56 protein-coding genes (2 of these 56 cut by a window edge) are annotated in these 57,671 nt (G+C 37.5%); 20 read left to right on the forward strand and 36 right to left on the reverse strand.

What is annotated here, in order from left to right; genetic code table 11:
- The 18 genes from BW964_RS01670 to BW964_RS01755 form a co-directional block, all read right to left on the reverse strand.
- A protein-coding gene (locus BW964_RS01670) for a T9SS type A sorting domain-containing protein (RefSeq protein WP_076504185.1) crosses the window boundary here: on the reverse strand, positions 1 to 45 show its beginning. It extends 873 nt beyond the left edge of the window; the window shows 45 of its 918 coding nt (coding positions 1–45); its start codon is at positions 43 to 45; its stop codon lies beyond the left edge, outside the window.
- 138 nt (positions 46 to 183) lie between these two features.
- A complete protein-coding gene (locus tag BW964_RS01675) occupies positions 184 to 1,563 on the reverse strand; it encodes a dipeptidase (protein ID WP_076504186.1) in 1,380 nt (459 codons plus the stop codon).
- A gap of 77 nt (positions 1,564 to 1,640) precedes the next feature.
- Positions 1,641 to 2,303, reverse strand: coding sequence for an OmpA family protein (locus BW964_RS01680; protein WP_076504188.1), 663 nt, complete (start codon positions 2,301 to 2,303; stop codon positions 1,641 to 1,643).
- Positions 2,304 to 2,358: 55 nt separating this feature from the next.
- Positions 2,359 to 3,507 carry a class I SAM-dependent methyltransferase gene (locus BW964_RS01685; RefSeq protein ID WP_076504189.1) on the reverse strand — a complete coding sequence of 383 codons (1,149 nt, stop codon included), beginning with the start codon at positions 3,505 to 3,507 and terminating at the stop codon, positions 2,359 to 2,361.
- 135 nt (positions 3,508 to 3,642) lie between these two features.
- Complete coding sequence (locus tag BW964_RS01690) at positions 3,643 to 4,083, reverse strand: DinB family protein (RefSeq protein WP_076504191.1); 441 nt, start codon at positions 4,081 to 4,083, stop codon at positions 3,643 to 3,645.
- A 97-nt stretch (positions 4,084 to 4,180) separates the two neighbouring features.
- The gene (locus BW964_RS01695; protein ID WP_076504192.1) at positions 4,181 to 5,344 is read right to left on the reverse strand and encodes a methylmalonyl-CoA mutase family protein; all 1,164 of its coding nucleotides are present in this window, start codon (positions 5,342 to 5,344) and stop codon (positions 4,181 to 4,183) included.
- Between the two features lie 205 nt (positions 5,345 to 5,549).
- On the reverse strand, positions 5,550 to 5,906 hold the full coding sequence (locus tag BW964_RS01700; protein WP_076504194.1) for an FtsB family cell division protein: 357 nt from the start codon (positions 5,904 to 5,906) through the stop codon (positions 5,550 to 5,552).
- 2 nt (positions 5,907 to 5,908) lie between these two features.
- Positions 5,909 to 6,523 (reverse strand): uridine kinase, encoded by a 615-nt coding sequence (gene udk / locus BW964_RS01705; RefSeq protein WP_034745149.1) that lies wholly within the window; start codon positions 6,521 to 6,523, stop codon positions 5,909 to 5,911.
- A 137-nt stretch (positions 6,524 to 6,660) separates the two neighbouring features.
- Positions 6,661 to 8,499 carry a T9SS type A sorting domain-containing protein gene (locus tag BW964_RS01710; protein ID WP_076504196.1) on the reverse strand — a complete coding sequence of 613 codons (1,839 nt, stop codon included), beginning with the start codon at positions 8,497 to 8,499 and terminating at the stop codon, positions 6,661 to 6,663.
- A 136-nt stretch (positions 8,500 to 8,635) separates the two neighbouring features.
- A complete protein-coding gene (locus BW964_RS01715; RefSeq protein ID WP_076504197.1) occupies positions 8,636 to 8,941 on the reverse strand; it encodes an ATP-dependent Clp protease adaptor ClpS in 306 nt (101 codons plus the stop codon).
- Positions 8,942 to 8,953: 12 nt separating this feature from the next.
- The gene (locus tag BW964_RS01720; protein WP_076504199.1) at positions 8,954 to 10,312 is read right to left on the reverse strand and encodes a hemolysin family protein; all 1,359 of its coding nucleotides are present in this window, start codon (positions 10,310 to 10,312) and stop codon (positions 8,954 to 8,956) included.
- 355 nt (positions 10,313 to 10,667) lie between these two features.
- Complete coding sequence (gene atpG, locus BW964_RS01725) at positions 10,668 to 11,534, reverse strand: ATP synthase F1 subunit gamma (RefSeq protein ID WP_076504200.1); 867 nt, start codon at positions 11,532 to 11,534, stop codon at positions 10,668 to 10,670.
- A 76-nt stretch (positions 11,535 to 11,610) separates the two neighbouring features.
- Positions 11,611 to 13,188: a F0F1 ATP synthase subunit alpha gene (gene atpA / locus BW964_RS01730; protein WP_076504202.1), complete on the reverse strand. Its 1,578-nt coding sequence runs from the start codon at positions 13,186 to 13,188 to the stop codon at positions 11,611 to 11,613.
- An 18-nt stretch (positions 13,189 to 13,206) separates the two neighbouring features.
- Positions 13,207 to 13,746: an ATP synthase F1 subunit delta gene (atpH, locus tag BW964_RS01735; RefSeq protein ID WP_076504203.1), complete on the reverse strand. Its 540-nt coding sequence runs from the start codon at positions 13,744 to 13,746 to the stop codon at positions 13,207 to 13,209.
- Positions 13,747 to 13,748: 2 nt separating this feature from the next.
- Positions 13,749 to 14,246, reverse strand: a complete 498-nt coding sequence (locus BW964_RS01740) for a F0F1 ATP synthase subunit B (protein WP_048506909.1) — start codon at positions 14,244 to 14,246, stop codon at positions 13,749 to 13,751.
- An 86-nt stretch (positions 14,247 to 14,332) separates the two neighbouring features.
- Positions 14,333 to 14,527, reverse strand: a complete 195-nt coding sequence (gene atpE, locus BW964_RS01745) for an ATP synthase F0 subunit C (RefSeq protein WP_002979108.1) — start codon at positions 14,525 to 14,527, stop codon at positions 14,333 to 14,335.
- Between the two features lie 47 nt (positions 14,528 to 14,574).
- Positions 14,575 to 15,675, reverse strand: coding sequence for a F0F1 ATP synthase subunit A (gene atpB / locus BW964_RS01750; protein ID WP_076504205.1), 1,101 nt, complete (start codon positions 15,673 to 15,675; stop codon positions 14,575 to 14,577).
- A gap of 59 nt (positions 15,676 to 15,734) precedes the next feature.
- Positions 15,735 to 16,106 (reverse strand): hypothetical protein, encoded by a 372-nt coding sequence (locus tag BW964_RS01755; RefSeq protein WP_034725372.1) that lies wholly within the window; start codon positions 16,104 to 16,106, stop codon positions 15,735 to 15,737.
- Between the two features lie 190 nt (positions 16,107 to 16,296).
- Between BW964_RS01755 and ffh the strand changes: the two genes are divergently transcribed.
- Positions 16,297 to 17,658, forward strand: a complete 1,362-nt coding sequence (ffh, locus tag BW964_RS01760; RefSeq protein ID WP_076504206.1) for a signal recognition particle protein — start codon at positions 16,297 to 16,299, stop codon at positions 17,656 to 17,658.
- Positions 17,659 to 17,722: 64 nt separating this feature from the next.
- Here the strand turns inward: ffh and BW964_RS01765 are convergent, their stop codons facing one another.
- The 7 genes from BW964_RS01765 to BW964_RS01795 form a co-directional block, all read right to left on the reverse strand.
- Positions 17,723 to 18,376 carry a porin family protein gene (locus BW964_RS01765; protein ID WP_076504208.1) on the reverse strand — a complete coding sequence of 218 codons (654 nt, stop codon included), beginning with the start codon at positions 18,374 to 18,376 and terminating at the stop codon, positions 17,723 to 17,725.
- A gap of 90 nt (positions 18,377 to 18,466) precedes the next feature.
- A complete protein-coding gene (locus BW964_RS01770; protein WP_076504209.1) occupies positions 18,467 to 19,075 on the reverse strand; it encodes an outer membrane protein in 609 nt (202 codons plus the stop codon).
- A 363-nt stretch (positions 19,076 to 19,438) separates the two neighbouring features.
- Complete coding sequence (locus BW964_RS01775; RefSeq protein ID WP_076504211.1) at positions 19,439 to 20,113, reverse strand: hypothetical protein; 675 nt, start codon at positions 20,111 to 20,113, stop codon at positions 19,439 to 19,441.
- A 159-nt stretch (positions 20,114 to 20,272) separates the two neighbouring features.
- The gene (locus tag BW964_RS01780) at positions 20,273 to 20,770 is read right to left on the reverse strand and encodes a hypothetical protein (RefSeq protein ID WP_076504212.1); all 498 of its coding nucleotides are present in this window, start codon (positions 20,768 to 20,770) and stop codon (positions 20,273 to 20,275) included.
- 125 nt (positions 20,771 to 20,895) lie between these two features.
- Positions 20,896 to 21,549: a porin family protein gene (locus BW964_RS01785; protein WP_076504214.1), complete on the reverse strand. Its 654-nt coding sequence runs from the start codon at positions 21,547 to 21,549 to the stop codon at positions 20,896 to 20,898.
- A gap of 110 nt (positions 21,550 to 21,659) precedes the next feature.
- The gene (locus tag BW964_RS01790) at positions 21,660 to 22,331 is read right to left on the reverse strand and encodes a porin family protein (RefSeq protein WP_076504215.1); all 672 of its coding nucleotides are present in this window, start codon (positions 22,329 to 22,331) and stop codon (positions 21,660 to 21,662) included.
- Positions 22,332 to 22,438: 107 nt separating this feature from the next.
- Positions 22,439 to 23,395 carry a PhoH family protein gene (locus BW964_RS01795; protein WP_073336313.1) on the reverse strand — a complete coding sequence of 319 codons (957 nt, stop codon included), beginning with the start codon at positions 23,393 to 23,395 and terminating at the stop codon, positions 22,439 to 22,441.
- A 178-nt stretch (positions 23,396 to 23,573) separates the two neighbouring features.
- Here BW964_RS01795 and BW964_RS01800 point away from each other — a divergent pair, with 178 nt between their 5' ends.
- The 7 genes from BW964_RS01800 to rplI all read left to right on the forward strand — a co-directional run bounded on the left by BW964_RS01800 (position 23,574) and on the right by rplI (position 29,800).
- Positions 23,574 to 24,074: a YagU family protein gene (locus tag BW964_RS01800; protein WP_076504217.1), complete on the forward strand. Its 501-nt coding sequence runs from the start codon at positions 23,574 to 23,576 to the stop codon at positions 24,072 to 24,074.
- A gap of 183 nt (positions 24,075 to 24,257) precedes the next feature.
- Positions 24,258 to 25,085, forward strand: coding sequence for an SAM hydrolase/SAM-dependent halogenase family protein (locus tag BW964_RS01805; protein WP_073336310.1), 828 nt, complete (start codon positions 24,258 to 24,260; stop codon positions 25,083 to 25,085).
- A gap of 63 nt (positions 25,086 to 25,148) precedes the next feature.
- Positions 25,149 to 26,462: a dihydrolipoamide acetyltransferase family protein gene (locus BW964_RS01810; RefSeq protein ID WP_076504218.1), complete on the forward strand. Its 1,314-nt coding sequence runs from the start codon at positions 25,149 to 25,151 to the stop codon at positions 26,460 to 26,462.
- Between the two features lie 277 nt (positions 26,463 to 26,739).
- On the forward strand, positions 26,740 to 28,092 hold the full coding sequence (locus BW964_RS01815; protein ID WP_076504220.1) for a chloride channel protein: 1,353 nt from the start codon (positions 26,740 to 26,742) through the stop codon (positions 28,090 to 28,092).
- Between the two features lie 343 nt (positions 28,093 to 28,435).
- Positions 28,436 to 28,777, forward strand: a complete 342-nt coding sequence (gene rpsF / locus BW964_RS01820; RefSeq protein ID WP_076504221.1) for a 30S ribosomal protein S6 — start codon at positions 28,436 to 28,438, stop codon at positions 28,775 to 28,777.
- Between the two features lie 32 nt (positions 28,778 to 28,809).
- A complete protein-coding gene (gene rpsR, locus BW964_RS01825) occupies positions 28,810 to 29,112 on the forward strand; it encodes a 30S ribosomal protein S18 (RefSeq protein WP_034706728.1) in 303 nt (100 codons plus the stop codon).
- A gap of 169 nt (positions 29,113 to 29,281) precedes the next feature.
- Positions 29,282 to 29,800, forward strand: a complete 519-nt coding sequence (gene rplI / locus BW964_RS01830) for a 50S ribosomal protein L9 (RefSeq protein WP_073336303.1) — start codon at positions 29,282 to 29,284, stop codon at positions 29,798 to 29,800.
- A 386-nt stretch (positions 29,801 to 30,186) separates the two neighbouring features.
- On the opposite strand, the gene BW964_RS01835 is transcribed toward rplI, so the two are convergent.
- On the reverse strand, positions 30,187 to 31,053 hold the full coding sequence (locus BW964_RS01835) for a helix-turn-helix domain-containing protein (protein WP_228432093.1): 867 nt from the start codon (positions 31,051 to 31,053) through the stop codon (positions 30,187 to 30,189).
- A gap of 74 nt (positions 31,054 to 31,127) precedes the next feature.
- Here BW964_RS01835 and BW964_RS01840 point away from each other — a divergent pair, with 74 nt between their 5' ends.
- From BW964_RS01840 to BW964_RS01855, 4 genes are all read left to right on the forward strand, one after another.
- Positions 31,128 to 32,465 carry a TolC family protein gene (locus tag BW964_RS01840; protein WP_228432095.1) on the forward strand — a complete coding sequence of 446 codons (1,338 nt, stop codon included), beginning with the start codon at positions 31,128 to 31,130 and terminating at the stop codon, positions 32,463 to 32,465.
- 5 nt (positions 32,466 to 32,470) lie between these two features.
- Entirely contained in the window at positions 32,471 to 33,517 is a 1,047-nt protein-coding gene (locus tag BW964_RS01845; protein WP_076504224.1) for an HlyD family secretion protein, read from the forward strand.
- A gap of 333 nt (positions 33,518 to 33,850) precedes the next feature.
- On the forward strand, positions 33,851 to 35,413 hold the full coding sequence (locus BW964_RS01850) for an MFS transporter (protein ID WP_123911999.1): 1,563 nt from the start codon (positions 33,851 to 33,853) through the stop codon (positions 35,411 to 35,413).
- A gap of 43 nt (positions 35,414 to 35,456) precedes the next feature.
- Positions 35,457 to 36,818, forward strand: coding sequence for an aldehyde dehydrogenase (locus tag BW964_RS01855; protein WP_076504227.1), 1,362 nt, complete (start codon positions 35,457 to 35,459; stop codon positions 36,816 to 36,818).
- Between the two features lie 34 nt (positions 36,819 to 36,852).
- Here the strand turns inward: BW964_RS01855 and BW964_RS01860 are convergent, their stop codons facing one another.
- Positions 36,853 to 37,425 (reverse strand): thioredoxin family protein, encoded by a 573-nt coding sequence (locus tag BW964_RS01860; RefSeq protein ID WP_076504229.1) that lies wholly within the window; start codon positions 37,423 to 37,425, stop codon positions 36,853 to 36,855.
- A gap of 80 nt (positions 37,426 to 37,505) precedes the next feature.
- On the opposite strand from BW964_RS01860, the gene BW964_RS01865 reads away from it, so the two are divergent.
- The 4 genes from BW964_RS01865 (at position 37,506) to BW964_RS01880 (ending at position 40,944) form a co-directional block, all read left to right on the forward strand.
- On the forward strand, positions 37,506 to 38,390 hold the full coding sequence (locus BW964_RS01865; protein ID WP_076504230.1) for a lysophospholipid acyltransferase family protein: 885 nt from the start codon (positions 37,506 to 37,508) through the stop codon (positions 38,388 to 38,390).
- Positions 38,391 to 38,395: 5 nt separating this feature from the next.
- Entirely contained in the window at positions 38,396 to 39,373 is a 978-nt protein-coding gene (locus tag BW964_RS01870) for a glycosyltransferase family 2 protein (RefSeq protein ID WP_076504232.1), read from the forward strand.
- 283 nt (positions 39,374 to 39,656) lie between these two features.
- Entirely contained in the window at positions 39,657 to 40,214 is a 558-nt protein-coding gene (locus BW964_RS01875) for a 3'-5' exonuclease (protein WP_076504233.1), read from the forward strand.
- A 7-nt stretch (positions 40,215 to 40,221) separates the two neighbouring features.
- Positions 40,222 to 40,944 (forward strand): T9SS type A sorting domain-containing protein, encoded by a 723-nt coding sequence (locus BW964_RS01880; protein WP_076504235.1) that lies wholly within the window; start codon positions 40,222 to 40,224, stop codon positions 40,942 to 40,944.
- A 178-nt stretch (positions 40,945 to 41,122) separates the two neighbouring features.
- Here BW964_RS01880 and apaG read toward each other — a convergent pair whose 3' ends face one another.
- The 9 genes from apaG to glgB all read right to left on the reverse strand — a co-directional run bounded on the left by apaG (position 41,123) and on the right by glgB (position 53,289).
- The gene (apaG, locus tag BW964_RS01885) at positions 41,123 to 41,497 is read right to left on the reverse strand and encodes a Co2+/Mg2+ efflux protein ApaG (protein ID WP_228432097.1); all 375 of its coding nucleotides are present in this window, start codon (positions 41,495 to 41,497) and stop codon (positions 41,123 to 41,125) included.
- A gap of 95 nt (positions 41,498 to 41,592) precedes the next feature.
- Positions 41,593 to 42,849: a 2-oxoglutarate dehydrogenase complex dihydrolipoyllysine-residue succinyltransferase gene (gene odhB, locus BW964_RS01890; protein ID WP_076504238.1), complete on the reverse strand. Its 1,257-nt coding sequence runs from the start codon at positions 42,847 to 42,849 to the stop codon at positions 41,593 to 41,595.
- A gap of 40 nt (positions 42,850 to 42,889) precedes the next feature.
- Entirely contained in the window at positions 42,890 to 45,706 is a 2,817-nt protein-coding gene (locus BW964_RS01895) for a 2-oxoglutarate dehydrogenase E1 component (protein WP_076504239.1), read from the reverse strand.
- 124 nt (positions 45,707 to 45,830) lie between these two features.
- The gene (locus tag BW964_RS01900; RefSeq protein ID WP_228432099.1) at positions 45,831 to 46,847 is read right to left on the reverse strand and encodes an SRPBCC domain-containing protein; all 1,017 of its coding nucleotides are present in this window, start codon (positions 46,845 to 46,847) and stop codon (positions 45,831 to 45,833) included.
- 173 nt (positions 46,848 to 47,020) lie between these two features.
- Positions 47,021 to 47,611: an outer membrane beta-barrel protein gene (locus BW964_RS01905; protein WP_228437929.1), complete on the reverse strand. Its 591-nt coding sequence runs from the start codon at positions 47,609 to 47,611 to the stop codon at positions 47,021 to 47,023.
- A 230-nt stretch (positions 47,612 to 47,841) separates the two neighbouring features.
- Positions 47,842 to 49,110: a glucose-1-phosphate adenylyltransferase gene (locus BW964_RS01910; protein ID WP_076504242.1), complete on the reverse strand. Its 1,269-nt coding sequence runs from the start codon at positions 49,108 to 49,110 to the stop codon at positions 47,842 to 47,844.
- A 224-nt stretch (positions 49,111 to 49,334) separates the two neighbouring features.
- A complete protein-coding gene (locus BW964_RS01915) occupies positions 49,335 to 50,759 on the reverse strand; it encodes a glycogen synthase (protein ID WP_228432101.1) in 1,425 nt (474 codons plus the stop codon).
- A gap of 20 nt (positions 50,760 to 50,779) precedes the next feature.
- Complete coding sequence (locus BW964_RS01920) at positions 50,780 to 51,343, reverse strand: hypothetical protein (protein WP_076504245.1); 564 nt, start codon at positions 51,341 to 51,343, stop codon at positions 50,780 to 50,782.
- Positions 51,340 to 53,289: a 1,4-alpha-glucan branching protein GlgB gene (glgB, locus tag BW964_RS01925; protein ID WP_076505395.1), complete on the reverse strand. Its 1,950-nt coding sequence runs from the start codon at positions 53,287 to 53,289 to the stop codon at positions 51,340 to 51,342. The genes BW964_RS01920 and glgB overlap by 4 nt, the downstream gene beginning before the upstream one ends.
- Before the next feature lie 203 nt (positions 53,290 to 53,492).
- On the opposite strand from glgB, the gene BW964_RS01930 reads away from it, so the two are divergent.
- The 4 genes from BW964_RS01930 to BW964_RS01945 all read left to right on the forward strand — a co-directional run.
- Positions 53,493 to 54,614 (forward strand): alpha/beta hydrolase, encoded by a 1,122-nt coding sequence (locus tag BW964_RS01930; protein ID WP_076504247.1) that lies wholly within the window; start codon positions 53,493 to 53,495, stop codon positions 54,612 to 54,614.
- 4 nt (positions 54,615 to 54,618) lie between these two features.
- The gene (locus BW964_RS01935) at positions 54,619 to 56,034 is read left to right on the forward strand and encodes a leucyl aminopeptidase family protein (RefSeq protein ID WP_076504248.1); all 1,416 of its coding nucleotides are present in this window, start codon (positions 54,619 to 54,621) and stop codon (positions 56,032 to 56,034) included.
- Positions 56,035 to 56,174: 140 nt separating this feature from the next.
- Positions 56,175 to 57,386 (forward strand): ATP-grasp domain-containing protein, encoded by a 1,212-nt coding sequence (locus BW964_RS01940; RefSeq protein WP_076504250.1) that lies wholly within the window; start codon positions 56,175 to 56,177, stop codon positions 57,384 to 57,386.
- 28 nt (positions 57,387 to 57,414) lie between these two features.
- On the forward strand, positions 57,415 to 57,671 hold the beginning of the coding sequence (locus tag BW964_RS01945; protein WP_076504251.1) for an alpha/beta hydrolase-fold protein. It continues 457 nt past the right edge of the window; 257 of the gene's 714 nt are visible here — the first part of the coding sequence; it begins with the start codon at positions 57,415 to 57,417; the stop codon falls past the right edge of the window.

Genomic DNA, 57,671 nt, shown 5'->3' on the forward strand with positions numbered 1-57,671 from the left:
AATCGTTGACAGCAAACAGATTGCGATAGTGTAAATTTTTCTCATAGCATTATTTTTAGGTTGAATTAAAAATAAACACATAGATTTAGTAAAAAAATATCATTTGATAGGGATATTATCATAAAAAAGCATAAAGCGCTCCGAAATTCGGAGCGCTTTATAAAATATTGTTGACAAAATTAATTATTTAGAATAATTCTCAAAGAATAATGGAATACTTTCAATCCCTTTATAGAAATTAAACAGACCATAATGCTCATTGGGTGAGTGAATTGCATCTGAATCCAGCCCAAAGCCCATCAATACAGACTTAGCGCCCAGTACTTTCTCAAACATAGAAGTAATTGGAATACTTCCTCCACTTCTGTAGGGAAGAACCTCTTTACCGAATGCCGTTTCCATAGCCTGTTTAGCGGCCACGAATTCTTTAGTGTCACTTGGTAATACATAAGGCATACCCCCGTGGTGTGGCGTTACTTTTACCTTGACATTGTCTGGAGCAATCTTTTCGAAGTATTTTGTGAATTTTTCAGTAATCTCTTCAGGGGTCTGATAGGGAACCAGACGCATTGAGATTTTAGCAGAAGCTTTGGAAGGAATGACTGTTTTTGCGCCTTCTCCTGTATATCCTCCCCAAATACCATTACAGTCTAAGGTAGGACGAATGGATGTTCTTTCAAGCGTAGTATAGCTTTTTTCACCTTCTACCCCATTCAGTCCGATAGATTTCTTGAACTCTTCAGGATTGTCTTTCAGCTTGTTCATCTCTGCTCTTTCCGCATCTGAAACAACTTCTACATTGTCATAAAATCCATCGATGGTAATGTGTCCATCTTCATCTATCAATTTAGCGATCATTCTGGACAATACATGAATCGGGTTGGGAACAGCCCCTCCGTAAAGACCTGAATGCAAGTCTCTGTTGGGACCTTCTATCTCAACTTCTACGTAGCTTAATCCTCTTAATCCTGTAGTCACAGTAGGTTGTTCATTGCTGTAGATATGGGTATCTGAAATCAGGATACAGTCGCAAGAAAGTTTTTCTTTATTTTCGTTAACGAAATCTCCAAGACTTACCGATCCCACCTCTTCTTCACCTTCCAAGATAAATTTAACATTACAAGGAAGAGTATTAGTCTCCATCATCGCCTCAAAAGCTTTCAAATGCATGAAAAACTGTCCTTTGTCGTCTGCAGAACCTCTTGCAAAGATAGCCCCCTCAGGATGAAGTTCCGTTTTTTCAATATAAGGCTCGAAAGGTGGTTTTTTCCATAGATCCAGCGGATCTGCAGGCTGCACATCATAATGTCCATACACCAGGACGGTAGGAAGGTTTTCATTCAAAATCTTTTCTCCAAAAACGATGGGATAGCCTTTTGTCTCACATACTTCAACATGATCTGCACCTGCATTTTTAAGGTATTCTGCACATACGTCCGCACATTTCAATACATCATTTTTATAAGCCGGATCTGCAGAAATAGAAGGAATTCTGAGTAACTCAAATAATTCATCCACGAAACGCTGTTTGTTTTCGTTAATGTAATTTAATGTCTCTTGCATTTTAAAAATTTGTTTTGTTAAAAATAAAAAAAATGCCTTGCATGGGCAAGACATTCATATTTCTTTATTGGAAATGACTATTTGGTAAATCGAACAGACATTTTTCTGTCAGATGCTCTTTCTGAATCAGAAGCTTTTGCGTCTACATGAGCAAACTGGCTTCCGTATCCTTCAGCAGAAACGATTTGTGCTGTAGCTCCCAGTTTAGAAAGTTCAGCTTTAATAAAATTAGCTCTATCCTGAGATAATTTTTGGTTTTTAGCCTCGTCACCTGTTTTATCTGTATACCCCCCAATTTTGATTTTCACATCTGGATAGGCCTTTAAGATTTTAGCCAGGTTGTCCAGTTGTTCATGAGAACCAGCTTCTAATTGGTTGGCAGATCCTGTTTTAAAATTTACGTTGTCAAAATTGTACCAAGTATTTTTCAATCCGTCTTCAGTTGCACTTGTATACTGACCGGATTTCAGGTATTTGATCATACTATCTTCCATTCCATTAGCAAAGCCTTTCAAAGCTACACCATTCAAATCAATAGAAACCTGAGCTTTTTTTTCAGCATGTTCAGAACCGTGACCAGCTGCTGCTTCATGACCATGACCTTCACCTCCCTGGTGATCATCAGAATATCTTTCTATTCCTTCTTCCAGTTTCAGAGTATTCTTGTTTCCTCCTGCCTGGATTTTTTTACAGCTTACAGCTACAGTTGCAATGGCTAAACATATAACTAATTTTCTCATGCTTAAATTTTTGATTCCCCAAAATTAAGCAATCCTACTTTTTTCGGCAACATTTTTAGACTGATTTTAAAATAATTTTACCTTTTTTGGATTGTGTAAAAATAAGGTAGTCCTTTCCCCCGTCTTTTATTGCGTATTTCTTTTTGATATCTTCCGGTTTTAGGGGATAATTCTTTGAAATAATATTGAATTGTTCCTTCTTTTTAATTTGCTTAGATTCAATTGTTTCCATACTAAATACACGTCCCGGAAAATCATTGATCTTTTGACCTGAAGTATAAAGGTGAGTATTGGGATGAAGTTTGTTTAACCCAAATCTTTCTGAAATCAGATTAAAAATACCGGCTTTTAAAATAGAGTTATTGGGAATATATATGAATTTTTCGGGCTCTGAATACCCAGCTTGAGCGCTTTCTTCTTCCCCAAATGTAAATGTAAAAACAGTTTCTCCACTTTCCAGATTGATACAGTTTACTAGAATTCCTGCTTTTTTTTCTTTTGAAAGGAAGATAACGACCTCCTTTACATCATTTTTTACTGCTATAATTTCGATTCTGAAAATACCCGGCAAAGCGGAAACAAGATATTTCAGATCAATCAAAGGAGAAAGCTTTATGACCACCTGATCTGCACTGTCAAGAAGCTTTTCCCTGATCTCAAGAATATCAGGCGAAAGATCTTCCAGAAGAAACACTTTATTTTTGTTGCTGTCTCTTCTTGCAGGATCTAGGTAGATGCTGTTAAAATAGTCTTTATTGGCCTGCAAAAAATCCTCCAAGTTCTGATGGATAAATGTTGCTTTCCGGCCTAAAACCGTCCAATTATGTTTTACAACGTTCAATAATGGCTGATTTTGCTCTACCAGGGTGACTTCGTTAAAATTTTGAGAAAGATAAAACGCATCGATCCCAAAACCGCTGGTTAAGTCTATCAATTTATTTCCTGTGAGGATTTGCGATTTGTACTCTGCCGTTTTCTCTGATGAAGCCTGTTCTAAATTAAGCTGAGGCGGGAAAATAATCCCTTCCTTCAGCAAAAACGGAAACTTCTTCTGAGCAGTTTGTTTTCCTTTGATCTGCTGCACAATTTCCAGCATGGAAACGTCTGGAAATGGTGATTTTTTTAAGAGTAAAGCGTGCAAATCTGTAGTTAGATTTGCATTGATATAGTCCTGAACTTCTTTTTTTATTATACTATTTCCCACAGAATACACAAATAACACAGATTTAAAGCCTGTTAATTAATTTATCAGTCCATTTATTTTTCTCATTATACTTTTATCAATATAATCTGTATTAAAATGAACTCATTACCTAACAACCTCTGTCAACAATATAATTTACCTCTTATAAAAAATATAATCGGTGAGCAAAGGTTCAATGCCGTTTTGTTTTAGAAGAGAATTGATCTGCCCTCTGTGATAGGTTGAATGGTTGATGGCATGGAACAGCATTTCAAAAATACTGTTTTCAAATTTTGTTCCTCTTGAATTATGGTATTCCTTCCTTTGATCAAGATCAAGTTTGTCAATGATATCAATACTCTTCAGAAAGTTCTGGTGATTGATATCTTCAAGGGACTCCAAGGGATTGGTTTGCCACACTTCAAATGATTTCTCATCGAGGATCCGGGAGTTCCATATCTGCTGGGCATTCAGGGTATGATTGATAAGACTGATTGTTTTTTCATCAACTTTTGTGATGTTTTCAGAAATTATCTGAATCATTTCTTTGTTGAAATGATAGGTGTATTCAAATAAATCAATCAGTTTTTCTTTCATTGTTAAAACTTGTTTATCTTTATTCCACAACCGCAGATTACACAGATGTGCAGGATTTTATATTTTTTTAGCCGATAAATTCCGGGAAGAAATAGAATTATTCAAACATTTCAGCCCAACGTACGGCTTTAATTTCTTTTTCGCTGTACATCTCCTCAATTGATCTTTTAACGTCCAATTTAGGATACAAATTGACTCCAATCAGCTTTATTTTTCCTTCTTCCACCCATTTCTGCTCTTCAACAGCCTGATCATAGATCTTTTTCTGAATAATTCCCTGTTTCATAAGTTCCAGATAACCGCCACCTTCTTCAATCTCAATGAACAATGCCCATGATTTCTCTGCTATCTGACGGGTAATGTCTTCCACATAATAGCTTCCGTTTGATGCATCTTCAAATACATTAATAATGCTTTCGTACGCCAGAACAATCTGCTGCTTAAATGAAATTTCTTCAGAGTTATCGGTACTTCTGTTAACCAGATAGTTCGTACTGAAAACAGCATCTGCTCCGGCAATCATGGCAGAAGCCAACTCTAGTGTTGAACGGATAAGGTTGTTTTCGCTATCGGCAATCGCTTTATTTCGCGAAGAAGTTTCAGCGAAAATATAAGGGGTATCACTGAAACCGTACTCTCTTGAAAACTGATTAAAGACTATTTTAAACGCTCTCAGTTTGGCCATTTCAAAGAAATAGTTTCCTCCGATGGCTGTTCTGAAGATAAGTTTATTTAGAATATCCGGTCCATACGCTTCAACAAGTTCTTTTGCTTTCGCCAAAGCAATTCCTATCTGCTGATAAATGGCTGCTCCTGCATTCTGGTGAAGTGAAATGTCTACGCAGATGTTTCTTTTGAAATCTTTTGATAAAAGTTCTTTGGCCAACTGATCATCAATAGTACATTCATTTTCATTGAAAACATCAATCAGTGAGAAGTACTGATCTTCTTCTTTCGGACTGATATGTCCGGCAAGATCTTTATTATTAACAAAAATTGTCTTCTCTTCCAGATGCTCCACATTGTGGTCTAAAATAAAAGCAAAAACATCTTCTTCCAGACTTTCATGATATCTTGCAACCAAATGGGTGCTTTCTTCAACTTTCGGCAGGTTAACCAATGGTTGATGAACCTCACTGTAAAAGGGTCTGACATCAATCCCTTCCAAATTTTCTTTTTTTAGAATGGAATAAATATCTTCTGTTTTAAGCTGCTTTTTGACTAAGTTTTCCCAGTTTGGAAGAATATCTGTATTGGACATTGGCTATTTTTTATGGTCAATAGTGAATTTTTGCTTTGCAAATCAATGGTGAATCTATAAAAATTGACGATTGACAATTCACTGTTGATATTTATATTACTTATCTGGTGAATGCTGAATTTTTGCTCCGCAAGTCAATGGTGAATCTATAAAAATTGACGATTGACGATTCATTGCGAAGCTAATTGATTATCCACATTTCAAATTATTTTTTGGCGACATTGGCACTGTCTACCACCAAAATGAAGATCTCTTCATCCGGTTTTTTCATAAAATAATTTTCGCGAGCGTATTTTTCTTTTTCCGATTTATTGTTCATCAGTTTTTTATAAAAAGTATCATTTTTTTCATATTCCTTTTTATAGTATTCCAGCTGGTCTTCATATCGGCTGATTTCGCCATTCAGTTCATTAATAACAAGAAAAGAGGTTTTATCAAAGAAAATCATCCATACCAGAAACATACAGATGGTAATGGTATACTTATTCAGAACATATTTCTGGATCGTTTTGAAAGTTTCAGACTTTGGCTGAATATCTTTGATAAGTTTGTTTTCTTCCATTTTTAATGTTTTCTCAACGAATTTTTAATAACAGTGGTTAAAAAATCAATCGCTACGGAATTCTGTCTCATATTGGGAATGATCAGATCTGCTTCATTCTTCGATGGTTCTATGAATTCCTGATGCATTGGCTTCAGGGTGGTTTGGTAACGGTGAAGAACTTCACTCAGGTCTCTTCCCCTTTCCTGGGTATCGCGCCTGATCCTCCTGATTAATCTTTCGTCTGAATCAGCATGAACGAATACTTTTAAATCGAATTCTTTCAATAATTCTTTATTCGTAAGAACCAGAATACCTTCTACTACCAATACATTTTTAGGCTCTACAGTGACATGGTCGCCTGTTCTGGAATGTGTTACAAAGCTATAAATGGGCTGTTCTATGGGCTCATTATTTTTTAAAGCTTTCACATGTTTTATCATTAAATCAAAATCTATCGACTTCGGATGATCATAGTTGAGCGCTTCTCTCTCGGTGAGTGTCAGATTCGGGTTGTCGTGATAATAATTATCCTGAGAAAGGATATTCATTCCTTCGATATCAAGCTGTTGAAGTATTTTGTCAACAACTGTAGTTTTGCCGGATCCTGTACCTCCAGCAATTCCTATTACAAGCATTCTTTTTTTGTTTCTTTATAGTTGGTACAAATATACTATTTTAGATGAATGCAAGTAAAACAATCCCTGCAGAATTTAGTGTAAACAAAAAAATCCGGAGCCAAAACACCGGATTTTAAAGATTTTCTTTAGGTTTTTTATTTCTTGATGAATTTTGCAGATAATTCTATTCCTTTTACGGTCAGAATATAATTTCCGGACGGAAGATCTGAAACATTAATTTTGTTACTGTTATTTCCTATGGTCGTTTCCATTACTTTTCTGCCTTCCATATTATAAATTTCGGCTTTTTCTTCTTTATTTCCTTTCAATATAACAAATAGCAGGTCAGAAACCGGGTTTGGATATACTGTTATCTGATTTTCTTTTACCGTTTCTTTGGTACTCAGTACACAGCTATATTCCGGAAGAACATATCCTGCTGCTGTAAATTCCTGTGTCATAGCGGTAATATTACTGCAATTGAACCCAAATTGTCCCAGCATATCTATAGCTGCCTGTCTTACGGCAATAGCAGCATTCTGTTGATTGGTAGATGAAGTTGTCAGGTCTAATCCTTCTAAAAATGCTCTATCTGTTTTTTCTTTACCTATCCTGTCGTATATCCTCATCAATGCAGCAGACCATATCTGTGCTTTATCATAGTAAGATCCGGATCCGGGATAAGTCATGGTGGTGTTGGTAATTCTTCCTGCCCAGAAAGGATTGTGCCCGTCCCAGTTAAACATCCACTGATACTCGGGAGCTGACGAAGGCCATTGATTTAAGCTTCTGCTGTAAGAATGTGCCCAGTAGTCTCCACATCCCTCGCTCAGACCGTCTGCATTGGAAATCCCTCCGGCCAGCCAGTGATGAATTCCGTGTCCTAATTCATGCAGGATAACATCGGCATCTTCAGCATCATCCACCCCTCCTTCTCCGAATCCAAGGGATTCACTTCCTGTGAGATAATGTGAATTATCCGAACCACTAAAACCATGTGGATCGAATCTTAATACCCCGTTGTTTTGTGATGGTTTGCAAACAATTCCCAAAGTCACATTGATGTATCTAAGACTGTTATCAAGGTGCCAGTAGGCATTAGCCGCTTCAAATCCATCATCACTTCTGTTAAACAAAAACTGATTGGTAGACTGTGTAAAAATACCTTTTGCAGGTGCTTCTATTTCTTTAATCTCCGCATACGTCCCTTTTAGGGTATAAACTCCTCCTGTAAGATCTATTTCAGGAATTGTCACTAAAGTTCTTGCGGCATCCAGACTGGCATTGGTTGCGTCGTTGTTATCTACAAAGTTACCTGCATAAGTTGATCCGGTTTTAGATAAAGGGTCCGGTTGAAAAATATAGGCACTTCCGGTTACAAAAGCTTTCTTTGCTTTTATTTTTTCACCTTTTTTCTTAGGAGATGGCTCATTTTTGTCATGGTGTTTCACCGCAATATCTTTCATGCTGATGACACTACCTGTTTTTGCATCTACAATGGTCTCCCAACTGCCGGGATTATCGAAGGAGCTGGTCAATACCCTGTAAACCAGTTTTGTTTCTCCTGATTCTGTAAGATAAACAAAAAGCTTATTTTCTTCATAGGTAATTTGTCCTTTTGATGCGGAAGCCATATGAGCTTTTTTAATCGCTTCTGAAGCAGGAAAAGAAGGAATAGTATTGACTTCTTTTAGATTATGCTTCAAATTTTCTGTGCCTGTGTAGCTTATTTTGCCTTCTTTATTGAAATGGACTACAATTTCAGACTGAAAAACAGGAACGTCTTTTATCATCTGCTGGAAACGCAGCGTTTCTCCTGTATTTCCCTTGCGTACTGAGTGGAGTTTAAGTTCAGTGAATTCCGGAATTCCTAAATTTCTTGTGTTTTCTTTGATCCAACCTCTTGCAGGAGTTTCAAAAGAAGATTCCTGAGCATGTAATGCGGAGCAGCATAATATACCACAAAGAATCAGTGAAGTAATTTTTTGTTTCATTTGTTTATATTTTTAAATACTATGTATTAATTGCTAATATAAATAAATTTAGCTCAATTATTCACCAATCAGTGCGTATTATTTATAAAAAATTATGGTTTCAATAAAAAAACTCTGCCAATGGCAGAGTTTTTTATTATACGATTTCGCTTGATAATTCTCTTGAAAGCAGTTTTTCATGCATGGGTTTCAGGAGATCCAGTGAGCCTGTTTTCACCGTGCATTTGCCTTTGTAATGGACCAGCATGGTACATTGTTCTGCCTGTTCCAGGGTATGCTTGCAGATCTCAATCAGACACTCGATAACATAGTCAAATGTGTGAATGTCATCATTATGAAGAACAATCTTATATACTTCGTCCGTATCATCCAAAACCAGTACTTCTTCTTCATACTGACGTTTTGGATCTTCGTAATCTTTTATGCTGTTATAAAAAATCATGCTTATCTCTCTTTAAACTTCACCTAATTTATCAGCCAGATCGCTTAATACATTCGGGCCTTCATATACTAATTCAACGAGCTCTACGCTCTTATTATTCATTTTAAGAATTTTGAAATGGTAGTTCTCCAGATCAAATTCGTCATTTTCTTCGGGAATATCTTCCAGCTCATGAAGAATGAATCCGGCTAGTGAATTGTACTCACTTTCTTCGGAAAGGGGCAGTTTTTTAGGCAGATGCTCATTAATTTCATCCAATGGCTGTGTAGCCTGAACCCAATAGATGTTATCTCCTATTTTGTCTACCAGTTTATCTTCATCATCTTCCTCATCCTGTATTTCTCCTACTAATTCTTCAAGAATATCTTCCAAAGTAATAATTCCTTCAGTTCCTCCAAATTCGTCAATAACGATGGCAAGGTGTTGCTTTTTTTGCTGGAATATCTTCAGAAGGTCTGAAATCTTTTTACTTCCTACCACGAAAAATGCATCACGCATCAGATCTTTAAGGTCTTCATGATTAAGATCTCCTTTTCTTTTGACAAATTCCCTGATAATTTCTTTAGTATAGAAAATACCGATTACATTGTCAATGGAGTCAAGATATACGGGAATACGGGAATATCCGCTGTCCATGATCTTATTGATAATCTCATTGATATCTTCTTCAAAGTCAATGGAGGTAATATTCTGTCTGGGAACCATGATCTGTTTTGCGGAATGATCTGTAAAATCAAATGCATTTTTGATGATCTCATAGTTCTCTTCTTCAATCTCACCGCTATCGGCACTCTGCTTTACCAAAAGCTGAAGCTCTTCGGTAGAGTGGATTTCCTGTTCAGAAGCCGGATGGATCTTTACTAATCTTAAAAAAGTATTAGACATCAGGTTCATCAACCAGATAAACGGTTTGAAGATCGTATAAAAAACTCTCAATGGAACTGCTGTAGCCATTGTAGTTGCTTCCGATTTTCTGATGGCAATTGATTTTGGAATAAGTTCTCCAAATACAATATGCATTACAGTAATTAAAACAAAACTGGTTACCACTGAAATAGTAGTAATGGTCGTTTGAGCCAATTCAACATTCAGAGAATGGAAAATACTTTCTACGACATGGTGAAGGGCGCTTTCCCCTACCCAACCCAATGCAAGCGACGCTAACGTAATCCCAAGCTGCGTTGCAGATAGATACTCATCAAGATGCTTGATAATGTGTTCTGCCTGCTTCGCCATAGAATTACCTTCGGCGGCTTTTAACTGGATTTGTGAGTAACGAACTTTAACAATTGAAAATTCTGCGGCTACGAAAAAGCCATTTAGTAAAACAAGAAATAAGGCTAGTAAAAGCCTGACTATGTCCGAGTCCATTTAGAAGTTGTATAATATTTTAGTGTACAAAGATAGATAAAATAAAAATAACCTGTATTGGGGTTAAGATATTTTGGGAATGTAATTTTCTAAGAGGCAGGACAGAAGGAGGAAAATGAAAGCTTGTAGGGTGCTTAAAAACGATTTAAAATCTTTTTTGAATAAGGAATATAGATCCGGAAAGATGAGGGATTTAACAAGCAAAAGAATAGCTAAAGTATTATTGATTGCTGATAAAAAGTATTGAAAACCAAAGAAAATAACTTTAAGCATCCATCTTCTCTCTCCATAAATTTAATCCAACAAAAAAAGCACCGACAGTGTCGATGCTTTACTATGATATTAAAATAATTCTTTATGAATTTTTCAAAGCTTCTGCTCCTGAAACGATCTCTAAGATTTCGTTTGTAATAGCAGCCTGTCTTGCTTTGTTGTAGAAAATGACAAGATCATTCTTAAGCTCCTGTGCATTATCTGTAGCTTTATGCATCGCCGTCATTCTGGCGCCGTGCTCAGATGCTACTGAATCTAAAACAGCCTTGAAAACCTGAGTTTTGATTGCTTTCGGAATCAAATTGTCCAAAATTTCATTTCTGTTCGGTTCAAAGATATAATCTGTTTCTACCTGGGTTTCTTCAGCTTTTTCAGCCATAGAAATCGGAAGAAGCTGTTCAGCAGTTACTTCCTGAGTAGCAGCATTAACAAATTTATTATAGATCAAATAAACTTCGTCAAATTTACCTTCTTTGAAGCTGTTCATTACTCCTTCGGTAACGTGAGATACCGTATCAAAGTTTAAGTTATCAAAAACAGCACTTTCGTTAGAGTATATTGTACGTGTTTTTCTTACAGCGTCAAAAGCTTTTTTACCAATGGTAAGCACTTCAACTTCGTACTGAGATTTATCTCTAAACTGAATGTTAAGTTCTTTTACAATAGATGAGTTAAAAGCTCCTGCAAGACCTCTGTTTGAAGTAACAGCGATGAAAAGAATTCTCTTCACTTCTCTTTTTTGAGCATAAACAGAAATCTGATCAGGATCAGAGCTAGAATTTACATTCTGGATGATTTCCTGTAATTTTTCAGAGTAAGGTCTTAGCATTACGATTGCATCCTGTGCTTTTTTAAGCTTCGCTGCGGAAACCATTTTCATAGCACGTGTGATCTGCATCGTAGATGAAATTGACGTAATTCTGCCTCGTATTTCTTTTAAGTTTGCCATTAATTTGGGTTCAAAGTTTATGGTCTAAAGTTTAAGGTTTAAAACTTGACATTCTAAACCTTAAACAATGAAGATTTTAGTTATATTTAGAAGCTAAATCGTTAGCTGCCTGCTTAAGAACGTTTGTAATATCGTTGTCGATTTTACCAGCTTTAATCGCTGCCATTGTATCAGGATGCTTAGATCTTAAGAATTCGATATATTCTAATTGGAATTCTTTTACTTTCTTAATAGGAACGTTTCTCATTAAGTTTTCAGTACCCGCATAAATCATAGCTACCTGACTGTCTACAGGAAGCGGAGAGTTTACCGGCTGCTTAAGAAGTTCTACGTTTCTTTCTCCTTTAGAGATTACGGCTAAAGTAGAAGCATCAAGATCAGAACCGAACTTAGCGAACGCTTCCAATTCTTTATATTGTGCCTGGTCTAACTTAAGGGTACCAGATACTTTTTTCATTGACTTGATCTGAGCGTTACCTCCTACTCTTGATACAGAGATCCCTACGTTGATCGCAGGACGAACCCCTGAGTTGAATAGATCAGACTCCAAGAAGATCTGTCCGTCTGTAATAGAGATTACGTTGGTTGGAATATACGCAGAAACGTCACCAGCCTGAGTTTCGATAATTGGAAGGGCAGTTAATGAACCTCCTCCTTTTACGATAGGTCTTAAAGACTCAGGTAAATCATTCATTTGGCTAGCAATTTTGTCATCAGCGATAACTTTTGCTGCTCTTTCCAATAGTCTTGAGTGAAGATAGAAAACGTCTCCAGGATAAGCTTCACGGCCCGGTGGTCTTCTCAATAGTAGAGAAAGCTCACGGTACGCTACTGCTTGTTTAGATAAATCATCATAAACGATCAATGCCGGTCTACCAGAGTCTCTGAAGAACTCACCGATAGAGGCTCCTGCCATTGCAGAATATACCTGCATTGGAACCGGATCTGATGCGTTAGCCGCAACGATGACAGTATATGCTAAAGCTCCTTTATCAGAAAGGGTTTTAACGATTTGTGCCACAGTAGAAGCTTTCTGACCGATCGCAACATATATACAATATACAGGCTTCCCTGCATCAAAAAATTCTCTCTGGTTGATGATCGTATCGATCGCAACAGTAGTTTTACCTGTCTGTCTGTCACCAATGATAAGCTCTCTCTGACCTCTTCCTACAGGGATCATAGAGTCGATCGCAACGATACCTGTCTGTAAAGGCTCAGTTACCGGCTGTCTGAAGATAACTCCAGGAGCTTTTCTTTCCAATGGCATTTCGTAAAGTTCTCCTTCGATTGGTCCTTTACCATCGATAGGATTACCAAGAGTATCTACTACTCTTCCTAACATACCTTCTCCTACTTTGATAGAAGAGATTCTGTTTGTTCTTCTTACTGTATCTCCTTCTTTTACCAATTTACTTTCACCAAGTAAAGCAACCCCTACGTTGTCTTCTTCAAGGTTAAGTACAATACCTTCTACATCACTAGCAAATTTTACCAACTCACCGTACTGTACATTTTCTAACCCGTATACACGAGCAATACCATCACCGATGGTTAAAACTGTACCTACTTCCTCAACGTTGGATTGAGTGTCGAAGTTGGCCAACTGTTGTTTTAAGATCGCAGATACTTCTGCCGGATTTATTTCTGCCATTATATGGTTGTTTTTTTCTTAATTTAAATGAAAATCTTTTTTAATCTGACTCAATTTGGTTTTCACCGATGCATCGATCTGCTGGTCTCCTACTCTTAAAATGTAACCTCCCAAGATATCAGGTTTTACGTTTACATTAAGATCAAAGTTTGAACCTGCTTTTACCAGATCGGTAGATCTTAGAATCTGATCAATGTTCTCTTGAGAAAGCTGAGTCGCTGTAGTAAGAGTAATTCTCTGTACTCCGTTGATATCTTCTACCTTATTGATGAACTCCTGAGCAATGTTCTTCAGCTGGGTTTCACGCCCGTGCTTGATCACTAGTCTGATCAGGTTCAGTGAAGAAACCGACAAACTTTTGAAGATCTGGTCTGCTACCTCTATTTTCTTTTTTGCATCAATGTAAGGGGTAAGAAAGAACTTGTTCAAATCCACAGATTGAGACATGATCTTCACTACATCTTTCATTTCAGAAAATACAGCAGCTGTCTGGCCTGATTCGTTGGTGAAGTCAAGCAATCCCTGTGCGTATCTTTTAGCTACTTTAGATGTAAGCATTCTTAGTTAAGGTTAGATTTGTTTAAATAATTTTGAACTAATTCATTTTGAGCTTCGTTGTTATCCAACTTCTGCTTAAGGATAGATTCAGCGATGTTTACAGATAAAGCACCGATTTGAGTTTTGATGTCTGCCATGGCAGCGTTTTTCTCAGTCTGGATCGTCTGCTTAGCGGCTTCAATGATTTTGTCTCCTTCGTTTTTAGCAGCATCTTTAGCCTCACCTACGATTCTATCTTTAATTTCTCTGGCTTCTTTAAGGATAGCATCTCTTTCGATTTTAGCTTCACGAATAATTCTTTCGTTATCCTCTTTTAAAGTCTCCATCTCTTTTCTTGCTAATTTAGCTTGATTAAGAGCATCAACAATAGAAGTTTCTCTGTCGTTGATCGATTTTAAAATAGGTTTCCAAGCAAATTTGCCTAACAAAAATAATAATGCTAGAAAAATAACAGACTGGATAATAAATAATCCTGATGAAAACTGGTGAATTAATTCCATTATATAAATGTATAAATAATTATTACTTTTTTTCTTAAATAACCATTACCCGTAACCAACCGTTATGGGTAATGGTTTGATTTTAATTAGTTTACTGCGAATAGAGCAGCAAACGCAACACCTTCAACAAGTGCAGCAGCGATAAGCATAGCTGTTTGGATTTTTCCAGATTGCTCAGGTTGTCTAGCGATAGCTTCAAGAGCAGCAGCTCCGATTTTACCAAGACCAATACCTACACCTAGTACTACGATACCAGCACCTACAATTTTAGGGATTTCCATAATATATAATTTAAAAAAATTTGTTTTACTTTAATGATCAAGTTCAATTAGTGAGCTGCATGATGTTCGTGCTCGTGCTCCTGTACTGCCATTCCGATGAACAAAGCTGATAACATCGTAAAGATATAAGCCTGCAGGAATGCAACCAATACTTCCAATAAATAAATTACTAATGTTAAGAACGGGAATGCAACACCAGCTGCGAAGTTCTTAAATACATAGATCAATCCGATCAAACTCATTACTACGATGTGCCCTGCTGTCATGTTAGCAAAAAGACGGATCATCAATGCGAAAGGCTTAGTGATTGTTCCTAATAATTCGATTGGCAACATGATCAGCTTCATTGGTACAGGAACTCCCGGCATCCAGAAGATATGCTTCCAGTAATCTTTGTTAGCAGAGAATGTAGTAATTAAATACGTAAGGATGGCAAGGAAGAATGTCATGGTAATATTACCTGTAACATTGATTCCGAATGGCATTAATCCTAGTACGTTAAGGAATAAGATAAAGAAGAATACAGTTAGTAAGTATCCCATAAATCTTTTGTATTTATGACCGATGTTCGGGATCGCTACTTCGTCTCTTACGAAAATGATTAACGGCTCTAAGAATCTTGCCGCTCCTGTAGGAACTACTGATTTCTTATAAGACTTAGCCATTCCGGCAAATAATACCAGCATGAAGACAGATACTAATAAAAGAATAAGGACACTCTTCGTAATAGAAAGATCTAAAGGCTTTTCATTAGTAGGATGACCATCCTCTCCAAGGGTCAAAGTTCCCGCTGCATCTGTTTTATAAATCTTTTCGTGGTGTAATGTATAGTAAGAACCATCTACTTCAGTTGGCTCACCGTGCATGAAACCTTCTTTACTGTTGCTCATAAAAGCATGGAATCCGTTATCATAAAAAATAACCGGAAGAGGAAATCCGATGTGGTGACCATCTTTATCCACCATCAATGTAAAGTCATGAGCATCCAACAAGTGATGATCGATGAACTCCTTGTTTTCTTTACTTGTTTTGTCTTTTTCTGAAAGCTCTTGTGCAGGAGCTGTTCCAGCAGCAGCCTCACCATGCTGTGCGGACACTAAGTTTAATACAAAAATACTGTAGAATAAAACTGCGAATTTCTTAAACATTGATAGGTTTTTTTCGTTGTGCAAAAATATAATATTTTTTCTATTTTCAATAAATAATTTTACTGTTTTTTGTCATGATTAATCAGCTTAATTGCATAGTAGGTAAGCAGCGTGGTCAGGACGAAATAAGGGATAATAAAATGAAATTTATAGCCTGGAATGACTTCAAAGTTCAATTTTTTCCTGATTAAGTACATTAAACCGAATTTTAAAAGGATCAATCCAATCACAGAGAGTCCTAAAAATTCAGGCACTACTCTATTAATTAAAACAATCATCGTAATCATCAGCATAAACATGACACTTAAAAAAAGATAAAATTTAACAATAATAATCTCATCTAAGTGAAAAACAAATTTCCAAAGGGAAAAGTGGATCAAAAATGTTAAAAAGAATAATACCGTGACCAGGATATTAGGATTTAATTTCATTGTAAACTTATTTTCAACCTCTATAAATACCAAGGTTTATTTTAATTGATCGCAAAAATAGACTTTTTCTATCGTATTTTCATACGATTTGATTTTTATCATTTTTTCTATATATATAATATTACGTGTCCGAACACTTTAGATATGCTAAAAATTCCTTATTTTTGCAAACCTATAATTTACAATCAATATGTTTAATAGTTTACAGGATAAATTAGACAAGGCTTTACATAATATTTCCGGACGCGGAAAAATCACAGAGATCAACGTAGCGGAAACCGTAAAGGAGATCCGTAGAGCGTTGGTAGATGCCGACGTTAACTATAAAGTTGCAAAAGATCTTACCAAAAGAGTTCAGGATAAAGCTTTAGGGCAAAACGTTCTTACTTCCCTTACACCGGGACAGCTGATGACGAAGATCGTTCATGACGAATTAGTAGAACTCATGGGAGGTTCTCAGGAAGGCATCAATCTTTCAGGGAAACCGTCTGTGATCCTTATTGCGGGTCTGCAAGGTTCCGGTAAGACTACTTTCTCAGGAAAACTGGCTCATCATTTAAAAACAAAAAGAGCAAAAAAACCTTTATTGGTAGCTTGTGACGTTTATCGTCCCGCTGCGATCGATCAGCTTAAAGTATTAGGCGGCCAGATTGGAGTTCCGGTATTTACGGAAGAAGGATCTACCAATCCATCTACCATTGCTGAAAATGGAATTGCTTTTGCAAAGGCAAACGGCCATGATGTGGTAATCGTCGATACCGCAGGACGTCTTGCGATTGATGAGCAGATGATGAACGAGATCAAATCTGTACATTACTTTATCAAACCTCAGGAAACCTTATTCGTCGTAGATTCCATGACGGGTCAGGATGCGGTGAATACAGCTAAGGCATTCAACGATGCTTTGAATTTTGATGGTGTTGTTCTTACCAAATTGGACGGTGATACGAGAGGGGGTGCTGCTTTAACGATTCGTTCAGTAGTAGAAAAACCAATCAAATTCATCTCTACGGGTGAGAAAATGGAAGCTTTGGATGTGTTCTATCCGGAAAGGATGGCCGACAGAATTCTGGGAATGGGAGACGTTGTTTCCCTGGTAGAAAGAGCTCAGGAGCAGTTTGATGAGGAAGAAGCTAAAAAACTTCATAAAAAGATTGCTAAAAATGAGTTTGGTTTTGATGACTTCCTGAAGCAGATCAACCAGATCAAGAAGATGGGTAATATGAAAGACCTGATGGGAATGATCCCTGGCGTTGGAAAAGCGATCAAAGATGTGGAGATCAGCGATGATGCATTCAAGCACATTGAAGCGATCATCTACTCTATGACTCCGGACGAAAGAAGAAGACCTTCTATCATTAACAGCCAGAGAAAGCAGAGAATTGCAAAAGGAGCAGGAAGAAAGATTGAAGATGTCAATCAATTAATGAAGCAGTTTGACCAGATGGGTAAAATGATGAAGATGATGCAGGGACCTCAGGGAAAACAAATGATGCAGATGATGAGCAAAATGCCAAATATGCCGGGAATGGGCGGAATGATGGGCAAATAATAACAATGCTTAAAATAATAAGACATAAAAAAACTCTCAGAAATTCTGAGAGTTTTTTATTTTTTTATTTGAATTTGTATCCTAACCCGATCTGGAAGAAATTCATTTTTAACTTCTCGTCGTTGGATGGATTTTTAATCATATTGGTAAGTCCGAAACTGTAACGTGCATCGACAAATAATCCTTTGTATACATTATAGTCAGCTCCTAAAAACAGTCCAAATTCTGTAGACTTAAGATTGTCGTCAAAATTCTTCTCTAAAGCATTTTCACCCGCATTCAACAACTGTTGGTCTGCCATTCCTCCTGATACATCTATATTCACTTTAGTACTTGTTCTAAAGCTTACAAAAGGCCCTGCATACAATCCTAATTCAGGAGTAGCATAATATCTCGCCGATACCGGAACTACGATTCTATTAAAATTCAATTTTTCTGTCACTGTGATTCCCATGGTTGAGACTTCAACTTTACCTCCCAGATTGGCATACTGAACTTCTCCCTGCAAAGCAAATTTAGTAGTGAATTTATGCTCTACCAAAGCGCCTACATAAAACCCTGATTTAGATTTCAAACCTCCGTTTGCGCCTTCAAAAGCATCAAGATCTTCATTAGATTTTAAATTTGATAAGGCATACCCTGCTTTTACTCCAAATTTTGTTTGTGCATTCATCCCTGCAAAAAATGCAAGAGCTGATGCTAATAAGATTTTTTTCATGATTATTATTAATTTTAAAAATAGTTTTTAAAGATAAAAAAAGCCCCAAAATAAATCTTAGGGCTCTTATTTTATAAATGTGTTTGTTAATTACTTAGCAAATACATATTTAACTCCAATTCCAACTGATGCTAAATCAAGACCGAAATTATAGTTATTTACGCTCTTAGCATCCTTGTATTTAAAGTTACTGTAACCGAATTCACCGATAGTAGCTTCAAGAGTCCAGTTTTTGTTTAAGAAATAATCTAAACCTGGCTTAACCGCAACTCCGATAGAGTTGAATTTCTCTTTTGTAGTCACTGAAGTGTTGCTTGTAGATACTTCATTCTTATCATTTCCAAATTGCATTGGTACTGATAATTGACCGAAGATAAAGAATTTCTCTCCTAAAGTCCAGTACTTTCTTACGAAAGGCTCAACAACAACAGCAGATTTAGTGAATTTTGTGTCAACTACGTCTCCGTCTACTTTCTCAGTTGCAGAAGCATATCCTACTCCTACCCCAACAGCTACGTTAGATGCAACAAAGTATCCTACTGTAGGAACTAAAGTTAATTCGTTATTTGTTTTATTGTTATTGTTGTTTTCTGTTGAAGAAAAGTTTAAAGTTCCTGACACATAAGTCGTTCCTTTTGCAATCTGTGCATTAGATAAACCGAAAAGTGCAATGGCACCAGCTAATACTAATTTTTTCATTTTATAATAATTTTAATACTTTCTGAGGGCAAATTTACAGTGGGTCCGGCTAATATTAAAATTTGTTAACGTGATTAATATCATTGATGAATATTGGTATTTTTCGACATTAAAATGTATCCATCATAGGCTTTTGTTTTTTTCACAATATTTAGAATAAAAAAATTACAATTTTACAACAGGACTGAAATATACTTGTTTTTTTAGATTTACCATTTTCTTATAAATCCCTTACTATTTTAAATTATTGTAAACGGTATTGTCTTAAAATGTTAATATTTAATGCATTAGTCTTAAATTAAAACTAAAAAGCTGCTTTAAATACATTAAAGCAGCCTTTTACCCTATACGTTAGCAATAAAACTAGGCAGACACGTAGCAATTGTACGTTCCTTTAACTGAAAATAACTGCCCTGCCGGTACAAAATGTCCATTCATAGAAGCTCCAGGAACAAGGAAGTAGTACCCTGTTTGTTGACGTGAATCTATAATCTGGCTTACATTGATGTCAAATGTCCATTTATTACGAGGTAAGCCTGAAAATTTAGCTGCAGTTAAATACAACATGCAATTGGATGCCTGTATAAAATACGTGTTTTTAAGGGCTAGATTTTCGTTATTAATCAAACCTATATCGTCGGTATATTGATACCCTTCTGATAAATGTCTCTCAAGGAGTAAATTTCCATCTTTATCATATAATTTATACCAGCCGCTGCACACTCGTGATATAACGCCTTTCGCTGCAGGCTTCTGTGCTGCCATTTTGGTTCTCAACTGCACTTCTTTGCTTCCTGCAAACTGTAAATAATCAACGGTAGTCGTTTTTTCCAGATAATCTTTCAGACTGTAGAACTGATCATCTTTGATTACTTCGTTCTTACTATTATAAGTCATTGTTGCAGTTTTGCCATCTATTGTATAGGCAATTTTCGTTTCCTTACTTTCATTAGACGATACATCTTCATTGAGATCCGATTGACATGATAATGAAGATAAAAGAACTGACATGAACAGTAAAGCTTTAAGCTTTCTCATAATTTAAAATTTTAATAGGTTATTAAGCCCCAAAAATATATCACTCATTCAAGATTAAAAAGAACAAAAGCATGATATTTATCACCTATGAGTGAACCTGTAAAAAAAATTAAACTCCGACCAAAAGCCGGAGTTTAATGTATTATTTTTAATATTTTCTTATTTAAGGAAGAAATTATACCCAATATTAATGGCCCCTACGTTCCAGTTGGCTTTATACCATCCGTAATCACGTCTGTTGCTGATGGTCTGATACCCCAAATAAAGCTCTCCTTTAGACATCTGATAACCAAATTTAGGCTGCGCGTAGAAACCTCCGTCTACTCCATCTTTTACAGAAATTCCGTATCCCAGGTCTAAACCTACAAAGATGGGAGCTCCAGAAAACTTGTATTTTCCGGAAACCGCCACAGGAATAAATCCGAAATCATCAAAGTGATCTTTTCCGAAAAAATGAGAATATCCTGTCGTAACTCCAAGGTCAAGCCCTTTTGTAATATTCCACATATAAGCAGCATCTACTCCCAATGTAAATGAAGATGCATCGCCGGCATCACCTACCGGAATACCAATATGCCCTCCCAATTTAAAACCTTCCTGCGCATGTGCTGCACTACCTAACAGCGCAAAAGCACCTAGTAAAAATAGTTTTTTCATTTTTTTAAATAGTTTTGATTGATACCACAAAATTACTAAAATTAACAATAGCTCTGCCTGGCAGCAATAAAAAAGCGGAACAAAAATTTGTCCCGCTCTGTTTTTTTTAAATCAGTCCTAAAGAATTAGTTTCCTCCGAATTTGAAACCAACACCCACTTGTAAAAAGCTGTTGGTTAGTTTTCCGTCTCCAGAATCTTTTGCTAAGTTAGAAACTCCCATATTGTACCTTGCGTCAAAGAACAATCCGTTTTCCAATGCATATTCTGCACCAAGGAAAGGAGCGATATTCAAGGTATTGGTCTGATCCTTGATATCAACTTCATCTCCTAATGAAATGTCAAGTCCCGGTAAACCAAGTCCTGCATTCACTTCATATTTTGTTTTTGCAGAAAGGATAAATCCAAAACTTGCTCCCGCAGAAACTGATAAACCTTCAGTGATGAAATATTTAGCAGAAACCGGAACCATTAAAGTTCCAAATTTAATTTTTGATTTTGCTCCAACAAAAGCTTCGTCGCTACCTTCTGCAGCTTCTACCTTACCTCCAAGCGGAGAGTACAAAACTTCTCCCTGAAGAGCAAATTTATCACTTAGTTTGTGCTCTACTAAAGCACCTACATAGAACGTGTGGGAAGGATCTGAATTTTCAGAATTTCCACCGTCTTTAAATTTTAAAGTTGAAAGAGAGTAACCAGCCTTAGCTCCGAATCTTGTTTCTTGAGCGCTTAAATTGATGCTAACCGCAGCTGCTGCTGCAATAAGTAAAAGTTTTTTCATGATTTTATTTTAGTATTCGGATGCAAAACTAATGCTTTTTTTCAAAAACACCAAATAGTGTCTAGACATTATCAGATGTCAATCTTGCTCAATAAAAATTCTTCAAAATTTTACTTCTTTTTAAACTTATAGCCTATCCCCATCAGAAGGTAGCTGTTTTTTAAAGTTTCAAAACCTTCTCCATGCTTGTTTTTAGCTATATCATACAGTCCAAAAGTATACCTGGCATCCATAAACAAACCATTATTCAGATTATACTCCACTCCTACAAATGGATTGACAGAAAATGTTTTGATATTGTGCCCAAGATCAGTTTTACCACTCAGCAAGTCCTGAAAAAAATCACCCCCTATAAAAAGTCCGTGATCTACATTTCTGCTGACTCCGCTTTCAGCTTCTATCAAGAACCCAAAATCTGCTCCCGCATGAATATTCAACTTTTGAAAAGGATAATATTTGACCATTACCGGGAAATTGAGCGTTTGAAGTCTTATTTTGTTGATCATTTCCGTTCCGTCTTCATCATAAATAAATCTTCCGCCAAGTAAAGAAGGCGCAATTTCCCCCTGTACAGCCCATCGATTGTTAAGATAATACTCTACAATTCCTGAAACGCGTATAGCCAGCCTGCCTTTAGATTCAAAATGAAGATGAGGATCATCCGCAAAGACTGTTTCCAATGCTGTCCGGCCTAAACTGCCCTTAATCCCGATCTTGAGTTTTTGCGCATTCAAACTTGTTCCTGAAAGTATAACAGAAACAGTGAATAAAAATTTTCTCATGGTTATTAGTTTTGAGATGTTATGGGGTCAAATATATCTCAAACTGCAGCATTGCCATTCTACACTCACACTAATTCACTTAAAAATAATATTCAGATCATAAAGACTTAATCTTTTAACCTCTTATCTTCCTCGTTATAGGCTAAAATAATCTTTTTCACGACCGGATGTCTTACTACATCTTCTTCGGTAAGATAGACAAAACCAATTTCTTTAACATCTTTCAAAATTCTCATCGCCTCCTTCAATCCTGATTGTTGCTTTGGAGGTAAATCGATCTGAGTGGGATCTCCGGTGATGATAAACTTGGCATTCATCCCCATTCTGGTCAGGAACATTTTCATTTGAGCATGAGTGGTATTCTGAGCCTCGTCGAGGATCACAAAAGCATCATCAAGGGTGCGCCCTCTCATAAAAGCCAATGGCGCTACTTCAATCACTTTTTTCTCCATAAAACCTTCCAGTTTTTCGTGAGGAATCATATCTCTCAATGCATCATATAAAGGCTGTAAATAGGGATCCAGCTTTTCTTTCAGGTCTCCGGGAAGAAATCCCAGACTTTCCCCTGCCTCTACAGCTGGCCTTGTGAGAACAATTCTTTTAACTTCTTTATCTCTCAAAGCTCTTGCTGCCAATGCTACACTGGTATAGGTTTTACCTGTTCCTGCGGGGCCAATGGCAAAAACCATATCTTTTTTCTCGGTTTCTTTAACCAGTTTTTTAAGATTCGTTGTTTTAGCTTTGATAATCTTTCCATTCACTCCTTTGACAATAATATCCTGGTCAAAAATCAGATGTTTTTCGTTTTCATCCTTGATATTCAACACATTCTCTAAATCTTTCAGAGCAATAGAATTATTTTCAGAGATAAATTTTACAATGTCATCCAGTTTTAGTTTAAATATATCTAAAGCTTCCTGATTACCCATCGCGAAGATAAAATGATCTCGTCCTGTGATCTTAAGCGTAGGAAAGCTTGATTTTAACAAATTGAAATATTGATTATTAACGCCATAGAAGGTCTTTACATTGACATCTTCCAAATCATATGTTAATTCAAACATGCAGTATTTTATTTTTATTAGATTTTAAAATTAAAGCTTTTTTTCAAATTTTGGTCAATTCTTTTCTACAATCTTTACAACTTGCAGTTGTTTATTCTTACTTGCAAAAACTGTAAACAATAATTTGTACATTTATTTTGTTATTTACTTATTCCAATTTTAATTATTTCTCAATACAATGAAAAACACAAATGAAAAATTCCCTTTATGCAAAGCAACGCTCATAGGCGGCTTTTTATCTGCGATCGTCAAATTCGGATGGGAAGTTCCCTTTCCTCCCCGTACTCCGGAAAGAGATGCTACAAATCCTCCGCAAACTTTACTGGAACAGCTGGGAATGACCAAAGATCTCTCTCATTACTCGTATATGTACAATGAAAATGCCAGACCTATTTTCAGTTTTATAGTGCATTTTGGGTTCAGCTTTTTCTTTGCATGGCTCTATTATTGGCTCAGTGAGCGTTACAAAACAATAACTCTGGCAAACGGAGCATTGTATGGTATAATCGTGTATATACTGTTCCATGTGGTGATTATGCCGCTGATGGGTACCATTCCTGCGCCATGGAATCAGCCCTGGGAAGAACATGTTTCTGAGCTATTCGGGCATATCGTTTGGGCCTGGTCTATTGATATCATCAGAATATATATTAAAAACAATAAATCTTCTGCGCTCTGATGTAATTTACACAAAACTCATTCACATCAAGCACATTAATCAGAATGCAGGCCATCCAAACCTCTTCCTTCCGGAAACCAATTCGGAAGCAGATGAGTATTTTATAATTTTTTATGAACCTTAACCTCCCTATTTCCCTTTATTTTAAATAAATTTGCATTTCTATCATTCTACAAATTACAAATGTCGATTATTACCATTACTTCAGATTTCGGAAATTTAGACTACAGGGTTGCCGCTGTAAAAGGCAAGATTCTGTCGCTGAATCCTGAGGTAAATATCATTGATATTACCCACGATATTCAGGCTTTCAATCTTATACAAACCTCGTACATCGTACGAAACGCATATAAATATTTTCCTAAAGGCACCATTCATATCCTTTCTGTAGACAGTTTTTACCACAAATCAAGGAAAAACATCTTGTATAAAGCAGATGGTTCTTATTTTCTGGCCGCAGATAACGGGCTTTTAGGTCTTGTCTTTTTCGACATCAAACCGGAAGCGATCTACGAAATCACTTTGAACAATCGTTTTGATGATATCGTGAACTTTACGTCTACGGATGTTTTTGTTCCTGCTGCCGTCCATTTGGCTAATGGCGGGCTTCCGGAAGTGATCGGGCGAAAAATAGACTCGGCTAAAGAACTTTTGTTTCCCAAGCCGGTCTTCAATGAGTCTGAAAAGATGATCATTGGAGAAGTCACCTATATTGATAATTTCGGAAATATAATCTCAAATATCAGTAAAGATTTTTTTGAAAGCACGGGTAAAGGCAATGAAGGTTTTACTATAAAATTCAGGAATTTAACACTTTCAAGAGTGTTTTCAAGTCACACCGAAGTAGTTTCGGACTGGGAAAGGGAAACGGAATTCCACGGACAGTCGGCTGCGATCTTCAATGACAGTCAGCTTTTGGAGCTCACGATCTATAAAGGGAGTAAAAAAAACGGGGCCAAAAGCCTGTTTGGACTTAATGTAGGCGAGAATATTTATGTTGAATTCGTCTAAGATTATATATTTCATAAAAAAACCGATTTTTTTTATATATTTGTCAAAATCTAAAAATTAAAAATGGCAGAATACAAATTATTGCTTCCTTCCATGGGAGAAGGTGTTATGGAAGCGACAATTATCACTTGGTTATTCAATGAAGGTGATAATGTAAAAGAGGATGATTCCGTAGTTGAAATTGCAACAGATAAGGTAGATTCAGACGTTCCGACACCAGTTTCGGGGAAAATTGTAAAAATCCTGAAACAGAAGGACGAAGTTGCTAAAGTTGGTGAAGCCATTGCTATTTTAGAAATTGAAGGAGAAGGCGGAAATACAGCTTTAGAGGAGGTGACAACAGAAACTCCTGCAGCCGCTCCGGATACTGAAACCTTAAAAACAATTGAAGAGCCGTTACAAGCTGCTTCAGCTGTAGAATTCTCAGGAGACCTTTATCTTTCTCCGCTAGTAAAATCAATAGCACAGCAGGAAAACATCTCTGAATCTGAACTGAAGTCTATTAAAGGAAATGGATTAGAGGGAAGAATTACCAAAGAAGATATATTAGCCTACGTTTCCAACAGAGGAAATCAGCCGGCTCAACAAGCTGCACCGGTACAGGAGACAGCTCCTGCAGCACCAAAAGCTCCGGTTTCAGCGCCGGTATCTACTGTTTCTGCAGCAGCAGGTGATGAAATCATTCCGATGGACAGAATGAGAAAGATCATTGCTGAAAACATGGTAAAAGCAAAACATATTGCTCCACATGTTACTTCTTTCATCGAAACAGACGTTACCAACGTTGTAAAATGGAGAAACAAGCATAAAGATATTTTCGAAAAACGTGAGGGTGAGAAATTAACTTTCATGCCGATTTTCGTCAAGGCAATCGTGAAAGCGATCCAGGATTTCCCGATGATCAATGTATCTATCAGTGGTGAGAATATTATTAAGAAGAAAAATATCAACATTGGTATGGCTACGGCTTTACCAGACGGAAACCTTATCGTTCCTGTCATTAAAAATGCTGATCAGTTATCTCTTTCAGGTTTGGCAAAAGCCATCAACGATTTAGCGTACAGAGCGAGAAACAAGAAATTAAGACCGGAAGACACTCAGGGAGCTACTTATACGATTTCTAACGTAGGAAGTTTTGGAAACCTTATGGGAACTCCAATTATTCCTCAGCCTCAGGTCGCTATTTTAGCAATTGGTGCTATCGTTAAAAAGCCTGCGGTTCTTGAAACTAAAGATGGTGATGTAATTGCTATCCGTCAGTTGATGTTCATGTCTCACTCTTATGACCACAGAGTCGTAGACGGATCTTTAGGAGGAATGATGCTTAAGCATGTTCATGATTACCTTCAGAACTGGGATCTGAACACAGAAATTTAATCTATGATGATTGATAAATGAGACCGTATTCCAAAGAATATGCTGATCTTATCAAAACATTTTACCATACAAAACCTCCGACTTTTTCGGAGGTTTTTTTCTATTAAAGATTATCTGTACATTTAAATAAAAAACACATCAAAAATCAAGTATAGAAGTCTTTTATCATTCTATTTTATCCCACTTCCCTGAAGTCGGTTATTTTTTACAGCAGAAATTTTTAGTTATCATGTAATTTTCCTATTTTTTCAGTTCAATAAAACGTCTTACTCCACAAATGCTGAAAATTTTCTCCCTCCTGCGAAAAGGCCTTAAAAAGTCTTTTGACAATATCCGCAACGAACAGCTGAAGAATAACCTTCTTCAGGCGATTCCTTTCTGGATAGGATCTGTAATCACCGGATTTTTTGCAGTGATGTATGCCAAGATATTTGCTTGGGGCGAACATCTGTTGAATTTCATGATGAACTGGCACGCCTGGACGATTTTCATTATTGCTCCCATCGGTTTTGTCCTTTCCTGGTGGCTGGTAAAAGAATTCGCTCCATACGCTAAAGGAAGCGGGATCCCACAGGTGATGGCTGCAGTAGAGCTTGCCAACCCTAAAGAACACACAAAAATCAGGAATCTTTTAAGTTTAAAGATCATTGTGTTTAAGATCCTTTCATCAGTTGTTCTGGTCATCGGAGGCGGAGCTGTGGGACGGGAGGGGCCCACCATTCAGATTGCAGGCTCTGTTTTCAGAAAAGTCAATGAATATCTTCCCCACTGGTGGCCGAAAATCTCTAAGAAAAATATGATTATGACAGGGGCAGCAGCAGGACTTGCAGCGGCATTTAACACCCCTTTGGGTGGAATTGTTTTTGCGGTGGAAGAACTTTCTAAAACGCATATCAATTATTTCAAAACGGCCTTGTTTACGGCGGTAATCATTGCAGGTTTAACGGCCCAGACTTTAGCAGGATCTTATCTCTATTTAGGATATCCGAAAACAAATGATGTTTCATTAATGGTGATGTTTCCTATTATTCTTGTAGCAGGAACGGCTGGAATTCTGGCCAGCCAGCTTTCTGTCATGATGCTCAAAATGAGTGACTGGAAAAAAAGAAAACTTAAAACCGACAGAGCCAATATTGTTTTTCTCGTGATCTGCGCACTGTTCATCGCGTCCATCGCCTACTTTATCAATAGGGAAATCCTTGGGTCCGGAAAGGAAATTATGGAACGGGTGCTTTTTACAAAAGATAAGCATGAAGAATGGTATGTCCCGGTTTTAAGAATGCTGGGCCCTGCCCTTTCTTTCACATCCGGTGGTGCAGGCGGAATATTTGCTCCTGCGCTGACGGCGGGTGCGAGTATCGGATCTGTGATTTCCGGAGCGATTCATTTAACCTCCAACGAAACCAATGTTGTCATTCTTGCCGGAATGGTAGCCTTTCTTACCGGGATTACAAGAGCTCCTTTTACATCGGCGATTATTGTACTGGAAATGACGGACAGACATTCATTGATCTTTCATCTGATGCTGGCAGGAATGGTCTCTTCTATAGCCTCTATTCTCGTGAGCAGACATTCTTTATATGATGTGATCAAGGTGAATTTTCTGGCGGAGATCAGGGAGAAGGAGTAGATTTGGGATATGTGCTGCTGGTTGCTGGTTGCTGGTTGCTGGTTGCTTATTGGTAGCAAAAAGGTTGATATAACAATTGTACTATATCCATTATTTTGATTAAATGCTTCGAACTAATATCTCCCCACTCTTACAGCTTAAAATTCACCATTAGTATCTCTAACTTCAATTTCAGCCTTAACCTTTAAGTCTAGTATCTGAAATCTAATGTCTGATGTCTGATGTCTGATGTCTGAAATCTGATCCCGAAAATCCACCCACAAATATCCACCCAAGTATTGCATATTCCAAATATATTTTCTAATTTTGCACCTCGAAATAATTAACAAATTCATTTAACATTATGAACAATTACGAAACTGTTTTCATTTTAACTCCCGTTCTATCTGATGCTCAGGTAGAGGAAGCAGTGAAAAAATTTGAAGATCTTTTAAAAGAAAAGAACTGTGAAATCGTTGCCAAAGAAAGCTGGGGACTTAAAAAATTAGCTTATCCAATTCAATTGAAAAAGAATGGATTCTACACTTTAATCGAGTTTAAAGGTGAAGGTACTGTAGTTGCTGACCTAGAATTAGCATTCAAACGTGACGAGAGAGTAATTCGTTACCTGACTACAAAACTTGACAAGCATGCTGTTGAGTACGCTGTAACTAGAAGAAGTAAAATCAAAGCGGCTAGAGCTTAATTATTAACCCTATTTTTTAAAAAAGACAAGACATGGCAATAGACGAAATGGCTAAACAAGCCTCTGCTGGAGGAGAATCAGAAGTAAAATTCCTTACTCCACTTGATATCAATACAAAATCTGAAAAGAAATATTGTAGATTCAAAAAATACGGAATTAAGCACGTTGATTACAAAGATGCTGATTTCTTATTACAGTTTGTAAACGAGCAAGGTAAGATCTTACCAAGAAGATACACTGGAACTTCTTTAAAATACCAAAGAAAAGTTTCTGCTGCAATCAAAAGAGCAAGACACCTTTCTTTACTACCTTACGTAGCTGACTTATTGAAATAAGACAAAAAATAAATAAGAGAAGAGGGCAACCTCTTCTTTTGTTGCTGAATAAATAATTTTAATTCTAACGATTTTTAGAGAAAAGACAGAAGATCAAAAGATAAAAGATGTAATGTCTTGGTTCTTGCCTCTTTAGTCTTGGTTCTAAAACTAAAAACGGACAACAACAATGGATATCATCCTAAAAAAAGACGTAGAAAACTTAGGACTTGAGTTTGATACAGTAAGCGTAAAGCCTGGTTATGCTAGAAACTTCTTACTTCCTCAGGGAATTGCACTTTTAGCAACTCCTAAAAACAAAGCAGCTCTTGAAGCTACTTTAGAAGCTAGAAAAGAAGAAGAAGCTAAACTAATCGCTACCGCTAACGGTGTAGTAGATCAGTTGAAGAAAACTTCTATCACAATTCCTGCAAAAGTAGGTTCTGGTGACAAGCTATTCGGATCTATCAACAATTCTGACCTATCTGCTGCTCTTGCTAAAGCTGGAGTTTCTGTAGAGAAGAAATACATCAAAATCCCAGGGAACACAATCAAGAGAACTGGTAAAGTGACTGCAAACATCAGACTACACAGAAATGTTGAGTACAACTTCGAATTTGACGTTGTATCTGACGCTCCGGTAGAAGCTCCTAAACCAGCTGCTCCTAAAGCTAAAGTAGTAGAAGAAACTCCTTCTGAAGAAGCTTAATATCTTCTCAAATATATAAACCACTTCATTTTTGAAGTGGTTTTTTGTTTTTAATCCTTTTGTGAAGCTTCATCCCGCTATCCACTCATACTCCTCACGCCAGCACTTGGCAACTCCAAAATCCCTCCCACGCCCCACTTCAAGTTGCGGGGTAACCGTTCCTATCGGGGCTAAGGTGACAGCCTTAAATACAAATAACAGTCAACCCATTTTCAAGAAACTTTCATGAATGATGAAGATAAAGACTCACATCTGGACTCTGACGCTCCCGAAGCCGCTAATAAGCCTCCACCCTTTTCTGAGTGAAACGCCATTGCGAACGAAAAATATTTTCCAATTATTATAAGAAAATCCTAGTGAACCTTGCGTTAAAAAAAACTTCAAAATCAATGATCGCCTCTCAGCTTCTGCTGATATTCCGTTGGTGACACTCCGATAACCTTCTTGAAAATATTACTGAAAGAAGACAGACTGTTATACCCCACCATCATCGCAATCTCATACATATTGTACTTTCCTTCCAGCATGAGTTCTAAAGAACGGGTAATCCTCAAGGCACGCAGAAAACGCACGTAATTCATCCCCAAAATCTCTTTAAACTTCCTGGAAAGGGTTCTGGTACTCATCCCGAATTCTTTCGCCGTAGATTCAATGGTAAGAGGCTTTTCAAGGTTGGCATGAATATACTTGGCAATCTTCAGCAGTGTCTCATCTTTTGGAAATGGATGCTGAACCGGAAAGGCCAGCTTTTTATCTCTTTTCTCAGGAAGAATTCCTTTTAAAGCTTTGAGGAAATAATATTTTGGAACATCATTTTTTGTGATTTTCCCATCCCAATCTTTTGTATATAAAATCATCTCTCTCAGGAGATGGCTCACGGAATAAATATTAATTTCATCAAAAAAGCCATTCTCATTTTCTTCTTTTTTAAAGTAAAAATTATAAAGATCAACTTTTGGACTGGTTGAAAAAATATAATGAGGGATTCCTGCCGGGATCCACATAAAACATCTGGCAGGAAGATACCAGTGTTTGAGGTCGGTAAAAACATGCACGATTCCTCCCTCTGCATACACCAGCTGGGCAGAACTGTGATGATGAATCTCTGTAGTAACGTCTCCTGCGAGCACATGATAGACATAAAATTCTGCATCATCTTCCTCTACTGCTTTAAAATGGCTGTCATTCATTAATGAAAGGTAAGAAGAAAATTTCACATTGGCGTAAATGAGCAAATCTTTTTCTGTTTTCACAAATCAGGTCCGATGCTCTCCACCGTAACTTTGCAGCATCAAAATCACTTTATCAAAAATCCTTTAAATAAATTATGAATATGATATTTAACGCATGCCGATATCAGTGCATGTCGTTGTGCTTACTGCTGGCAGGTAGTTTTTTACAGTCACAAATGATCGATTACCAGCGTCTAAGTCTTCAACAGGCGATAGAAACCGGTTTAAAAAATAACAAAAACATTCAGATAAGCCATTTAAAACAGGAAATGTCTGTCACCAGAGAAAAAGACCTGGCAATGGAGAAACTCCCGGATATTGAGTTCCATACCAGCTACAACCAGGTAACGAATCTTTTCCAGCATCAAAACGGTTTTTTCAATAAGGCCACCAAGTATGACATCATCAACGGGATGTATGATTTTACCCTCTCTGCGTCTATTCCGGTATACATGGGTGGAAAAATTAAAAACACAGAGAAAAAAGCATCCATTGATACTGAAATCTCGGCATTGAAAACCCATCGCGATGAAAGGCAACTTAAAATGGAAATTATTACAGCTTTTCTTCAGATCCATCATCTCAAAGAACAACTTAGTCTTATCAATAATAAAATGAAGGAAGATTCGATCAATATCAAACAGGTCAAATCTTTAAAAGCTAATGGGGTTGTCACAGTCAATGAAGTATTGAGAACCTCTTTACAGCTATCAAATCATACCATGAGCTGGACAGAACTGGATAATGACATCCAGATTGCGGAACATAAGCTTAAAACGATTCTTTCTCTTCCGGAAAACCAGGAAATGCATGTGGATACCGAAGATCTTATCTCCGACAGAGCAGAGATTCCCTACATCAATGAACTGACCGAAACAGCTTTACATAAGAATGAGTCGGTAGAAATGACCCATAAGAACCTATCATTAAAGGTACTGGATCAGAAGATCATTAAAGCAAATTATTTACCTAAGATCACCGCAGGTGGCGAATATTTTATAAAATACCCGAATATGATGTTTTTTCCTCCTGAGCCTTATGCCTACCGTTTGGGAATGCTGGGGGTGAATCTTACCTATCCTATCGAAAATCTGTATAAAAATAAGTACAAAATGCAGGAAGCCAGAGAGAATATTGATCTGGCAAAACTTCAGATTGAGGAGAACGACGAGAATGTAAGGCATAACGTTTATGAAGCATACAAAAAGTTTGAAGAGACCGATCAGAAAGTAAAAATCGCAGAGGAAGCCATAGGCCAGGCCAAAGAAAACTACCGAATTGTAAAAACAAAATACGCGAACAAGCTCAGTCTGATCACCGAACTCATCGATGCAGACAATGCTTATCTGGAGGCCGAGTCCAATCTGATCTCCGTAAAAATTAACCGACAATTAAAATATTACCAACTCCAGTACACGATTGGCAACTTATAAAAACTATGGCAAAGAAACAACTGACACAAAAGGAAAAAAGAATCAACAAAACAATCACGCTCCTGGCCTGGATTCTCATCATCAGCGGAATTACGGGAATGGTAAGCTTTTATCTTTTTTCAAGAAAAAATGTCACCACCAATGATGCTCAGATCGAACAGTACATCACCCCTGTTTCCAGCAAAGTTTCAGGGTTTATTAAAACCATACGGTTTGACGAAAACCAGTTTGTGCGCAAAGGAGACACGTTGATTATTATAGACAACAGGGAATTCGTTAATCAGGTTAGAATGGCGGAGGCAGGGCTTCATGCCAATGCGGAGAACATCACCACCATAGAAAGTGGAGTGAATACAAAAGAAAGTGACTCAAAAATCATCGATGCCAAAATAGCTTCAGCAAAAATTGATATCTGGAGAACGGAACAGGATTTTAAAAGGTACAAAAATTTAGTTTCCGAAGATGCGGCAACGGAACAGCAGTTTGAAAACGTAAAAGCTTCGTATGAGCAGGCAAAAGCCAATCTTTTAGCTTTAGAACAACAGAAAAAAGCAGTAAAAGCAGGGGCCAGCGAGCAACAGACCAAAGTTGCTCCCGTAAAAAGCCAGATTCAGCAGAGCTCTGCAAACCTGAACAACGCTCAACTTTTCCTTTCCTATACCGTGATTACAGCGCCTTATGACGGATGGGTCGGAAAGAAAACAATCCAGGAGGGACAGCTGATCAAAGAAGGCCAGGCTCTGTTACAAATCGTAAGCAAAGAAAAATGGATCATAGCTAACTACAAAGAAACACAGCTGGGACAGATCGATCCGAATAAGGAAGTAACGATCACTGCCGATGCGTACCCTGACCTTGAATTTAAAGGAAAAGTGGTTTCCGTATCGCCTGCGTCCGGTTCACAGTTTTCCCTTGTAAAACCAGACAATGCAACAGGAAACTTTGTCAAGATTGAGCAAAGATTTCCCGTAAAAATTATCCTTAATAATAATCAAAATAATGAGAAACTTCTTTCCGGAATGAATGTTCTGGTAAGTGCCAAGAAAATATAGTGATTTTGTGTTGAGTGTTAGAGAATGTGAGGGTGTGTGAATTATTAAAACCGGATGGCAGTCATGCAGAAGAATACTTTAATGAGGATCACACCAGCACATTTTTAAAAGAATACATGATCCTATTCAATACATAGCCAGATTAGATATTTTTTAGCGGAAAGGCAGAACTGCAGTGACAGGCTTCTGATGATTCATGAGCATTTGTCATTTACCTTTTACTTTTTTTACAACCTGCTCTTTTGTCTTTTCGCTTTTTATTTTTCACAAAAAAGATCCGCAAGCTTATTTATACATTAACCAATCACCAAATTATTACATCAATACATCCTCATGCAACATAACACCGTGTATCATCAATGGGTTCCCCAATGGCTGAAGCTGCCTCTTTTGGTACTCGCCTTATTCCCCCATCTGATGCTCTTATCTATTTTACATTCCAACAGTGCTTTTACGTCTTCTTTTATGGATGTAGACTCAGATGACATTCAGTATTTAATGATTTTGATGTACGGAACATTTGTAGTCACCCTTTTGGTTTTGCAGCGATTTATGGCCTATTTCAGTGTGAAATATTATATCCTGCTCATGTCTTCTATTTCGGTCATTATTCTTTATGTACTATCGGTCACCAATAATTATCAGGTTATCCTGGTGATAAGATTTCTGGAAGGAATTTTCGGATTGATGGAAGGAGCTATCTTTCTTCCGCTCATCATTGCCGAACTAAAAACAAAACACGCCAAGGTTATCGCCTATCTTTTTATGTATACTATTATGCTGACGGGAGGAACGGTGACGACTTCTTTACTGAAATCCAGCATCGAGAATTATAACTTTCAGCATATGATTCTGATGATGGTGTATTTCCACATCTTTGTCCTGATCATTGGTATCGCTCTTTTCAATACCAATAGATTTTTTCCTAAAATGCCGCTTTATCAGCTGGATATTACCAGTTGGTTTCTGTTATGGGCCTGTCTGCAGTCCGGAGGATACGCTATTATTTATGGCAAAAGACTGATGTGGTTTGAATCTGACACGATTATCCTGTGTCTTTTTATATGTATGCTTTCAGGAGGATTATTTATGCTTAAACAAAGGAATTCCAAAAGACCGATCTTTCATTTTGAAGTTTTCAGTTCAAAGAATGTCATTGCAGGAATGATTCTGTTTTTTATTTTTTATCTGATCCGTTCCGGGCTGAATAATGTGTACAGCATTATGGCTACGGTCTGGAAATGGCCGTGGGACTATATTGTCAATATTCAATACTGGAATGTAGCAGGAACTTTACTGGGGGTGATTTTATCAGGAATATGCCTGATGAGGGGCGTTTCCTCAAGAATTGTTTTCTTTACCGGATTCCTGCTGTTAGCCGTGGATTGTGCATGGTTTACTTATACTTTTTATCCTGACACTACCCTTTCTACAATCTGCCCGCCTCTGTTTTTGCAGGGAATTGCCCAGGGATTATTGTTTACCCCTTTGGTTTTCTTTTTAATTTCAGGAATGCCGGAGCAGTATGTGGCTAATGCAACAGCTTTAGGAACTACCACCCGTTTCTGGACCACCGCGATTGGATATGCTTTAATGCAGAATCTGATGCTCTTTTTAACGTTAAAACATTCTGATACGCTAAGTTTTAATCTAACGGATACCAATCCTGTTTTCTACGGCCAGTGGAACCAGCTGTTTGGCGCCAATCTGTCCAAACTCCCTGTCAATGAGTCTTTATCTATGACTGCCGGAGCATTTAAAGCCAAAATAGCAGCGCAATCTATCCTTCTTTCCAATATGGAAATTTTTACCGGACTTTTCTGGCTGGCTTTGGTTACTGCATTCGCTTTATTGCTTTATCATCCTGTAAAAATTGCGGTGAGAAACATTATGTAATTTTTAGGCCGAAAATTTGCTATAATTCAGGAAATTTGATTTTATGGAAATTCAGGAAATCGTATCGAATCAGAACGCCTTTTTCAAAACCCAGCAAACGAAGAGCCTCAAGTTCAGAAAAATGTACCTTGAAAAACTTCGGGATGTCGTTATCAAAAATGAAGATCTTTTGTATGAGGCCATCTATCAGGATTTTGGCAAGTCGAAGTTTGATACTTTTACCACAGAACTATCCTTTGTTCTGAATGACATTGATTATTACCTGAAGAATGTAAACTCACTCTCAAAGCCCAAAAGGGTAAGAACCAATCTGTCCAATCAAATCGGAAAAAGCAGCATCCATCCTGAACCTTTGGGCTGCGTGCTGGTTATTGGTGCCTGGAATTATCCTTACCAATTATCGCTTTCGCCTATGGTTGCCGCCTTAGCTGCGGGAAACTGTTGTATTTTAAAACCTAGTGAAATAGCCGAAAATACAATGAAAGTTATGGCAAAACTCATCAACGACAACTTTCCCTCTGAATATTTATATGTTTATGAAGGCGGAATTGACGAAACCACAGCACTTTTAAAACTGAAATTTGACAAAATATTTTTTACAGGAAGTACAAAAGTAGGAAAGATTGTCTATAAAGCTGCAGCAGAGCATTTAACACCTGTTGTTCTTGAATTGGGTGGAAAATCTCCTGCCATCGTCACCAAAGATGCCGACCTTGAAGTGGCAGCCAAAAGAATTGTGTGGGGCAAATTTCTCAATGCCGGACAAACCTGTGTAGCTCCTGATTATCTCCTTGTAGAAGAATCCATCCATGAACAGTTTCTGGAAATGCTGAGGAAGTATATCGTAGAGTTTCAATATGGACCTGATGCAGAACAGTACACAAGAATTATCAATCGCAGAAATTTCGATCGTCTGGTAAAACTTATCGATAAAGACAAGCTTTATTATGGAGGAAATTCAGAGGAAAAAAAATTATATATAGAACCTACCCTTCTCAATATGATCAACTGGGAAGATGAAGTGATGCAGGAAGAGATTTTCGGACCTATACTGCCTGTGATTAGCTTTACAAACTTTAATCTGGCTCTAAAAACCATTTTAGACCTGGAAAAACCACTTGCTGCTTATCTCTTCACCCGAAATTCCGAGGAAAAAGAGACCTTTACCGCTAAACTTTCGTTTGGTGGAGGATGTATCAATGATGTGATCATGCATTTAGGTAATGAAAGACTGCCTTTTGGAGGTGTTGGAAACTCGGGGATCGGAAATTACCATGGAAAATTTGGTTTCGATGCTTTTTCTCATCAGAAATCTGTTCTTGAAAAAGCAACCTGGGGTGAGCCTAGTATTAAATATCCTCCCTATACTGAAAAGAAATTAAGCTGGATCAGGAAGCTCTTGTAAATAAAAAACCGGGAATATATCCCGGTTTTAACTTTTATGATTTAGGCGCCCATTCATTAAAGAATTCCTGTACCTTTTCTTTACTGTACCCTTTTCCCTCTTCAAGCACTGAACTGTCTTTAAGAACATGAACTACTTTGCCGTTTTTATCTAAAACAATGAAAAACGGATAACCGAGCTTTTCTTTGATATCTACATATTGGCTAAAAACCTTCTCATTTTTATTCTCAGGTGAATAATTCAGGTGGTAATACAAATAGTTTTTATCCACTGTTTCTTTTAATTCCGGAGTATTCTGTACAAAATTATTAAAACGGAGACACCAGATACACCAGTTTCCACCAGCCTGAATGATAATATTCTTACCTTCTTTTTTAGCCTGGCCTACCAGCTTTTTAATATCAGCGGCTGCATTAGCTTTAGGATTGTATGGTTTGGGAAGCTTAGCCTTTTCTTCACCAGCTTTTTTCTTTGCATCCAGTTCTGCATGATCCGTTTTTACCAGAAGCGCGTTATCCTGCTTTCTTTCTGCCGGCTGATTTTTGGTTTCCTGTGAAAATGCAAATACACTTAATCCCAGAAAGGCTATGATCGACAATTTTTTCATAACATAAAAATAAAAAAAATAATACTTATTACAAGCAAAAATAGAACCATAATTTTATTATCGCTAAATTTGCATGTTTTATGAATTTCTTAATCAAAATATTATATTTAATTTCTAAACTTCCGCTTAAAGTATTGTATATTTTTTCGGACGTTATGTTCTTTCTAAATTATTATTTGGTAGGATATAGAAAAAAAGTGATCACTCAAAATTTACGAAAATCTTTTCCTGAAAAGTCAGAAAAAGAAATTGCCGTGATAAGAAAGAAATTTTACGAAAATTTCTCAGATTATCTGGTAGAAACCATCAAATCTTTCAGTATTTCCGAAACGGAATCCCGAGTGAGAATGCAGCACATCAATCAGGAAGTGTTTCATGAAGCTAAAGCGGAGGGCAAAAATATTATTATGCTTGCCGGACATGTCTTTAACTGGGAATGGATCAATGCTCTGGCAAAAATTATCCCGCAGAAACACTGCCATCCGGTCTACAGAAAGGTAAACAGCGATTTCTGGGAAAACCAGATGAAGAAGGTCAGAAACAAATTTGGAAATGAAGCGCTGGAGGCCAATGAAGTGATCATGAATATTTTCAGATCTAAAAATGATGGTGAATCTGCCTATATGTTTGTAGCTGACCAAACACCGCATGTTGCCCACGTGAACTACGGACTGGAATTTTTACATCAGAAAACCCCGGCTTTTATAGGCTATGATAAACTAGCCACCAGAATGGACCTTGCCTTTATTTATTGTGAGATGAAAAAGGTAAAACGCGGCTATTACCAGGTCAATTACCATAGAATCTACCCTGACGGTGAAAAGTTTACAGAGCATGAGGTGGTGAGAAAATTCCACAAACTTCTTGAAAATACACTGCACAAGCATCCTGATAACTATTTATGGTCACACAGAAAATGGAAATACCAGGATTCCATTAAAACGTTTGATGCTGAAAAAATATAATTGTGATGCCTGAAAATTTAGCAGTTGTCATTTTAAACTGGAACGGTAAGAACTGGCTTGAAAAATTTCTTCCAGATGTAGTCCGTTTTTCTCAGAATGCTGACATTTATGTCATTGATAATCTTTCAAATGATGATTCTATAGATTTTATAGAGCATCAATTTCCTACCGTAAAAATCATCAGAAATGATAAAAACTATGGTTTTGCAGGAGGATACAATGAGGGTTTAAAAGAAATAAAGAACGAATATTACTGTCTTCTCAATTCTGATGTGGAAGTCACAGAAAACTGGATCAATCCTGTTATGGATCTTTTTGAAAAAGATGCTTCCATCGCAGCTATTCAGCCTAAAGTTTTAGCGTTTAATAATAAAAAGTCCTTTGAATTTGCGGGTGCTGCCGGTGGTATGATCGATAATCTGGGCTACCCTTATTGCCGCGGCCGTATTTTTGACAGTCTTGAGGAAGATCACGGACAGTATGATGATGAAACAGAAATTTTCTGGGCTTCGGGTTGTTGCTTTTTTATCCGTTCAAGGGATTTCTGGGCACAAAACGGCTTTGATGAGAGATTTTTTGCCCATCAGGAAGAGATTGATCTTTGCTGGAGACTGATTAACTCAGGGAAGAAAATTTTCTACACCGGAAAATCCAAGATCTATCATGTAGGCGGAGGAACGTTGAATAAGCAGAGTGCTCAGAAGACTTATCTCAATATGCGAAACAATCTTTCGATGATGGTGAAAAATCTTCCTTTTCCTCAACTGATTGCGGTCATCACATCAAGGCTTGTTTTAGATGGATTTGCGGGCATTTATTTCGGAATTAAAAATGGTTTTGCTCATTTTTGGGCCGTTTTAAAAGCACATTTTGCCTTTTATGGTCAGCTTCCGGTAACCTGGAAACTTCGTCAAAAAAATCAGAAAAATGATTTCTATCAATCGAAATGGCTTATTTTTAAACATTTTTTAGGAGGAAAGTAGTTTCGGAATGGATAGGAATTCTTTTTTTATGAAGAATCAAAATTCTGATTTCATGACAACATATTCTAACGCTGCTTGTCAGATATCCTATATTTTGGCTTGGTCAAGATTTGGAATTGTTTAGCACGACAGAATCATTTGATTTCAGAAAAAATTTATATCTTACACTTTAATAATTTTTAGCACCAGCCTGCATATTAAACTTCAAATCATTGATTCGGGTTTATTATAAGGTCCTATCAGGTACTTATCATTCATAATTTTAAACTCATCACTCATTAAAATGGATTTTTGCGCAATAGATTTTGAAACAGCCACTCACGAAAAAAATTCAGCGTGTGAAATGGGTATTTGTGTTGTGCAGGATTCCAAAATCATTGAGACCAGAACCTGGCTTATCAAACCTCCGAGCTTTCCTTATTTCAGCAGATTCAACATTGATGTTCATGGGATAAAGCCTGAGGATGTAAAAGATGCACCTACCTTTGATGAGATCTGGTATGAAGCTGAAGAAATGATGTACGGATCGCTAATGATTGCCCATAATGCAAGTTTTGACGCAGGTGTTTTAAGGGGCTGCTTTGAGCATTACGGGATGTTTACGCCAAAGCTGAATTACCTCTGCAGCATTCAGCTGGCCAAAAAATCATGGAACTATCTTCCTAAGTATGGTTTGAAACATCTGGCAGAACATCATCAGATCAGTCTGAATCATCATCGTGCAGGTGATGATGCTGAAGCTTGTGCCAAAATAGCCCTGTTGGCTTTTGAAAAGCTAATCATCACTCAAAACGACGAAATACATGACTCTTTTCTAAATAAATACATAAAAAAACTATAACCGGAACATGAAAAAAATTTTACTTCCAGGTGCTTTTATAGTCAGCTCTTTATTTTGTGCACAAAGCTCAGAACTTACCGGTACGACCTGGAATTTAAAAAAAGTAATCCGCAATAACGTCACTTATACTCTTCCTCAGAATGGTGAGATGGGAACCCCTACTTTGAAATTCACTCCTACTCCGGGATCGTCGGGATCATCCTTCAATATGAGCAGTCCTATCTGTGGAAGCAGTGTTTGGGCTATGCTGTATCAGGCGGACATTCATACAGGTAATTTTACATTCTGGACTTATGGGATTGGAAACAACTCAACCTGTACAACATCGGAGAACATCAATTTCTTCGGACAGTATTCTAATTATTTTGCCTTCCATTCAGAAACGCATAATTACGAAATCACTTATTCCGGAACTACCAAAAATTTAGTGCTTACCAATAATCTCGGAGATAAAGCTTTTTATGAAAGCGGATCTTTAGCAACCCATGAATCTCTATTAAATAATAATGCGGCTATAAAAGTATATCCTAATCCTGTTAAAGATAATTTCCTTGAAATAAAAGGTCTTGAACGTATTGAATGGACAAAGATTTATGATTCTGAGGGAAGACTCATTCGGCACCATTCATCTGATTCTAAAATAGACGTTTCGGGTCTTTCAACAGGAGGATATGTTCTGGAAGTCAAATCTCAGAAAGGCTTAAGCAGGCATAAATTCATCAGAGAGTAATAATATAAATTTACGATAAGTCATTTTTTTAATAAAAGGAAGCCTTATCATGAAAAGGAGGAAGCTAGTGAGATCAGAGCAACAACCGAAATTGCTTTCCTTTTTACCGATATATCAACTTCTGTAGCTTCCTTCTTCCCTTATGATTCAACCGTATTGTTTCGAGCCCTGAGTCAGGTTAATTGCTTAACACTTCAGACAGCAAATTAAACTTTGGAATATCTATTTCAAAGGTTTCCTGGGTGTTCATGTTTTTAACGAGATATTTTCCGCTCATATTTCCTACGCCGGACCGAAGCATCACATTGGAGAAATAAGCAAAATTATCGCCTGTTGGGATCTCTGGGGTCAATCCTATCACCCCATCGCCTATAATCTCAGTATATCCAAACCCTACGTCGAAGATCAGCCATTTTCTTTTAATTACTTTAATCGGAAAACTACCGTCGTTTTCTATCGTAATATTATACTTGAAGACGTAACGGTTTTCAGATGGATAACTGTTTTTACTATCATATTCAGGGATTACTGAAACTTTGATATTGGAAGTCATTTTTGAGAACATCATCTTAGTATTTTCTTAATAAATACAAAAATCTCGCCTTTTTTAAGGCGAGATCGTAAGTTATATTATAATTTTATTAAAATCTATAATCCAAGGCCTTTTCTTTCGTCACCTCCCATTAATATTTCAACAGGATTGTCGATACCTTCTTTTACCGCTACAAGGAATCCTACAGACTCTTTTCCGTCGATAATTCTGTGGTCATAAGACATTGCTACATACATCATTGGTCTGATCACCACTTGTCCGTCAACCGCTACCGGTCTCTGAATAATATTATGCATTCCTAAGATAGCAGACTGTGGCGGGTTGATGATTGGGGTAGACAACATCGATCCGAAAGTACCGCCGTTGGTAATGGTAAATGTACCTCCCGTCATTTCATCAACTGTAATTTTACCGTCTCTTACTTTGGTAGCAAGATCTTTGATGTTCGCTTCTACTCCGCTGAAAGACATGTTTTCTGCATTTCTCAATACAGGAACCATCAATCCTTTAGGGCCTGAAACTGCAATTGAAATATCGCAGAAATCATAATTGATTTTAAAATCTCCGTCAATTGATGCATTCACATCAGGATACATTTGTAATGCTCTTGTCACCGCTTTTGTAAAGAAAGACATAAATCCTAGTCCTACTCCATGCTTCTGAGCAAATTCTTCTTTATATAATTTTCTTAGTCTGAAGATTTCAGACATATCCACTTCGTTGAAAGTAGTTAACATTGCTGTTTCGTTCTTTACAGCAACCAATCTTGAAGCGATTTTTCTTCTTAGAACTGAAAGTTTAGTGGTAGTCGTTGTACGAGCACCTGTTGCAGTAGAAGGAGTTCCTCCTAAAGCAGGAACTGCAGCCAATTCTGCATCTGTTTTAGTGATTCTTCCGTCTCTTCCGCTTCCTGAAACCTGTCCAGACTGAATTCCTTTCTCGTCAAGGATTTTTTTAGCTGCAGGAGATGGAGCTCCCGTTGCATAAGTTTGTGGAGCAGATACCGGAGCAGCTGGTTTTGGAGCTTCCTGTTTAGCCGGTTCAGCAGCTTTCGGAGCCTCTTCCTGTTTTGGAGCTTCAGCAGCTGGAGCACTTCCGCCTGCAGGTTTAGCAGCATCCACATCAATTAAACAAACTACCTGACCAACCTGTACTACATCCCCCTCTTCTGCTTTTAATGTAATGATTCCGCTTTGTTCCGCTGGCAATTCAAGAGTTGCTTTATCTGAGTCTACTTCTGCGATAGGCTGATCTTTTTCTACATAATCACCATCTTTCACAAGCCAAGTTGCAATTTCAACTTCTGTAATGGATTCTCCCGGTGAAGGAACTTTCATTTCTAAAACTGACATATTGAGTATTTTTTATTTTTTAATTGGGTATTATTCTTAATTACGCTGTAACGGGTCTTTTTGCAGGAGCATCATCTCTGTCGAAAACTCTGTTGATCACTGCATTTTGGTTTTTTTCAAACATTTTGTGACTTCCCGGAGCCGGAGCACCACTTGGTACCGGAGATACCACCTGGATTCCTGTATCTCTGAAATTTCTCAGGATATAAGACCATGCCCCCATGTTTTCAGGTTCTTCCTGAGCCCAAACCAATTGTGTTCTGTTGTCATATTTGCTGAAGATGGCCTCTATAGCATCTGCCTGAAGCGGATATAGCTGCTCTAATCTTACCAATGCAATATTTTCACAATTCAGTTCTTCTTTCTTCGCTAATAATTCGAAGTACAGTTTCCCTGAACATAATACTAATTTTTCAACTTTTTTAGGATCTGCAGTAGGATCATCCAATACTGGCTGGAATGAACCGTTGGCAAAATCTTCCAGTGGAGAAACCACTTTAGGGTGTCTCAATAAAGATTTAGGGCTCATTACGATCAACGGCTTTCTGAATGACCATTTAAGCTGTCTTCTTAGTAAGTGGAAATAATTGGCAGGTGAAGTGATATTGGCTACCACCATATTTTCGTTCGCACAAAGCGTTAAGAATCTTTCTAATCTTGCTGAAGAGTGTTCTGCTCCCTGACCTTCTGAACCGTGAGGCAATAGCATCACCAATCCGTTCTGGATCTTCCATTTCTCTTCTGCAGCAGCCAGATACTGGTCAACAATGATCTGAGCACCGTTGACAAAGTCTCCGAACTGAGCTTCCCAGATCGTCAATGTATTAGGAGAAACCATGGCATATCCGTAGTCGAAACCTAAAACTCCGTATTCTGAAAGGTGAGAGTTGAATACATCAAATCTGCTTTCTGATACATGCCTTAACGGGATATACTCTTCTTCTGTATCTTCAGTTTTTACCACTGCATGTCTGTGAGAGAATGTTCCTCTTTCCACATCTTCTCCGGAAATTCTTACATTGTCCCCTTCCACAAGAAGGGTAGCATATGCCAACCACTCTCCAAGAGCCCAGTCTAATGAATTTCCTTCGATAGCCTTAATACGGTTATCAAACAGTCTTGTAATTTTATTAATGAACTTTTTGTCGGCAGGAAGAGATGACATTTGAATGGCCAGTTCTTTAAGCTTCTCTAAGTCATATTTTGTATCTACAGGAATCTGAACAGCGCCTCTTTTCCCGATAGGATAATTGATCCAGTCATCTGCCATGAAAGGGTCCATTGCATTTTTCTCGATCTCTTTGGAAGCATCAAAGTCTTTATCCAAAAGTGCTTTGAAATCTGATTCCATTTTAGCAATCACATCGTTGGAAGTGATGCTGTCCTTAAGCAATTTATCTTTATAAATTTCTCTTGGATTCGGGTGTTTTGAAATTAATTTATACAGATTAGGCTGTGTGAATCTAGGCTCATCACCTTCATTGTGGCCATATTTTCTGTATCCTAATAAATCGATATAAACATCTTTACCAAACTTTGCTCTGAAATCTGCTGCAAAATGCATTGCATGAACTACGGCTTCTGCATCGTCAGCATTAACGTGCATTACCGGAGATTCTGTTACTTTCGCAATATCGGTACAGTAAGTTGAAGATCTTGCATCGGCATAGTTGGTTGTAAATGAAACCTGGTTGTTCACCACGATATGAACAGTTCCTCCTGTTTTATATCCTTCCAGTGTCATCATCTGAGCTACTTCGTAAGCAATCCCCTGACCTGCGATAGCACCGTCACCATGGATTACGATTGGAAGAATCTTGGAACCGTCTCCTTTGTATTTGTCATCTATTTTCGCACGGCAGATCCCTTCTACAAGAGCTGCTACAGTCTCAAGGTGAGAAGGATTCGGAGTAAGGTTGATGGCTACTTCTTCTCCTGAAGCAGTTTTCACTTTTTTAGATGATCCCAGGTGATATTTAACGTCTCCGGAGAATACATCCTCTTCGAATTCTTTTCCTTCAAATTCTGAGAAGATTTGCTTGTAAGATTTTCCGAAAATGTTTGACAACACGTTCAGTCTTCCTCTGTGAGCCATTCCCAGAACGACTTCGTCTACTCCTAATTGAGAAGATCTTGAGATCAACTGATCCAATGCAGGGATCAAAGTTTCACCACCTTCCAGCGAGAATCTCTTTTGCCCTACAAATTTGGTATGAAGATAGTTTTCAAAAGCTACTGCCTGATTCAATTTTAATAAAATCTCAGTTTTTTCATTCGCAGAAAGACTTGGGTGGTTTTCGTTCACCTGAAGCCATTTCTTGATGAAGTCTTTTTCTTCAACATTGTTGATATACGTGTATTCTACTCCGATAGAATCGCAATAGATACTTTCCAAATGCTTGATCAGGTCCTGTAGTGTTGCAGGTTCTTTCATTCCTGTTTCAACAGCACAGTTGAATTTCGTATTTAAATCCTCTTTGCTAAGACCGAAGTTCTCGATGTCTAAAGTAGGCGTATAGTGTCTTCTTTCTCTAACTGGGTTGGTCTTTGTAAACAAGTGCCCTCTCGTTCTGTAAGCCTCAATAAGGTTTACTACCTTGAACTCTTTTTTGATGTGCTCAGGAACTTCTCCGCTGGATACTGCCTGAGAGATTTGCTGTACTGCCGGAGCAGCGTTGGCCGGAGCCTGAATGTATTGAACGTTATCATCATCTCCATAGTTCTCCAAAGCGAAATCGAAACCTTGAAAAAAGGCTTTCCATGATGGCTCCAAAGAATCCGGGAATTTTAAGTACTGTTGGTATAAATCCTCAATTAACTGAGAATGAGCTGCGTTTAGGAATGAAAATCTGTCCATTATTACAGTTTATCTATTATTAAAATTTATTTGTAGAATTAATCTTCAAATTTAATAAAAAAAACCGAGTTAAGACAGCCTGAGACCGTTAAAAAAAATTAAGAAAAAAAATAAGAAAAAAAAATCACTTAAACACTGATAATGAGAGCTTCATGTTGACCTCCTGCCCTTCGATCGGACGTTCAATAAAGGTCTGACGGATATCTCCGAAGCGCATCTCGTCTTTTTTGGCCTTCTGAATCAGCTGCTGAACGGCCCTTATTCTGCCTTCATAATTTCCTTTGTAGTACATCACATAATTTTGGGAAGCATTCAATGTACGGAAATTGAAGTTATTATCCGTCACTCCAATCTTTTTAGAAAGTGGAATTCCCATGAAGTAAGAAACTTCTTTGTCTTTGTAGTTATCCGCATCGGTGATGAGCACGGGAAATCCGAATTCATCATCTCTTTTGCCAAGATCCATCGTTACATAGTTATAAATTTTACTGTAGTTCATCACAATATTTTTATAAAGGGATTCCTTTTTATTGGATGCACTAACATTGATTCCCAAAAGCAGTTTACTTTCTTCATTTTCCACCATCAGGCTGTCATATTTGATGGAGGCCATCTGGTTATCTTTTTCCACTTTATTCCCCAAAACATTTTTCAGGTTGACCATACTTTTGTCAATATTCTCAGCAAAACGGTCTTCGGTCCAGAAATTTTCAACCCTCCTCAACACGGAAAGTTTGGGAGTATGCACCATCCAGGTGATTTTGGTTTTTTCTGGAGAAACTGCTTTAAATTGAACATCCACTACCGTAGGATTTTCGTTTCTATCCTCGAAAAGTTGATATCGCAGACTTTTTTCAGGATTTTCATAGCGGATGAACATTTCTCCGTCTGTATCATTTTTTGGATCTACATAACTGATCGCGCCCCCTTGTCCTTCATACGGGGTATAATAATCTATATCAATAGACTGTGAACTCGTAAAAAAGTTATTCCAACGGGTAAAGTGCTGAAGGTTATTAAACTGGGTAAAGACTTTATCGATGGGATAATCAATCTCTTTTTCTATCTTAAAATCCTTGTTTTCATCTACAAAATAGTACATGGAAGCAGCATAAGCTCCTACCATTAAAACAAGAATCACGGCTGTTATTTTAAAAAAACGCATCGCACAAAAGTAAGACAAATAAAAAAAGTGACCAATATCATGATCACTTTGATTTTTAATTTTAATCCCTACTTTTTATTATTCTGAAAATTCCAATAAATAAATAAGCCGGAAATTTCCGGCTTATTACTTTTTTTTTTAAATGGGGTTTATTTTAGTCCAAAGTTTTTAGAAATACCCACTCCTACTTCTTTACCGAAAGATAAGCTGAATTTATTATTTTTAAAATCAGCCCCATCTTCTTTTAAATAAGCATATCTGATTCCTCCAATATTAAAGTTCAATCCAAAACCATTCTTAAAGTTGATAAATAATGCCGGCGTAAAGCTGGTGTAGAATCCATTAAGTTTTCTTTCACTGGAAACAGATGCAACAGTGTAAGTATTTCTCATGTTTTGATACCCTGCTCCTAAATCTCCATAAACGGCAAAAGTCTGGCTTAATGGCATCGCATAACGAACAAATGGCCCGATAGCAAAGCCATTTTCTTTTAATGTCCCAAAATCTGCCGGTCTTTTTCCTGATGTAATGGAGGAATTGATTCCTACTGTCCAATGATCACTCAACTGATATCCTACTGTCGGAGTAAAGCTAAAGGATTCTGTCTTACTTTTTTCTCCGGAAATACTGGTGTTATCACTATTATATCCAATGTTACCTCCTAACAACAAAGTGTTTTTTTGAGCACTCACCATTCCGAATGCAGTTACGGCTGCACTAATCAAGATTTTTTTCATCATTTTAAAATTTGTATTTTTCGGAAGAGTTATTAACAACCCCCGTGCCAAATCATAAAATTTGTTAAAAAACATGAAATCAAGTTTGAAATGCCGTTTTATTTATCATCAATAGGTCATTTTCATTCTTAAACTATTATTATCAGCAACAATAAATATACATTCAGGTTTACATCATTGACAATAAAAAAGTATCCCAAATGGGATACTTTTCATTCTAATTGATAAAGGTTTTATCCTATATGCGTTCCTGAAGGCAATACAGCTCCTTTTTTAATTACAACAATTCCATCCTGAACGGAATGGGTTCCATAATCGCCATCCTTAAGGTGTTTACCTCCTATAATTTTGACATTATCACCAATGTAACAGTTTTTATCTAATATAGCTTTTTCAATATAACAGTATTTACCAATTCCCATATTTGGACGTCCACTTCTGTCGTTCAGTACGATTTCAGTCGTATTCTGGTAAAAATCAGCGCCCATCACATAAGAATTGACGATGGTACTCCCTTTATCTATCCTCGTCCTGTTTCCGATCACCGAATTCTCGATCTTATCGGCCATAATAATGCATCCGTCTCCGAAAACAGCTTTACTCACGTAAGAGCCATTAATCTTTGATGGTGGAAGCATCCTCGCTCTCGTATAGATGGGCGAAGAAGAAAACAGATTAAACTGTGGAAGGTCCTGGCAAAGATCCAGATTTGCTTCATAAAATGATTCTATCGTTCCAATGTCTGTCCAGTAACCTTCGTATTGATAACTCAAGGTTTTATACTTTCCGATGGAGTTCGGAATGATATCTTTTCCGAAATCATCACCAGCCCCATCTTCAAACATTTTTTTCAAAATTGTTCTCGTGAAAATATAAATTCCCATCGATGCCAGATATTCTTTCCCCTTATGTTTGTTTTCCTCTGAAACTTCAGATTTCAGACCATCCAGAATATCATATTCCGGCTTTTCATAAAAAGAGGTAATATTACCTTCATCATCAGATTTTAAAATCCCGAATCCTGTAGCATCTTTCGCAACTACGGGAATAGTAGCAATCGTGACGTCGCCTCCGTTTTCAATGTGAAAATCCAGCATTTCCCTGAAATCCATCTGATAGAGCTGGTCACCGGAAAGGATCAGAATATAGTCATAATCATACTTTTCCAGGTGCTTCATCGACTGGCGGACCGCATCTGCCGTTCCCTGATACCAGCTTTCATTTTCCACATTCTGCTCGGCAGCAAGAATATCTACAAATCCTTTGCTGAAAATATCAAAGTGATAAGAATTCTTGATATGTGAATTTAAGGAAGCTGAATTAAACTGCGTTAAAACCAGGATTTTATTCAGTCCCGAATTCAGACAGTTGGAAATAGGAATATCTACCAGCCTGTATTTTCCTGCAATAGGAACTGCCGGTTTAGATCTTGAATATGTTAACGGGAATAATCTTGTCCCTCTGCCGCCTCCCAAAACAATGGAGATTACATTTCGTTTCATAGGTATCTTGCGTTTTATTGAATTAAATTGACTGTTCTATTCTTAGTGTTTACTGCTATTTTAAAGCACTCTTTGTTCTTGTATACGAATGCATTGACATCCCCAATGACCCGAAATTTATTTTATGATCCGGTTCCATCATTTCGATCCTCTTCTGTCCTATTTTTCTATAGGGTAAAAGAATACGATGATGAGGAAAAATTAATCCGTGAGTTTTACTCCCATCAGTTATTGTATAAAGCTATATATTTTTCAGCAGATTTCTCCCATGCAAAATCAAAATTCATGTTGGCATGAATAAGCTCTTTCATGACCCCTTTCTGATTATAAATCCCTAATGCCCTGTTCATTGCATGAACGATATCGTCTACTCCCGGATAGGTAAAGTTCAATCCTGCTCCACCTGTTGAAATATCTTCTACGGTATCCCTGAGTCCTCCGGTATATCTTACAACAGGTACTGTGCCATATCTCATAGAATACATTTGGTTCAGTCCGCAGGGTTCCACTCTTGACGGCATCAGCAGAAAGTCTGCCGAAGCATAGATCTTATGGGAAAGATGCTCTTTGTATCCTAGATCTAAAGCAAAATTGGTATACGTATATTCATATTCTTTCAGTTTGTTCTCAATATAAGTGTTTCCTGATCCCAGAATCATAATATTCAAGGCACCATAGCTTTGTTTGATGCTTTTCCAGACAACATCAGGCAGAAAATCTGCTCCTTTTTCCGTAGCAAACCTTCCAATAAAAGCAAACAATGGGAGATCGGGTTTTAAGCCATATTCCTTGCAGAGCTTTTCTTTATTCTTTTTCTTTTGGGCCACTGCATTTTTTATATTGAAATTAAAATCAATCATCGGATCTGTTTCAGGATCCCAAACTTCTGTATCAATTCCGTTGATAATCCCGTATGCTTTCCCAAACTCTTCGCGCACCAGACTTTCAAGTCCCCGGAAGCTGATAAAAAGTTCTTCCAGATACCCCTCGGAAACGGTTGTAAAAGCGTGAGAACATTTGATCATACTTGCCAGTGGATTGATAAAGCCACCCCAGTCCATCAAACCCCATTTGTAGGCATCAAAAGAAGGCAAATAATTTGCCATATTCCAGCTCATCATTCCCTGATACTCTCCGTTGTGGATGGTTCCTATTGTTTTTACTCCTTTTAAAAATTCAAATTCAGGACAATGCTGGGTCATAAAAGGCACCAGCCCTGTATGGTAATCGTGACAGTGTAGTACATCGGGACGAATCTTCATAGCACTCAGCCAATGCAATACACCATGCTGAAAAGCGATAAACTGAAAACTCTCGTCCTGATAACCGTAAGGATTTTCTCTGTCTAAAAGCCCCGGTATTTTCACCATATAAAGCTCAAATCCCAAAACATCTGATTTCTCTTTCATGACCTGAACCTGAAGCATATCCGGGCCCTGATGAATGAAGCCATCAAAAACTATGTCAAACTCATGATTATGAATAAAAGATTTGTTGTACCAGGGCATAACTACCTTAGCGTCTATCCCTTTTATTTTATTCTGATATTTTGGCAGCGCGCCCACAACATCAGCCAGACCGCCTACTTTGGCGATCGGGTAACATTCCGTACTTAGGTGATATATTACCATAGTCTTTTCCTTACTCATTTTTAAATATCATTTATTTTTTATTCTAAACCATCTCTATTCCGTTTTCCATTCCTATTTTTACTAATCCTAAAAACAGGAATCAAATGACCCTCTTCCAGCCTCTCCTGTTCAATCACAATACTGATCTCCTGTGATGTGAATGTCAGGATTCCATAGCTTTGTAATCTTTCTATATCAAAAGGTTCCAATCTCTCATTTTCAGAATGTATTCTTTTCAGCTGTACCATACCATGATCTGACGTTTCAATATCTTTCAATTCTGCATTTTCAATGGATTGTGCAGAGAAGTAACCGAATATAAAGTCAGTTTGACCGATCAGATATTGTATTATCAAAACTGCTTCATCATCATCGGTCATAAAAATGACTTCCGACACCCTGTTCTCTGAAAATTCTACTTTATGTTTTTCAATTTTAAAATGAAAAAAGTAAAGTTCCTTATTCAATTTCCCTTCTAAAATAGGGGGATCAAATCCTGCTTTATCAAATTCTTTCAATGTTTCTTCATCGAAATCCAATCGTACAGTATATTCTTTTATTTCCCTGTATTCTTTTCCTAAAATGTCTAAAACCTGAATCATTTCTTATGTTGTTTTATTCTTTGAAGTTTATACTTTTTATCTTTTTTCTGTCTCAAAACAATTCCAGCCAGCGGAGGCAGCTTTATGGTAATAGATTTTGGATGCCGCATCCATTCTTCATTTTTTTCATTTAAAATATCGGCATCAGCACCACTTCCATTGTATTTCTGATCGTCCGAATTAAGAATGACTTCCCAATGCGTTCCTGCATTGACTCCTATTTTATATTCTAAAACCTTTGGTGTCAGATTCAGAACCACCATCAAAATATCGTCTCTCTTTTTACCTTTCCTCAGATAGGCATACACAGAATTCTCAAGGTCATCAGCTTCTACCCATTCAAAACCGTTTTTATTAAACTGGTTTTCATAGAAGGCAGATTCCTCACGATAAAGATGATTCAAATCTTTTACAAGGGTCTGCATTCCTTTATGAACAGGATACTCCAGCAAATGCCAGTCCAGACTGCGGGTAAAATTCCATTCGCCGGTTTGTGCAAATTCATCTCCCATAAAAAGAAGCTTTGCGCCCGGATGGGTATACATATAAACATACAATGCACGGAGATTGGCAAACTTCTGCCACTCATCTCCCGGCATTTTATAGATCAGACTTGCTTTTCCGTGCACCACTTCATCATGGGACAGCGGCATCATATAATTTTCATTATACGTATATACGGAGGCAAACGTGATCTTATGGTGGTGGTATTTTCTGTTTTCAGGAGCTTCTTTAAAATAATCCAGTGTATCATGCATCCATCCCATCATCCATTTCATTCCGAAACCTACTCCACCGTCATGAACGGGCTTTGTAAGCAAAGGAAAATCTGAACTTTCTTCAGCTATCGTGATAATACCGTCTCCAAATTCTTTATAAACCGCGGTATTGAATTCCTGGAGAAAAGCTTTGGCTTCAAGGTTTACATTTCCACCTTCAATGTTGGGTTCCCATTCTCCCTCATTTCTGGAATAGTCCAGATGAAGCATCGAGGTGACGGCATCTACCCTAAGTCCGTCAGCGTGATAGCGATCTAGCCAGAACATGGCATTGGAAATGAGAAAGGACTTAACTTCATTCCTGCCATAGTTAAAGATATAAGACTTCCAGTCGGGATGAAAACCTTTTCTCGGATCTTCGTGCTCATAAAGGTAAGAACCGTCAAAACGATGAAGTCCGTTGGCGTCACCCGGAAAATGAGATGGTACCCAATCTAAAATGACTCCAATATCATTTTTATGAAGTTCGTCGATCAGAAACATCAGGTCCTGAGGAGATCCAAACCTTGAGGTCGCCGCATAAAACCCTGTAATCTGGTATCCCCAGCTCGGATCGTACGGATATTCCATTACAGGCATAAATTCTACGTGAGTAAAGCCCATTTCTTTTGCGTAAGGAACTAATTTCTCCGCAATATCACGATAATTCAGATACTTATCCGGAGCATTGCTCTGCCTTACCCACGAGCCTAAATGAAGTTCATATACCGATATTGGCGCGTCCAGACTGTTGACTTTCCAGCGTTTTTCCATCCATTCTTTATCGGTCCACTCATACCAGGTTGTAGAAACCAATGAGGCTGCCTGAAGATTTTGCTCCCAGCTCAAAGCATAAGGATCACTTTTTTCAAGAATTTCACCTCTGGCTGTTTCTACAGCATATTTATATAAAGTTCCCCAGGTAAGTCCGGTTATAAAACCTTCCCAAATCCCGGATCCATCCCATCGCGGAAACAGGATATGATCTTTATGATTCCAGTTATTAAAATTTCCAATAACGGAAACTTTTTTTGCGTTGGGAGCCCAAACCGAAAAATAGACGCCTTTTACACCGTCTTTTTCAACAGAATGTGCACCAAATTTCCCATACAGTTTGTAGTGTCTTCCTTCTTTAAAAAGGTAGACATCATGGTCAGTGAACAGTGTATAGGTTTTAACAGAATTCATCAAGATATTGTTATACTTTATTTTTCTTTGAAACTACGAAAATTCCCTGCAATAATGGTTAATAATTAGTCAAATTATTATTATGTTAATTACTCCCATTTCGGCACGTTGATCAAATATATTATTTTTTACATTCTTTTTTTTATGATTTTAAAACAATCTTTTTTATAAATTTAGCTTCCAATTTATATTAAACACATAGGATGAAGTTTGAACTTTATACAGAAGAAAGCGATGACAGAACGTTGTACATCACCGGAAATTTCAACAACTGGAACCCGAGAGATTCCAATTATCAGCTTAAACAGCTGGATCCGCACCATTATTCCATAGAAATCAGCAGCGAAATTTTCCCCGACATTGTGGAATACAAATTCACAAAAGGAGGCTGGGAAAATGTAGAACTCGACAAGTACGGGAATATCACCCCCAACCGTAAGACGGCGAAGTCCGCAGAAAAAACATCTGATATTATAGAAAAATGGAGGCTCAACTGGGGACCTTTCAAAAAGGAGTTTTTCCCGATTGCAGAAGTTATTTCTGAAGAATTTTATATCCCCCAGCTTGAACGTTACCGAAAAGTATGGGCTGTTCTGCCTTATGATTACTATGTTGCCGACAAAAGCTATCCTGTGCTTTATCTTCAGGATGCTCAAAATCTTTTCAACGAAGGAAGCGGGTACGGAAACTGGGAAATTGACAAGAAGCTGTCTATCCTTGCCGAATATGGGCGTGGCGATGTGATTATCATTGCCATAGAACATGGAAGCGAAGAACGCATCAAGGAATATATTTTTGATAATGACAATGTAGCGAATGGATCGGAGGGTAAAAAATACATCCGATTCATCACAGACACCTTAAAACCATTTGTGGATGACCACTACCGTACAAAAAAAGATCGGGACAATACAGGAATCGGAGGCAGCTCTTTAGGTGCACTGATCAGTATTTACAGTGGCTTCCTTTATCCGGAGGTTTATTCCAAACTACTGATTTTCTCCCCTTCACTTTGGGTGGAACCTAATAATAATTTCCCAATGATGAGCTTCAGAGTCCCTTTTAAAACTAAAATTTACCTCTACGGAGGCGGCCAGGAAGGGTCTAAAATGGTCAAAAGAATCCATGTTTTTGAAGACTATTTAAAACGCTGGGAAAAGAAAAATCTTTTTGATTTTGAATTTAAAACCAGTATCAACCCCGAAGGAACTCACAGTGAATTTTACTGGTCACAGGAATTCCCAAGAGCTATTGAATGGCTTTTCTACGACAACACAGAAAACCCTGTAGAAGTACAACCACAACAACAAAGCATTAAAAATTAAGTTTATGAAATTAATCAATAAAAAAAATAAAAACTACACCCAGATTTTTCAACTTTTCACAGAAGAAGAATGGAAAAAATCGAGTAAAAAATATAATAAAAATATCGCCTCTTTTTTCACCGGAAAGAAACATGAGGTATTCATTCATACCGATTCAGAAAGCATTACTTATCTGATTGGCTTAGGAAAATCTACCCTGCAGAACTTCGAAGTTCAGCAAGTGGCGCTTAAATTTACTCAAATCCAGAAAGAAAAACTTCTGGCTACCCCTACGCTGGTTGTAGCAGATTTCCTGAATGAAAAACAGTTTGCAGAGTTTATAAAAGGCTTACTTTTGGGAACTTACCACTATCCTTTTGACAAGAAGCATGCGTTCTGGAACCCTAAATTTGAGATTCACTTTGAAAATTTAAGCCAGAAAAAACTAGAGGCTATCCGTGTAAAGGCTGAAGCACTGGCCAACGGACAGACGGCCTGCCAGGAATGGCTGAATAAACCTGCCAATCTCAAGAAGCCAGATGTTTTAAGTCTGTATCTTAAAAATTTAGCAAAGAAATACGAGTTAAAATACACGGTATTGAACAGGAAGAAATGTGAGGAATTGGGTCTTGGCGCTTATCTGTCGGTCAATCAGGGAAGTGCTTACGATGCTGCTTTTACCATTATAGAATATAAAACCTCAGTAAAAAATGCCAAAACATTTGGTCTGGTGGGAAAATGCGTTCTTTTTGATACAGGTGGAATCTCTCTGAAGAATCCGGACAATATGCATTATATGAAGTCTGATATGGGTGGTGCAACAGCCGTTATCGGAACACTGATTTACGCCGCAGAAATGAAACTGCCGGTAAATATCGTGGCGGTACTTCCCATCACAGACAATGCGATCTCTGAAAATGCTTTTCTTCCCAGCGATGTCATCACCGCTTACAATGGAAAAACGATTGAAGTACTGAATACAGATGCGGAGGGCAGAATGATCCTCGCAGACGGCCTTTCCTATCTTTCAAAAAACTATAAAACAGATTTCCTGATTGATCTCGCGACGCTTACGGGAAGTTCTGTAAGAATGTTTGGTGATACCTGTGGAGCAATGTTTTCCAACAATGAAGAATTGAAAAATCTTTTGATAAAAACCGGAGATATTACCAATCAAAGGGTATGGAATCTTCCTTTGTGGGAGGTATGGAAAGATGATATTCAATCTGATGTGGCAGACCTTAAAAATATCTCAATGAAACCTATCGGCGATTGTATCATAGCTGCTAAATTTTTGGAACAGTTTATTGAAAATCATCCTCAATGGGCACATCTGGATATTGCAGGTGTAGCCTTCGGAAGTACGGGATATTCAAAAGAAAAAGCAGCAACCGGCTTTGGGGTACAATTACTGGTCGATTTAATGGAAAATTATCACTAAAAATTAGTTTTTTTCAAAATTTCTCTGTATACTTGATTATAGATTCTCAAAAACTCAGTGAATTTCTATTTTTACCATTGATTAATCAATAGAAATTCACTTTTATCTTTGATAATTTACTAAAAATTAAAAAACATTATATGGAGGAGAAAATTATAGTATGTATTTCGTGCTATTACAAGGGCTATGACTTCATGGATGAAATGAAGAAGCTCGGTAACAAAATTATCTTAGTAACATCAGAGAGTCTTAAGGAGAAAAACTGGCCATGGCACGCAATTGACGAGGTCTTTTATATGTCCGAGCTAAAACCGTCCGTATGGAATCTGGAACATCTTGTTCAGGGATTTTCACATCTGATGAAAACCCGAAAAATAGATGCTGTGGTTGCCCTTGATGATTACGATGTAGAAAAAGCGGCACTCATCAGAGAAACATTCCGTATTCCGGGAATGGGACAGACTACTCACAGGTATTTCAGAGATAAACTGGCGATGCGTCAGAAGGCAAAAGATTCGGGAATCAATGTTCCGGAGTTCACCGCAGTTTTTAATAATGATGAGGTTAACAACTTTACAGAAAAAGTTCCGGGTCCCTGGGTATTAAAACCACGATCGGAAGCATCCGCATCGGGCATTAAAAAGTTTTCTTCCAAAGATGAACTTTGGACTGAACTGGACGCACTCGGAGAAGAGCGCCACCTGTTCCTGCTTGAAAGCTTTAAACCAGGGGATGTTTATCATGTAGACAGCCTGACCTTCAACAAAGAAATTGTTTTTACCTCGGCTTCCAAATACCTGGCTCCGCCTATGCAGGTTTCTCATGAAGGAGGGGTATTCCGATCGAAAACGCTGGGAAGATATTCTGAGGAATTTAAAGCCCTTGACGAGGTGAATGCGAAGGTTCTTTCCAGTTTCGGACTTCTCAACGGGGCTACACACACTGAATTTATCCGCGGAAAAGCTGATGGAAAATGGTATTTTCTTGAAACTTCTTCCAGGGTTGGAGGTGCCCATATTCCGGATCTGGTTGAAGCTTCAAGCCAAATTAACATCTGGCGAGAATGGGCCAAAATTGAAGATGCTCTGCTGCGTGGAAAAAGCTATCAGGCTTCAAAACCTACGGGTTACTACTCAGGACTTATCGTTGCCCTGATCAAGGACAAACATCCTGATTACAGTGCTTTTGAAAGTGAAGAAGCGGTCAATTTCCTTCCGATTGATTACCATGTCGGAATCGTTTATCGATCCACAGACCCGGATATCATACAGCAAAGGTTAGACAGTGCTGCCGAAAAGATTCAGGCTGAAATGCTGAATATCTTACCTCCAAAAAGTAAATTGACAAGTTAAAACACCGTATAACAAAAGAAATTTATCAATGCCGCATATAGAACATACAGACTATTATTCAAATATATTGGGAACCAGTCTTAAGGTAGAAGTTACCGGACATTACGGTCATCCGATCATCATGTTTCCCACTTCTCAGGGACAGTATACCCAAAATCATGATTTCCATCTTAACGGAAGTATCAACTGGTTTATAGACCAGGGGAAAGTAAAACTTTATAATATTCAGACTATTGATGCGTGGAGTTTTTATGATGAAAAGATTTCGCCTCAGCAAAGAATAAA

The organism is Chryseobacterium shigense (genome assembly GCF_900156575.1).
Lineage (GTDB): Bacteria > Bacteroidota > Bacteroidia > Flavobacteriales > Weeksellaceae > Chryseobacterium > Chryseobacterium shigense.

Excerpts from the sequence above, each read along its gene's own strand:
- BW964_RS01740 (WP_048506909.1), bottom strand. The coding sequence starts at position 14,246 with ATGGAATTAATTCACCAGTTTTCATCAGGATTATTTATTATCCAGTCT.
- apaG (WP_228432097.1), bottom strand. The coding sequence starts at position 41,497 with ATGACTTCCAATATCAAAGTTTCAGTAATCCCTGAATATGATAGTAAA.
- BW964_RS01695 (WP_076504192.1), bottom strand. The coding sequence starts at position 5,344 with ATGTCCAATACAGATATTCTTCCAAACTGGGAAAACTTAGTCAAAAAG.
- BW964_RS01720 (WP_076504199.1), bottom strand. The coding sequence starts at position 10,312 with ATGGACTCGGACATAGTCAGGCTTTTACTAGCCTTATTTCTTGTTTTA.
- BW964_RS01905 (WP_228437929.1), bottom strand. The coding sequence starts at position 47,611 with ATGATGAAAAAAATCTTGATTAGTGCAGCCGTAACTGCATTCGGAATG.
- BW964_RS01840 (WP_228432095.1), top strand. The coding sequence starts at position 31,128 with ATGAATATGATATTTAACGCATGCCGATATCAGTGCATGTCGTTGTGC.
- BW964_RS01770 (WP_076504209.1), bottom strand. The coding sequence starts at position 19,075 with ATGAAAAAATTAGTATTAGCTGGTGCCATTGCACTTTTCGGTTTATCT.
- rplI (WP_073336303.1), top strand. The coding sequence starts at position 29,282 with ATGGATATCATCCTAAAAAAAGACGTAGAAAACTTAGGACTTGAGTTT.
- BW964_RS01680 (WP_076504188.1), bottom strand. The coding sequence starts at position 2,303 with ATGAGAAAATTAGTTATATGTTTAGCCATTGCAACTGTAGCTGTAAGC.
- BW964_RS01755 (WP_034725372.1), bottom strand. The coding sequence starts at position 16,106 with ATGAAATTAAATCCTAATATCCTGGTCACGGTATTATTCTTTTTAACA.
- atpB (WP_076504205.1), bottom strand. The coding sequence starts at position 15,675 with ATGTTTAAGAAATTCGCAGTTTTATTCTACAGTATTTTTGTATTAAAC.
- BW964_RS01880 (WP_076504235.1), top strand. The coding sequence starts at position 40,222 with ATGAAAAAAATTTTACTTCCAGGTGCTTTTATAGTCAGCTCTTTATTT.
- BW964_RS01915 (WP_228432101.1), bottom strand. The coding sequence starts at position 50,759 with ATGAGTAAGGAAAAGACTATGGTAATATATCACCTAAGTACGGAATGT.
- BW964_RS01875 (WP_076504233.1), top strand. The coding sequence starts at position 39,657 with ATGGATTTTTGCGCAATAGATTTTGAAACAGCCACTCACGAAAAAAAT.
- BW964_RS01910 (WP_076504242.1), bottom strand. The coding sequence starts at position 49,110 with ATGAAACGAAATGTAATCTCCATTGTTTTGGGAGGCGGCAGAGGGACA.
- BW964_RS01805 (WP_073336310.1), top strand. The coding sequence starts at position 24,258 with ATGTCGATTATTACCATTACTTCAGATTTCGGAAATTTAGACTACAGG.
- BW964_RS01895 (WP_076504239.1), bottom strand. The coding sequence starts at position 45,706 with ATGGACAGATTTTCATTCCTAAACGCAGCTCATTCTCAGTTAATTGAG.
- odhB (WP_076504238.1), bottom strand. The coding sequence starts at position 42,849 with ATGTCAGTTTTAGAAATGAAAGTTCCTTCACCGGGAGAATCCATTACA.
- atpH (WP_076504203.1), bottom strand. The coding sequence starts at position 13,746 with ATGCTTACATCTAAAGTAGCTAAAAGATACGCACAGGGATTGCTTGAC.
- BW964_RS01870 (WP_076504232.1), top strand. The coding sequence starts at position 38,396 with ATGCCTGAAAATTTAGCAGTTGTCATTTTAAACTGGAACGGTAAGAAC.
- BW964_RS01790 (WP_076504215.1), bottom strand. The coding sequence starts at position 22,331 with ATGAGAAAATTTTTATTCACTGTTTCTGTTATACTTTCAGGAACAAGT.
- BW964_RS01930 (WP_076504247.1), top strand. The coding sequence starts at position 53,493 with ATGAAGTTTGAACTTTATACAGAAGAAAGCGATGACAGAACGTTGTAC.
- BW964_RS01845 (WP_076504224.1), top strand. The coding sequence starts at position 32,471 with ATGGCAAAGAAACAACTGACACAAAAGGAAAAAAGAATCAACAAAACA.
- BW964_RS01715 (WP_076504197.1), bottom strand. The coding sequence starts at position 8,941 with ATGATTTTTTATAACAGCATAAAAGATTACGAAGATCCAAAACGTCAG.
- atpA (WP_076504202.1), bottom strand. The coding sequence starts at position 13,188 with ATGGCAGAAATAAATCCGGCAGAAGTATCTGCGATCTTAAAACAACAG.
- BW964_RS01940 (WP_076504250.1), top strand. The coding sequence starts at position 56,175 with ATGGAGGAGAAAATTATAGTATGTATTTCGTGCTATTACAAGGGCTAT.
- atpE (WP_002979108.1), bottom strand. The coding sequence starts at position 14,527 with ATGGAAATCCCTAAAATTGTAGGTGCTGGTATCGTAGTACTAGGTGTA.
- udk (WP_034745149.1), bottom strand. The coding sequence starts at position 6,523 with ATGCTTGTAATAGGAATTGCTGGAGGTACAGGATCCGGCAAAACTACA.
- BW964_RS01810 (WP_076504218.1), top strand. The coding sequence starts at position 25,149 with ATGGCAGAATACAAATTATTGCTTCCTTCCATGGGAGAAGGTGTTATG.
- BW964_RS01775 (WP_076504211.1), bottom strand. The coding sequence starts at position 20,113 with ATGAGAAAGCTTAAAGCTTTACTGTTCATGTCAGTTCTTTTATCTTCA.
- BW964_RS01920 (WP_076504245.1), bottom strand. The coding sequence starts at position 51,343 with ATGATTCAGGTTTTAGACATTTTAGGAAAAGAATACAGGGAAATAAAA.
- BW964_RS01800 (WP_076504217.1), top strand. The coding sequence starts at position 23,574 with ATGAAAAACACAAATGAAAAATTCCCTTTATGCAAAGCAACGCTCATA.
- BW964_RS01700 (WP_076504194.1), bottom strand. The coding sequence starts at position 5,906 with ATGGAAGAAAACAAACTTATCAAAGATATTCAGCCAAAGTCTGAAACT.
- BW964_RS01935 (WP_076504248.1), top strand. The coding sequence starts at position 54,619 with ATGAAATTAATCAATAAAAAAAATAAAAACTACACCCAGATTTTTCAA.
- BW964_RS01855 (WP_076504227.1), top strand. The coding sequence starts at position 35,457 with ATGGAAATTCAGGAAATCGTATCGAATCAGAACGCCTTTTTCAAAACC.
- rpsF (WP_076504221.1), top strand. The coding sequence starts at position 28,436 with ATGAACAATTACGAAACTGTTTTCATTTTAACTCCCGTTCTATCTGAT.
- BW964_RS01815 (WP_076504220.1), top strand. The coding sequence starts at position 26,740 with ATGCTGAAAATTTTCTCCCTCCTGCGAAAAGGCCTTAAAAAGTCTTTT.
- BW964_RS01860 (WP_076504229.1), bottom strand. The coding sequence starts at position 37,425 with ATGAAAAAATTGTCGATCATAGCCTTTCTGGGATTAAGTGTATTTGCA.
- BW964_RS01865 (WP_076504230.1), top strand. The coding sequence starts at position 37,506 with ATGAATTTCTTAATCAAAATATTATATTTAATTTCTAAACTTCCGCTT.
- BW964_RS01710 (WP_076504196.1), bottom strand. The coding sequence starts at position 8,499 with ATGAAACAAAAAATTACTTCACTGATTCTTTGTGGTATATTATGCTGC.
- ffh (WP_076504206.1), top strand. The coding sequence starts at position 16,297 with ATGTTTAATAGTTTACAGGATAAATTAGACAAGGCTTTACATAATATT.
- BW964_RS01690 (WP_076504191.1), bottom strand. The coding sequence starts at position 4,083 with ATGAAAGAAAAACTGATTGATTTATTTGAATACACCTATCATTTCAAC.
- BW964_RS01675 (WP_076504186.1), bottom strand. The coding sequence starts at position 1,563 with ATGCAAGAGACATTAAATTACATTAACGAAAACAAACAGCGTTTCGTG.
- glgB (WP_076505395.1), bottom strand. The coding sequence starts at position 53,289 with ATGAATTCTGTTAAAACCTATACACTGTTCACTGACCATGATGTCTAC.
- atpG (WP_076504200.1), bottom strand. The coding sequence starts at position 11,534 with ATGGCAAACTTAAAAGAAATACGAGGCAGAATTACGTCAATTTCATCT.
- BW964_RS01785 (WP_076504214.1), bottom strand. The coding sequence starts at position 21,549 with ATGAAAAAACTTTTACTTATTGCAGCAGCAGCTGCGGTTAGCATCAAT.
- BW964_RS01850 (WP_123911999.1), top strand. The coding sequence starts at position 33,851 with ATGCAACATAACACCGTGTATCATCAATGGGTTCCCCAATGGCTGAAG.
- BW964_RS01765 (WP_076504208.1), bottom strand. The coding sequence starts at position 18,376 with ATGAAAAAAATCTTATTAGCATCAGCTCTTGCATTTTTTGCAGGGATG.
- rpsR (WP_034706728.1), top strand. The coding sequence starts at position 28,810 with ATGGCAATAGACGAAATGGCTAAACAAGCCTCTGCTGGAGGAGAATCA.
- BW964_RS01780 (WP_076504212.1), bottom strand. The coding sequence starts at position 20,770 with ATGAAAAAACTATTTTTACTAGGTGCTTTTGCGCTGTTAGGTAGTGCA.
- BW964_RS01795 (WP_073336313.1), bottom strand. The coding sequence starts at position 23,395 with ATGTTTGAATTAACATATGATTTGGAAGATGTCAATGTAAAGACCTTC.